50 protein-coding genes and 2 pseudogenes (1 of these 52 running past the window's edge) are annotated in these 56684 nt (G+C 70.4%); 16 read left to right on the forward strand and 36 right to left on the reverse strand.

The annotated features are described in order from the left end of the window. The 15 genes from ACFYY7_RS10730 to ACFYY7_RS10800 all read right to left on the reverse strand — a co-directional run. A partial coding sequence (locus ACFYY7_RS10730) for a protein kinase (protein ID WP_388659595.1) occupies positions 1-1450 on the reverse strand: 1450 nt, incomplete at its 3' end. A 126-nt stretch (positions 1451-1576) separates the two neighbouring features. Then, complete coding sequence (locus ACFYY7_RS10735) at positions 1577-2182, reverse strand: OmpA family protein (protein WP_388659598.1); 606 nt, start codon at positions 2180-2182, stop codon at positions 1577-1579. A gap of 53 nt (positions 2183-2235) precedes the next feature. Continuing rightward, entirely contained in the window at positions 2236-2850 is a 615-nt protein-coding gene (locus tag ACFYY7_RS10740; protein ID WP_388659601.1) for a hypothetical protein, read from the reverse strand. Positions 2851-2881: 31 nt separating this feature from the next. Then, on the reverse strand, positions 2882-3496 hold the full coding sequence (locus ACFYY7_RS10745; RefSeq protein ID WP_388659604.1) for a pilus assembly protein TadG-related protein: 615 nt from the start codon (positions 3494-3496) through the stop codon (positions 2882-2884). Beyond that, complete coding sequence (locus ACFYY7_RS10750; protein ID WP_353786673.1) at positions 3496-3726, reverse strand: hypothetical protein; 231 nt, start codon at positions 3724-3726, stop codon at positions 3496-3498. The genes ACFYY7_RS10745 and ACFYY7_RS10750 overlap by 1 nt, the downstream gene beginning before the upstream one ends. 251 nt (positions 3727-3977) lie before the next feature. Next, the gene (locus tag ACFYY7_RS10755; RefSeq protein ID WP_388659608.1) at positions 3978-5075 is read right to left on the reverse strand and encodes a response regulator; all 1098 of its coding nucleotides are present in this window, start codon (positions 5073-5075) and stop codon (positions 3978-3980) included. Positions 5076-5128: 53 nt separating this feature from the next. Next, positions 5129-6445, reverse strand: coding sequence for a sensor histidine kinase (locus ACFYY7_RS10760; RefSeq protein WP_388659611.1), 1317 nt, complete (start codon positions 6443-6445; stop codon positions 5129-5131). A gap of 51 nt (positions 6446-6496) precedes the next feature. Continuing rightward, a complete protein-coding gene (locus ACFYY7_RS10765; RefSeq protein ID WP_388659795.1) occupies positions 6497-7384 on the reverse strand; it encodes a DUF5936 domain-containing protein in 888 nt (295 codons plus the stop codon). 14 nt (positions 7385-7398) lie between these two features. After that, a complete protein-coding gene (locus tag ACFYY7_RS10770; protein ID WP_388659614.1) occupies positions 7399-8337 on the reverse strand; it encodes a type II secretion system F family protein in 939 nt (312 codons plus the stop codon). A gap of 10 nt (positions 8338-8347) precedes the next feature. Beyond that, the gene (locus ACFYY7_RS10775) at positions 8348-9685 is read right to left on the reverse strand and encodes a CpaF family protein (RefSeq protein ID WP_328512241.1); all 1338 of its coding nucleotides are present in this window, start codon (positions 9683-9685) and stop codon (positions 8348-8350) included. A 59-nt stretch (positions 9686-9744) separates the two neighbouring features. Further along, positions 9745-10143 carry a TadE family protein gene (locus ACFYY7_RS10780; RefSeq protein WP_388659617.1) on the reverse strand — a complete coding sequence of 133 codons (399 nt, stop codon included), beginning with the start codon at positions 10141-10143 and terminating at the stop codon, positions 9745-9747. After that, positions 10140-10532, reverse strand: coding sequence for a TadE/TadG family type IV pilus assembly protein (locus ACFYY7_RS10785; RefSeq protein ID WP_388659620.1), 393 nt, complete (start codon positions 10530-10532; stop codon positions 10140-10142). Before ACFYY7_RS10785 ends, ACFYY7_RS10780 begins: the two co-directional genes overlap by 4 nt. 90 nt (positions 10533-10622) lie before the next feature. After that, positions 10623-11909, reverse strand: a complete 1287-nt coding sequence (locus ACFYY7_RS10790) for a CpaE family protein (RefSeq protein ID WP_388659622.1) — start codon at positions 11907-11909, stop codon at positions 10623-10625. A 7-nt stretch (positions 11910-11916) separates the two neighbouring features. Then, positions 11917-12624 carry a Flp pilus assembly protein CpaB gene (cpaB, locus tag ACFYY7_RS10795; protein ID WP_388659625.1) on the reverse strand — a complete coding sequence of 236 codons (708 nt, stop codon included), beginning with the start codon at positions 12622-12624 and terminating at the stop codon, positions 11917-11919. Positions 12625-12733: 109 nt separating this feature from the next. Beyond that, entirely contained in the window at positions 12734-13600 is an 867-nt protein-coding gene (locus ACFYY7_RS10800; RefSeq protein ID WP_328512246.1) for a hypothetical protein, read from the reverse strand. A gap of 735 nt (positions 13601-14335) precedes the next feature. Between ACFYY7_RS10800 and ACFYY7_RS10805 the strand changes: the two genes are divergently transcribed. From ACFYY7_RS10805 to ACFYY7_RS10815, 3 genes are all read left to right on the forward strand, one after another. Then, a complete protein-coding gene (locus ACFYY7_RS10805; RefSeq protein WP_388659797.1) occupies positions 14336-16042 on the forward strand; it encodes a chitinase in 1707 nt (568 codons plus the stop codon). A 259-nt stretch (positions 16043-16301) separates the two neighbouring features. Next, a complete protein-coding gene (locus ACFYY7_RS10810; RefSeq protein WP_388659628.1) occupies positions 16302-18545 on the forward strand; it encodes a protein kinase in 2244 nt (747 codons plus the stop codon). A gap of 145 nt (positions 18546-18690) precedes the next feature. Next, a complete protein-coding gene (locus ACFYY7_RS10815; protein ID WP_388659631.1) occupies positions 18691-20688 on the forward strand; it encodes a serine/threonine-protein kinase in 1998 nt (665 codons plus the stop codon). Between the two features lie 141 nt (positions 20689-20829). Here the strand turns inward: ACFYY7_RS10815 and ACFYY7_RS10820 are convergent, their stop codons facing one another. From ACFYY7_RS10820 to ACFYY7_RS10830, 3 genes are read right to left on the reverse strand one after another with little or no spacing between them, the layout of a single operon-like run. Then, on the reverse strand, positions 20830-21240 hold the full coding sequence (locus ACFYY7_RS10820; protein ID WP_388659634.1) for a RidA family protein: 411 nt from the start codon (positions 21238-21240) through the stop codon (positions 20830-20832). A gap of 6 nt (positions 21241-21246) precedes the next feature. Further along, positions 21247-22005 (reverse strand): IclR family transcriptional regulator, encoded by a 759-nt coding sequence (locus ACFYY7_RS10825; protein WP_388659637.1) that lies wholly within the window; start codon positions 22003-22005, stop codon positions 21247-21249. Further along, positions 22002-23096: a sugar kinase gene (locus ACFYY7_RS10830; protein ID WP_388659640.1), complete on the reverse strand. Its 1095-nt coding sequence runs from the start codon at positions 23094-23096 to the stop codon at positions 22002-22004. The genes ACFYY7_RS10825 and ACFYY7_RS10830 overlap by 4 nt, the downstream gene beginning before the upstream one ends. A gap of 107 nt (positions 23097-23203) precedes the next feature. On the opposite strand from ACFYY7_RS10830, the gene ACFYY7_RS10835 reads away from it, so the two are divergent. Together ACFYY7_RS10835 and ACFYY7_RS10840 are read left to right on the forward strand one after the other, a co-directional pair. After that, positions 23204-24532, forward strand: coding sequence for an alanine racemase (locus ACFYY7_RS10835; RefSeq protein WP_388659643.1), 1329 nt, complete (start codon positions 23204-23206; stop codon positions 24530-24532). Positions 24533-24727: 195 nt separating this feature from the next. After that, positions 24728-26362, forward strand: a complete 1635-nt coding sequence (locus ACFYY7_RS10840; RefSeq protein WP_388659646.1) for an amidohydrolase family protein — start codon at positions 24728-24730, stop codon at positions 26360-26362. A 68-nt stretch (positions 26363-26430) separates the two neighbouring features. Here ACFYY7_RS10840 and ACFYY7_RS10845 read toward each other — a convergent pair whose 3' ends face one another. Further along, the gene (locus ACFYY7_RS10845) at positions 26431-27267 is read right to left on the reverse strand and encodes a siderophore-interacting protein (RefSeq protein WP_388659649.1); all 837 of its coding nucleotides are present in this window, start codon (positions 27265-27267) and stop codon (positions 26431-26433) included. Between the two features lie 83 nt (positions 27268-27350). Between ACFYY7_RS10845 and ACFYY7_RS10850 the strand changes: the two genes are divergently transcribed. Beyond that, positions 27351-28178, forward strand: a complete 828-nt coding sequence (locus ACFYY7_RS10850; protein WP_388659652.1) for a TetR/AcrR family transcriptional regulator — start codon at positions 27351-27353, stop codon at positions 28176-28178. A 63-nt stretch (positions 28179-28241) separates the two neighbouring features. Here the strand turns inward: ACFYY7_RS10850 and ACFYY7_RS10855 are convergent, their stop codons facing one another. The 3 genes from ACFYY7_RS10855 to ACFYY7_RS10865 all read right to left on the reverse strand — a co-directional run bounded on the left by ACFYY7_RS10855 (position 28242) and on the right by ACFYY7_RS10865 (position 30583). Beyond that, complete coding sequence (locus tag ACFYY7_RS10855; RefSeq protein WP_388659655.1) at positions 28242-29102, reverse strand: serine protease; 861 nt, start codon at positions 29100-29102, stop codon at positions 28242-28244. Positions 29103-29233: 131 nt separating this feature from the next. Beyond that, positions 29234-30103: a GyrI-like domain-containing protein gene (locus ACFYY7_RS10860; RefSeq protein WP_388659658.1), complete on the reverse strand. Its 870-nt coding sequence runs from the start codon at positions 30101-30103 to the stop codon at positions 29234-29236. A gap of 150 nt (positions 30104-30253) precedes the next feature. After that, positions 30254-30583 (reverse strand): hypothetical protein, encoded by a 330-nt coding sequence (locus tag ACFYY7_RS10865; protein ID WP_388659660.1) that lies wholly within the window; start codon positions 30581-30583, stop codon positions 30254-30256. A gap of 119 nt (positions 30584-30702) precedes the next feature. Between ACFYY7_RS10865 and ACFYY7_RS10870 the strand changes: the two are divergent. The 3 genes and pseudogenes from ACFYY7_RS10870 to ACFYY7_RS10880 all read left to right on the forward strand — a co-directional run. After that, positions 30703-30912 (forward strand): annotated as a pseudogene (locus tag ACFYY7_RS10870) (arylamine N-acetyltransferase); the annotation flags it as partial. Positions 30913-31060: 148 nt separating this feature from the next. Next, the gene (locus ACFYY7_RS10875; RefSeq protein WP_388659663.1) at positions 31061-32755 is read left to right on the forward strand and encodes a hypothetical protein; all 1695 of its coding nucleotides are present in this window, start codon (positions 31061-31063) and stop codon (positions 32753-32755) included. A 6-nt stretch (positions 32756-32761) separates the two neighbouring features. Beyond that, positions 32762-33376, forward strand: a pseudogene (locus tag ACFYY7_RS10880) (arylamine N-acetyltransferase); the annotation flags it as partial. A 79-nt stretch (positions 33377-33455) separates the two neighbouring features. Here the strand turns inward: ACFYY7_RS10880 and ACFYY7_RS10885 are convergent. Both ACFYY7_RS10885 and ACFYY7_RS10890 read right to left on the reverse strand, forming a co-directional pair. Next, positions 33456-33764 (reverse strand): multiprotein-bridging factor 1 family protein, encoded by a 309-nt coding sequence (locus ACFYY7_RS10885; protein WP_388659666.1) that lies wholly within the window; start codon positions 33762-33764, stop codon positions 33456-33458. Positions 33765-33916: 152 nt separating this feature from the next. Next, on the reverse strand, positions 33917-34129 hold the full coding sequence (locus ACFYY7_RS10890) for a hypothetical protein (protein WP_388659669.1): 213 nt from the start codon (positions 34127-34129) through the stop codon (positions 33917-33919). Positions 34130-34399: 270 nt separating this feature from the next. Between ACFYY7_RS10890 and ACFYY7_RS10895 the strand changes: the two genes are divergently transcribed. Beyond that, on the forward strand, positions 34400-35611 hold the full coding sequence (locus ACFYY7_RS10895; protein ID WP_266730067.1) for a pyridoxal phosphate-dependent aminotransferase: 1212 nt from the start codon (positions 34400-34402) through the stop codon (positions 35609-35611). Positions 35612-35714: 103 nt separating this feature from the next. Next, complete coding sequence (locus tag ACFYY7_RS10900) at positions 35715-36119, forward strand: hypothetical protein (protein ID WP_388659672.1); 405 nt, start codon at positions 35715-35717, stop codon at positions 36117-36119. Positions 36120-36266: 147 nt separating this feature from the next. Here the strand turns inward: ACFYY7_RS10900 and ACFYY7_RS10905 are convergent, their stop codons facing one another. The 6 genes from ACFYY7_RS10905 to ACFYY7_RS10930 form a co-directional block, all read right to left on the reverse strand. Continuing rightward, positions 36267-38006 carry an Ig-like domain repeat protein gene (locus tag ACFYY7_RS10905; protein ID WP_388659675.1) on the reverse strand — a complete coding sequence of 580 codons (1740 nt, stop codon included), beginning with the start codon at positions 38004-38006 and terminating at the stop codon, positions 36267-36269. Positions 38007-38228: 222 nt separating this feature from the next. After that, positions 38229-38960 (reverse strand): ATP-binding cassette domain-containing protein, encoded by a 732-nt coding sequence (locus ACFYY7_RS10910; RefSeq protein WP_388659678.1) that lies wholly within the window; start codon positions 38958-38960, stop codon positions 38229-38231. Further along, positions 38957-39544: a hypothetical protein gene (locus ACFYY7_RS10915; RefSeq protein WP_388659681.1), complete on the reverse strand. Its 588-nt coding sequence runs from the start codon at positions 39542-39544 to the stop codon at positions 38957-38959. Before ACFYY7_RS10915 ends, ACFYY7_RS10910 begins: the two co-directional genes overlap by 4 nt. Then, on the reverse strand, positions 39541-40818 hold the full coding sequence (locus ACFYY7_RS10920; protein ID WP_388659684.1) for a hypothetical protein: 1278 nt from the start codon (positions 40816-40818) through the stop codon (positions 39541-39543). The genes ACFYY7_RS10915 and ACFYY7_RS10920 overlap by 4 nt, the downstream gene beginning before the upstream one ends. Before the next feature lie 78 nt (positions 40819-40896). Then, positions 40897-41127: a hypothetical protein gene (locus tag ACFYY7_RS10925; protein WP_388659687.1), complete on the reverse strand. Its 231-nt coding sequence runs from the start codon at positions 41125-41127 to the stop codon at positions 40897-40899. Positions 41128-41663: 536 nt separating this feature from the next. After that, positions 41664-43487: a phosphoenolpyruvate carboxykinase (GTP) gene (locus ACFYY7_RS10930; protein WP_383718385.1), complete on the reverse strand. Its 1824-nt coding sequence runs from the start codon at positions 43485-43487 to the stop codon at positions 41664-41666. Positions 43488-43699: 212 nt separating this feature from the next. On the opposite strand from ACFYY7_RS10930, the gene ACFYY7_RS10935 reads away from it, so the two are divergent. Together ACFYY7_RS10935 and ACFYY7_RS10940 are read left to right on the forward strand one after the other, a co-directional pair. Then, positions 43700-44395: a hemolysin III family protein gene (locus ACFYY7_RS10935; protein ID WP_388659689.1), complete on the forward strand. Its 696-nt coding sequence runs from the start codon at positions 43700-43702 to the stop codon at positions 44393-44395. 51 nt (positions 44396-44446) lie between these two features. Continuing rightward, positions 44447-45073 (forward strand): TetR/AcrR family transcriptional regulator, encoded by a 627-nt coding sequence (locus ACFYY7_RS10940; RefSeq protein ID WP_388659692.1) that lies wholly within the window; start codon positions 44447-44449, stop codon positions 45071-45073. A 75-nt stretch (positions 45074-45148) separates the two neighbouring features. Here ACFYY7_RS10940 and ACFYY7_RS10945 read toward each other — a convergent pair whose 3' ends face one another. Then, a complete protein-coding gene (locus tag ACFYY7_RS10945) occupies positions 45149-47185 on the reverse strand; it encodes a thioredoxin domain-containing protein (protein ID WP_388659695.1) in 2037 nt (678 codons plus the stop codon). A gap of 304 nt (positions 47186-47489) precedes the next feature. Between ACFYY7_RS10945 and ACFYY7_RS10950 the strand changes: the two genes are divergently transcribed. Next, entirely contained in the window at positions 47490-48056 is a 567-nt protein-coding gene (locus ACFYY7_RS10950; protein WP_388659696.1) for a Uma2 family endonuclease, read from the forward strand. A 71-nt stretch (positions 48057-48127) separates the two neighbouring features. On the opposite strand, the gene ACFYY7_RS10955 is transcribed toward ACFYY7_RS10950, so the two are convergent. Then, entirely contained in the window at positions 48128-49936 is a 1809-nt protein-coding gene (locus tag ACFYY7_RS10955; RefSeq protein ID WP_388659698.1) for a flavin-containing monooxygenase, read from the reverse strand. A 193-nt stretch (positions 49937-50129) separates the two neighbouring features. On the opposite strand from ACFYY7_RS10955, the gene ACFYY7_RS10960 reads away from it, so the two are divergent. Beyond that, the gene (locus ACFYY7_RS10960) at positions 50130-51152 is read left to right on the forward strand and encodes an SMP-30/gluconolactonase/LRE family protein (RefSeq protein ID WP_388659701.1); all 1023 of its coding nucleotides are present in this window, start codon (positions 50130-50132) and stop codon (positions 51150-51152) included. 13 nt (positions 51153-51165) lie between these two features. On the opposite strand, the gene ACFYY7_RS10965 is transcribed toward ACFYY7_RS10960, so the two are convergent. Both ACFYY7_RS10965 and ACFYY7_RS10970 read right to left on the reverse strand, forming a co-directional pair. Then, positions 51166-51756 carry a TetR/AcrR family transcriptional regulator gene (locus ACFYY7_RS10965; RefSeq protein WP_388659704.1) on the reverse strand — a complete coding sequence of 197 codons (591 nt, stop codon included), beginning with the start codon at positions 51754-51756 and terminating at the stop codon, positions 51166-51168. Between the two features lie 75 nt (positions 51757-51831). Further along, complete coding sequence (locus ACFYY7_RS10970) at positions 51832-52215, reverse strand: VOC family protein (RefSeq protein ID WP_388659706.1); 384 nt, start codon at positions 52213-52215, stop codon at positions 51832-51834. A 160-nt stretch (positions 52216-52375) separates the two neighbouring features. On the opposite strand from ACFYY7_RS10970, the gene ACFYY7_RS10975 reads away from it, so the two are divergent. Beyond that, positions 52376-55660: a tetratricopeptide repeat protein gene (locus ACFYY7_RS10975; RefSeq protein WP_388659708.1), complete on the forward strand. Its 3285-nt coding sequence runs from the start codon at positions 52376-52378 to the stop codon at positions 55658-55660. Between the two features lie 110 nt (positions 55661-55770). On the opposite strand, the gene ACFYY7_RS10980 is transcribed toward ACFYY7_RS10975, so the two are convergent. Both ACFYY7_RS10980 and mca read right to left on the reverse strand, forming a co-directional pair. Continuing rightward, entirely contained in the window at positions 55771-56004 is a 234-nt protein-coding gene (locus ACFYY7_RS10980; protein WP_388659711.1) for a hypothetical protein, read from the reverse strand. 1 nt (position 56005) lies between these two features. Next, a protein-coding gene (mca, locus tag ACFYY7_RS10985) for a mycothiol conjugate amidase Mca (RefSeq protein ID WP_351264007.1) crosses the window boundary here: on the reverse strand, positions 56006-56684 show its 3' portion. It continues 203 nt past the right edge of the window; 679 of the gene's 882 nt are visible here — the last part of the coding sequence; the start codon falls outside the window, past its right edge; it ends in the stop codon at positions 56006-56008.

Consider the following 56684-nt stretch of genomic DNA (forward strand, 5'->3'; position numbering starts at 1 on the left):
AGTCCAAGAGAAGCCCACGCCGACCGTCATCCGTCTGCGCGATCAAAGCCTCCCCACGCCGCCCCAACGCCAAATACCAAACCCCCGGCAACAACTTCCCCACCACCCGCGACGACACATCCTCCTCAACCAGCGGACGACACTCCGGCACCGCAAACCAGAACAACGCGAACTCATCCCCAGACGGAACACTCACCGCCCGATCCGAACCGTCATCCCCACGCTGAATACCCGTCGCGTCCAAGAGAAGCCCACGCCGACCGTCATCCGTCTGCGCGATCAAAGCCTCCCCACGCCGCCCCAACGCCAAATACCAAACCCCCGGCAACAACTCCGCCACCACCCGCGACGACACATCCTCCTCAACCAGCGGACGACACTCCGGCACCGCAAACCAGAACAACGCGAACTCACCCTCGGACGGAACACTCACCGCCCGATCCGAACCGTCATCCCCACGCTGCCCCACAACGGCCTCAGCGGGGCGGCCTGCCGGGGCAGGGCCGGGCACGCCAGGACGAGGCACCGCTGCCCGACCCACCGCCCCAGGGCCTGTCCGCGTTGTCATCTGGTCGAAGGGCGCGGGCGAAGGTGCCGTTCGCGTACCGAGACTCTCCTCGGAGTCGACCACCGGCCCATTGACGATCGCGGAAAGCGCCTCCGCTACCTCTTCGACCGTCGCCCGCCCATCAGGCTCTTTGACGAGCAGACGCAGGAGAAGGGGTGCGAGATCACCTGCCCAACGCGTCTGCTCGGGCTCCCTGCCACAGATCGCCGCGATCAACGCGGCGTAGGTGTCCCCTCGGAACGGCGGCTGCCCCTCGACCATCTCGTACAACGTCGCGCCGAGCGACCAGAGATCGGAGGCGGCGTCGCCACGGGCGTGCTGGAGCTGTTCCGGGGACGCGTACTGCAGGGTCACGGGAGCTCCCCCGTCCCTGGTCATGGTGGTCGCGTCGGCGATGAGCGCGATCCCGAAGTCCGCGATGAACACTCGTTGGCCGGAGAGCAGGATGTTGGCCGGCTTCAGGTCGCGGTGCACGACGCCGGAGCGATGCGCCTCTGCCAGCGACTCCAGAACAGCCAGCCCGATCTCCGCCACCCGGCGCACCGGCAGCCGGCCCTCGTCGTCGAGCAGCTCCCTGAGGGACGGCCCCTCCACGTGCTCCATGACGATCGCGGGCGGGTCGATCCGCGAAAGGATGTCGAACACGGTGACGATGCCGGGATGGCGGCTGAGCCGGGCCAGCGCCTTGGCCTCCCGCCGAAAGCGCTCCACCTGACGGCTTCGTTCCTCCTCGCCGTCGGCGAACCCGTAAAGGATCTCCTTGAGGGCGACCTCCCGGTCGAGTTCCTCGTCGTGAGCGAGCCAGACGCGGCCCATGCCGCCCTTTCCTATGGCCCTGATCAGTCGGAATCGGCCATCGACCAGCTCACCTTGCTGCCCCATGGCCATTACTTTAATGGCGCGCCAAACCCCCCGTGAGTGATCGTCAGGAGAGCGCCGTACACAGCCGAAAGGCCCGTGCACCGCGATGCGATCGCGGTGCACGGGCCCTTGATGTGGCGCGGTTCCTCAGGAAGACGTGCCGCGCGGGAAGGAGACCTCCACGCGCCGGTTCTTCTTCCGGCCCTCTTCCGTGCTGTTGTCGGCGATCGGGTACTGCTCGCCGTAGCCACGGATCTCGAAGGTGACGGTCGAACCGAGATCCTTCACCAGCACCGACTGCACGGCGTTGGCGCGCTGCTTGGACAGCACGTCGCCGTGGGCCGACGAGCCGAGGTTGTCGGTGAAGCCGAAGACGCGCACCTTGGTGGCGTTCTGCTTCTTGATCTCGGCGGCGATGGCCGCGATACGGGAGTTGGCCGCGGAGCTCAGCTTCGCGCTGTCCTTGCCGAAGAGAACTTCGGCCTGGAGCGCGAACTTGATGCTCGCGTTGCTGTCCTCGCGACGCTCTTCGCCACCCATGTCCTCGACGACCTGGATGATGTCGAGGACTTTGGCGGGGGCGAGCGTGGCACCGTCGACCATCTTGAGGTCGGGGTCCTTGCCGTCCACAGGTACCGGCGGAGCCGCAGATGCCTCGGTACCCGGCGGTACGCTCGGTCCATCATCGGCCAGAGCGGCCGAGGCACCCATGACGGACGTGCCGGCCATCAGCACTACCGCCGCAATGGTCATGCCTGCCAGTTGAATCGGACCACGCCGCATGCAGGTGTCTGTCATCTCGCCCGTCACCCGGAGATCTTCAGCGACGTGGTGGCGAACGTCGGCAGGTTGAAGTCGACCTCGGTCGTCTCGGCGGGCGGCGCCGGGAACTGCATGAATACCGGGACCGACGCGCCAGGCTGGACAGCGGACATTCCAGTCGTGCAAAGGCAACGACCATCGGTGTCCCGGAGGATGTAGTAGCGCTTCTTCCCGACCTTGTCCACGAGCGTCGCACCACCGACGGAGTTCAGATTCTTGCTGACGATGGCGGCCTCGCCGCCGGCCCAGGCGGACGGGTTGACGACGGTCTGGCCCTGGTTCTTCAACTCGCCCTGAACCGTGACGAAACCGCCGGAGTCCCGCTTCACCTGATTGATGACCAGCAGCATGTTCTTGTCGCCCCTGGCCTCCGCGAGCTTCACATTCGGGTCCACGTTCTCCCCGGCCGCGGTGTCCTCCTGCTTCGTTCCCTTGTCCTCGTCGGAAGACTTCGGGGACGCGGGGGAAGACGGCGAACCGGTGTCCTTTGTTCCTCCGCCGTCCTCGGCACCGCAGCCGGTGACGGCCAGGGCCAGTGCCGCCGTCACCGAGATGGCTGCCACTACCCTTCGGGACTTGATGGAGCGCCGAATGCTCATCGCTTCTGATTCCTTTACTCGTCGTTCACTGTCAACTGTCGACCAGGTGCACGTCAAAGAGAATCTTGCTCACCTGCTCCCAGGGAGGGGGGCTGGTCGGACTGATTGCGAGCATCTCTCCTCCCCTGCACGAGAAGAAGTACATGTCCTGGACGGTGTCGTCGTTGTAGTCGACGGACCTCCACCTGGGACAGCGCCACTCGATGACAGCAGTGGCGTGCCCCTTGGCGAACTTCCGCTTCATGCCAGGAACCACAGACGCACCCACGGGCTTAAGCGTCTTGACGTCAACCCTGATCTTGTCCCGCTCGCCGCCGGGCGTAGCGACGCATCCGGGCGGGGTGAGCTTCGCATCGTTCTCTGCGGCCATTGCGTGGGCCGCAGGACAACCCAGAACCGGGTGCGCCTGCAGGAACATGTCCAACATGCTCTCGGGAAGTGAAGCGAGGAACGGAGCCTCGAACAGCTTGCGGGATTCCTGGGCGGCAGCGAGTGCGGCAGCATCCGCTGCTCCCTGGGCCCCGTTGCGCAAGGCCGAGGCCTTGCCGACGGTAAAGAAGGCAAACGCGAGGAAGAGCAGGCCCGCCACCATCACAACGTAGATGGGGAAAGCCTGCCCTGCCTCGCCGCGAAGTTTCGCGGTCATTAGCCGGCCTTGATCTGCGACACCAGGTCGGAGATCTTGCTCGAGATCGAGCCACCGATACCCGAGGCCGCGATCGCGCCGATGATCGCCACGACCACCAGGATGATGCCCAGGTACTCGAACGCCGTCTGGCCGCGGTCCTTGGCCTCGTAGCGCTTCTGGATGGCGCTGACAGTGGTGTTGGCCCAGCCGTTGATCCGAACGGCGGTCTTCAGGGTGATGTCCGACATGGTGTTCCCCTCCGGGTTCGGCCGACCGGTAGCCGGCCGACTCGCAAGTTTCTTTGGTGCCGCCTGCGGTACCGGCTTCCTCCTGGCCGGTGCCGCTGGCGACATGAGAAACATACGGCGGCACGCCCTGCTCGCCGGAGGGCCCCAGGGCCCATTCCCGGGCCCAAAGCGTCAGTTGGGCCTCTGCCTCCGATGCGCGCCGGAAGGGCCCATGTCCCGTCGCGGCCACACTCCCGTTCGCACTCTCTCGCTCAGCCACGGTGACCACCGACCTCGCGAACCCCACTGCCCGTGGAGGGGGCCGTGCCGAGCCAGCGGGCGATGGCCTCACTGCGACTCGCACTGTGCAGCTTGGTGAAGATGCGGTTGATGTGGTTCTTGACCGTCTTCTCGCTGATGAAGCAGGTGGCGGCGATCTGCTGATTGCTCATGCCGGAAGCGATCAGCTCCATGACCTCCACCTCCCGTGAACTCAGCCCGTACTGCTGCCTGTTGAGCTTCGCGCCCGGTTCCCCGGTCATGGAAGACTGTGCCACAACTGGTTGCAGATGCGAAAGACCCTGCGATGACCGGACGGGGCGCGGCGCAGGTGGAGACGGTTCGGGCTTGGGTGCGTGTGCAGGCGCACCGTGTTGCTGAACGGAACTCGGAGGGTGTCCGTCGTACCCGGGCCCCTGGTAGGGAACGCCTGTGGTCAACGCCGTTCCGAGCCCCTCCGGAAGCGGTCGCGACTGCGGCCCCGGGCCCTGGCGCATGTGGGCGAGGAGAGCGTTGGCCGCGGTGGCGGTGAAGTGGGCCCGGCCGTCCTTCGTGTCGCGTACGGCCTGCACCAGCTGATCGGCCGTGAACTCGCCGTGGACCAGATAGCCGCTCGCGCCCAGGCGCAGCGCCTCGTGGACGATCTCGTTCTCGCGGCTGTAGGTCAGCATCATCACGGGTGCGATCTGTACGAGATGCGGCAGCGCGGAGATGCCGTCCACGCCGGGCATCCGGACGTCGAGCAGGACGACGTCCGGACGGTGCTGGACGGCCATGTCATAGGCCTGGCGCCCGTCTGCGGCCTCCGCGACGACTTCGATGTCGTCGCGGCCGGAGAGCAGGACGCCGAGGCCGGCCCGGACCACGGGGTTGTCATCGGCCACGACGACCCGCAGGGCGCTGGGAACGGCCATGGGCGCCGCTGCGGGAAAGGGAGGCATGGACTCGGATGCCGCGGGCTGCTGGGGGACGGGGAACGCGTTGGAGCTGGGCTCCGAGTTGAGCGGGGTGACGTGCGAAGACGTGTGCTGGGACGCGTGGTTCTGAGCGGTCCAGTTCTGGCCCGACGCACGGGAGACGTCGTCCGGCATCTGCGACCTCCTCTCAAGGGTCTAATGGGGGGTGAGGGTGAGAACGGAGCGGTTCAGTCGGGCTGTTCCGCGCCGGCAGTCGCGAGCAGAGCTGCGATCGGGAGTTCCAGGCGGACCTCGGTGCCCTTGGCCGCCTGCCCCTTTCCGATACGGATGCGGGCGCCGATGGACGCGGCACGCTCGACCATTCCGACCAGGCCGAAGTGCCCGGCGTGCCGGAGGTCGTCGAGCGTCGTGCCCGGGGGCAGGCCGCGCCCGTCGTCGTACACGCTGACGCGCAGGACGTCGCCCTTCACGCCTGCGAGTACGACGAGGTAGGTGGGTTGTGCGTGGCGGTGGGCGTTCTCCATCGCCTCGGAGGCGATGGTGAGCAGCTGGCGGGCGACGACCTGAGGGACGTGCGGGATCGGCGCGTCGTTGAGCAGCCGGAAGGTGGCGGTGAGGCCGTGGCGTCGGGTGAAGTCCTCTGCACGGGCCCGGAGCTCGCGTGTCACGTCCACGCCTCCGTCCAGTCCGGACTCGCGGCGCAGGTCGGAGAGCAGTTCACGGGACTCGGCGGCGGCCCGGCGGGCGGCGCGGGCGACCAGTTCGGCCTGGTGCTTGACGGTGAGCGGGTCCATCCGGTCGGAGGAGACAGCCAGGCCGTCGGCTGCCAGTGCCAAGCCGTGCAGGGTCTTGGCCACCGAATCGTGCATCTCCCTCGCGAGGCGCGCGCGTTCGCCTTCTACCGCCTCGCTGACAGCGAGCCGCGCTTTGGTCTCGGTGAGCGCCTGGCTGGCGGTACCGAAGCGGAGAAGAAGGTTGCGCAGCGTGACTCCCACCGCTCCGGCTATCACACAGAAGCCCGGAAGGAGGAACGCCGTTGCGTTAGCGGCTTCCAGTCTCGGATCGGTCCCGTACACACCGAGGACGATCGCGGTCTGGAGTGCTGCGAAGATCGCGGCGCCCCGCCAGCCCTGGACCAGCCCGGCCAGCATCGGGGTACACACGGTGACGTAGGCGAGAGTGGATTCCGGTGAGGCGGTGATCAGCAGCAGGGCGCCGAAGAAGGCGTCGATGCCGAGCAGCCAAGGGTGGCGCAGCAGAACCGGACCGAAGCGTTCCCAGTCGCGGAACAGGACGTAGCTGCCCATGAAGGTGACGAGGATGGCCGAGCCGATCAGCCATGTAGCCAGGCCCGAGGCAGTGTGATCGATGGCGAACGGTGTGGCTATGGCAATCATGGCGAGCCGGAATCCGAAGACCTGGCGGCACATCGCCTGGAGCGCGTTGAGCTGGATCGCGAACGCCGGGCGTGAGCCGGGATCGGCGATCGCCTGACGTACCTGCGCATTCAGTCCGGTCTGGATGCTGCCGAGTTGGAACGCCATGAGCCTCTCACCTCCCCACGGCGGTTCTGCCCACCGTCCGCCTCGTTCACGTCATCCGCCCATGAGGGTGCTGAAGTCGACGTTGACCCCGTAGACGAATCCGACCGTCAGCATGACCAGCGTTCCGGGGAGAAGGAACGTGGTGACCGCGAAGGTCGCCTTGGGAACGGCCCTGGCCGCCTTCCGGCGGGCGTTCTGGGCGTCGGTGCGCCGCATGTCGTTGGCGATCTGAATCAGGGTCTCGACGATCGGCGCACCGAGCTCCTCGCCCTGCTGGAGCGTGGTCACGAACATCGCGACCTGCTCCGAGTCATTGCGCTTGCGCAACTGCTCGAACGCCTCACGGCGGCTGACACCCATGTCCATCTGGCGCAGGGTGATACGGAGCTCGTCCGCCCAGGGCCCCTCGTACTTGTCGGCGACCCGGGCCAGGGCCTGCCGGAAGCCGAGGCCGGCGGAGACCACGACGGCGAGCACGTCGAGGAAGTCCGGAAGCGTCCGGTCGATGTGGTCACGGCGGATGCGGACCGCGGACCAGATGCCGACCTCGACCCAGAACAGTCCGAACGCGATCAGCACCAGGGAGAGGAAGATCTGCCCCCGGATGATCATTGAGAAGGCGCCGAGCAGACCGAGTCCGCCGTAGACCGCTCGGCGGGCAGCGTAGCGGTCGATGGTCAGACCGCCCGGGTTGCCCGCCATGTCGATCTGGCGGCGCTTCTTGTTGACGGCCTTGGCGCCCATCATCCTCAGCACCATGGGGGCCCAGCGCATGCCCAGACGGTCGATACCGGAGCCTACTGCGCTGGTACGGGTCGAGCCGACTTCCAGAGCGATCGCGAGGTCACTGGGGAGCTTCGCATCGGCCCGGTACATGCGGACACCCGCGATGGCCCCGAAGACCGCGAGTCCTATGACGCCCGCCAACAGCAGATCCATGTGCGCGCCGCCCATCAGACGTCGATCTTGGACAGACGACGGATCACGATGAATCCGATCGCGTACAGGGCAAGGGAGACGATCACCGCGACTTGGCCGATGAACGCACCGGTCATACGGTCGAGGGCGCCGGGCATCACCGCGTTCATCAGGAGCATGGCGCCCAGGCCGAAAGCGGGAACGGCATAGGCCGTGACCGTCACCTGGGAGAGCTGGGTCTTGACCTCGCGTCGGGTCTCCTTGCGCTCCTCCAGCGTCTCGGTGAGGTTGCGCAGCGAGCTGACGACCGTACCGCCGGCCCGGTTGGACAGGACGAGAGTGGTGACGAGGACGACGAGTTCGCGGGAGGGCAGCCGGTCGGTGAGTTCGCTCATCGCGTCCTCGAGGGATTCACCGACGGCGAGGCGGCGGGCGACCCTGGCCAGTTCTTCACCCGCCGGATCCTCCAGTTCGTCGGCCGCCATGCCGATCGACGTACGCAGCGCGAGGCCGGCCTGGGTGGCGTTGGCGAGGATGCGGGCGAGCTCGGGAAGCTGGTTGATGAAGTGCTCGGTGCGCTTGGTCCGTTGCCAGTTCAGGAAGGCGTTGGTGCCCCAGAGGCCGATGAGGGCTGCGACCGGTCCGAAGAAGCTGGCGAGCATGGACGAAGCGATCATCCAGAGCCCGGCCAGGGCGACGACCGCGTAGACGAAGAACTCGCCCGGAGTGATCTCGAGGCCCGTGGCAGCCAGTTTCAGTTCGAGCTTCCGGCCCAGGCCGGTCTTCCGCAGCCGGCTGTCCAGCGACCGGAATCGACGGCGTCGGCCGGCCTCCGGAATATGACCGGTGTGCGAGAGACGGTCTACCAGGGCATCCCGGTCGGCCTTGCCACCGGAGTAGGCGTGCAGGCCCACGACGCCCGTGACGCCGGCGAGCAGCGTGACGCCGATGGTGAGAAGAGGGAGATTCGTCATGGCACGGTACCTAGTTGGCCTCTCGGGTGGCGAGCTGTTCGGCGGAATCGGCAACCCCGAAGGCCTGCGGGATGGGCTGGCTGGCCATGTAGAGGCGCTCGGCAATCTTGCGCGGAATCGGGAGGTACTGGAATTCGCCGTTGATCCGCCCTTCGGCGTCCATCGGCTGTGCATTGAACCGGGCGACGGACACGATGCGGTAGGGGTCGCGACCGTGCGAGTCGAGGACGGCGATCTCGGTGATCTTGCGGGAACCGTCGGCGTGCCTGGTTAGCTGGACGATGACATCGACAGCGCTGTTGATCTGGTCGTGCAGTGCCTCGAACGGGATCTCGATCTCGGACATCGAGGCCAGAGTCTGCAGACGCATGAGCGCGTCCTCGGCGTTGTTGGCGTGAACCGTGGCGAGCGAGCCGTCGTGACCGGTCGACATCGCCTGGAGCATGTCGAGCGATTCGCCACCACGGACCTCACCGACGACGATGCGGTCGGGGCGCATACGCAGGGAGTTACGGACCAGATCACGGATGGAGATCTGGCCCTTCCCCTCCACGTTCGCCGGCCGGGACTCCAGCCGGATGACGTGGCTCTGCTGAAGCTGGAGCTCGGCGGAGTCCTCGATGGTGACGATGCGCTCCCTGTCGGGGATGAGGCCGGAGAGCGCGTTGAGGAGCGTCGTCTTCCCGGTGCCGGTGGCGCCGGAAACGATGATGTTGAGCTTGGCCTGGACGAGTCCGGACAGCAGGATCAGCATCTGCTCGTCGAGCGAGCCGACGTTGATCATTTCCTGGAGCGTGAAGGCTCTGGGGAACCGTCGGATGGTGAGCGTCGCACCGGTCAGCGACAGGGGCGGGATGATGACGTTGACACGCTCACCACTGGGTAGACGCGCGTCAACCATGGGGTTTGACTCGTCGACGCGGCGGTTGACCGTCGACACGATGCGTTCGATGGTCTGCATCAGCTGCTCGTGCGAACTGAATCGCATGGGCAGCTTCTCGACCTTGCCGCTGCGCTCGACGAAGATCTGGTCCGGTCCGTTCACCATGATTTCGGTGATGGACGCGTCTTCGAGGAGCGGTTCCAGAATGCCGAGCCCGAGGGCCTCGTCGACGACCCGGCGGATCAGCTGGGTGCGTTCGACGGTCGAGAGGACCGGCCCTTCGCGGCTGATGATGTGGCTGAGCACACGCTCCAGCCGCGCTCGCCGGTCTGCGGCGGCGAGCGACGACATCTCGGCCAGGTCGATCTCTTCGAGCAGCTTGGCGCGGTAGGTGGCCACCATGTGGCTGTCCTCCCGCGCCCCGCCGTTCTTCTCGGGGGCGGTCATGCGTGCCCGCAGACTCATTGCGTAACTCCTCGCTCAGACTTGCTCGTGGTGCTCCAGTTGTGCAATGCGGGCCCTGCTCACCCTCGCGGCATGGTGGAACTGCGACTGGCCCAACCCCAGTCGTCGATTCCGGGCACAACGGAGGGGATCCTCACGCGAGTGGTGTACGTCACTTCGCCGGTCCCGTCGTCGCTACTGAACTTCGAGTTCTTGTAGCTGCCGAGCCAGTCGCTCATCGCGTCGCGCCCCGCCCGCTCCGAGTCCCCGCGCGGCACGTCCTGGGTGGCGGTACGCGCGGCCGCACGGGCACCGGTGCCCGCCTGGTTGGCGGCGTACGCGGCGACCCCCAGCTGAATCGCGAAGAGGCCCACCAGGAGCAGCAGCGGAATGAAGCCCATGTACTCGATGGCGACCTGGCCACGGTCCCGGCGGGTCGCGGTGGCCTTCCGGCCCGGTGTGTGTACGCGCATGCTCATCGCTCGGCCTCCAGCGGCGACGCGGCGTTGCCCTCGATCGTCATCGGCCAGTTGAGTACTCCGGGTACCAGGACCGGAACCCGAAGCTTCACCGTGGCCTTGTACAGCGCGCCCGAGCTTTCGCACTTCGTCCGCTTCATCGACTCGCGCCAGACCTTCGGCAGGTCCTCCTTGGCCGCGGCCCGGCACGCCTGTCCGCGCGTACCCTGCGCGATGGCGCCCTTGTGTGCCGCCTGGTCCGCCGAGTTCCCCGCCAGGGAGAACGTGTAGCCGATCAGCGCGCACTGCCAGAGCGCGATCAGCAGCAGGATGATCAGCGGTGTGACGCCCAGGAACTCGATCGCGGTCTGGCCGCGGTCGCGTCCCCGGCCGAGGAGACGGGCGCGCATCCCGCCCCGCACCGGGGAAACGTCACCGCAACGCCTTCCCCGTATCTCCGTGTCTCTCGTCTCGGTAAGTGCCATTGGTCAACTTGCCCCCTAGGTCGTCTTCCGGTTCCGGGAGTCGCCGTCGCGGTCGCGCCGGCGACCGATCGAGCCTCGGTCGTTCTTGAACTTCGCGATGCTCTTCGCGCCGCTCTTTTCCGCCTTCTCAGGAACCTTGACGATGCCGAGCTCGCCCGCAAGGGCCCAGAGGGCCTGTTTGACCGTGCTCTTGGAGTCGAGTTCGTGCAGCCGGCCCGCGTCGACGACGGCCTGGAGCTCCTTGAAGTTCGCGGGAACGGCGGTGTTGGCCGTCGTGGTTCCGGTGATCTTCTCGATCAGCTGCGGCTGGATCTCGGTGTTGCGGATGAAGCGGTTGACAAGGGTGACCGTCTCCTCGGCCTTGCGGATCTGGAGCCGTTCCCACATCCGTACGACCCGCTTCGCACCGCGCACCGCGATCACATCGGGCGTGGTGACCAGCAGCGCCGTGTCGGCCATCTCGATGGCCGCCGCGCTGGCCCCCTGGAGCTGGCTGCCGCAGTCGATCACCACGACCTCGTAGCGCGAGCGCAGGGCGCTGACGATCTGCCGGGCCGAGCGGTCGCTGACCTCCTCGGCGCTCTCTCCCTCGTTGGGGGCCAGCAGCAGCGCCAGCCCGGTGCCGTGGCTGAACACGGCATCGGACAGGACGCGTGGCGATATGTCGGTGATCGTCGACAGGTCGACGATGGAACGCCGGAACTGCACATCGAGGTACGAGCCGATGTCGCCGGTCTGGAGGTCCAGGTCGACCAGGGCCACGTTGCGCCCTGATGCCTGCGCCGCCAGGGCGATCTGCACCGCCGTAATGGTGGCGCCCACGCCGCCCTTGGCGCCGCTGACTGTGATGACCGTACCGCCGGGACCGGTGAAGACATCGGCCCCGGTGGTCAGGTGGCGGCGGACTCCGACGGACCATTGGGCCGCGGATTGAACCCTGTTGGCCAATTCCTCGTAGCTCAGGGGGAGGGTGACGACACCACGTGCACCCGACTCCATCGCGGACGAGAACAGACCGGGGGTGACATCGGCGGTGATCAGCACGACCCCGATGGCGGGGAAGCGCAGGGAGACCTCCCGGATCAGTTCCAGTGCCGGCACCGGACCGATCCGCTCGTGGACCAGCACGACCTCGGGCAGATCGTCGAGCGACTCGCCCGCGAGGCGGGCGAGGGTGTCGATGAGCTGGGTCGAATCGCTGACCGGAGCGGCCGGCTCCGCCTCGGGGAGCTGGCTGAGCAGGGTGGTGACGGATCTGGCCGCGTCGACGTCACCGACGGCCGGGAGGATCCTCGTGGTCATTCGATCCTCACTTGTCCTTGTCGAGCGTGTAGGTGCGGTCGCCCGGACGGATGGTGCTGTCGCTGCCGGAGGCGAGGAGTGCGAGGCGTACGTGCGCCGCGAAGGACTCGGCGTAGGCGATGCGCTGGGTGTCGAGCGTGTTGAGCGCGAAGGTGATCGGGACCGCCTCGGTACCCATGTTGGACTTGCCGTCGTTGCTGGGCTCCAGGGCGGTCAGCTTGCCGACGTCCAGCACCTTGGCGTTGGACACGATCACCTTCGACTGGGACGGGGCACCATCGTTCTCGCCTTCGAAGGTGGCGTAGATGTTGACCGTGGCACCGGGGGTGATCTTGCCCGCGACGCCCGTCGCGGCGTCGATCATGATGGCGATCTCCTGCTCCCCGGGCTGCAGCTCGGGCCGGCGCTGCATCATGTCGGACTGGAGCAGCGAGCCCTTGCGCAGCTGGGTGACGGCGATCTTGCCGTTGACCTCGGAGAGGTCCGTCACCGCGTTGGTGGAGAGCCAGCGCTTGGGCATCGAGATCTTCTCGAACTGCCCGGAGGACAGGGCGGTATAGGGGGCTACATCGGACTTCAGCTGGTAGGCCGAGACCTCCGGCCCGACCTTGGAATTGACGTCGCTGATCACCGAGAGCACGCCGGCGAAGGCGCCGAAGGCGCACAGAACCGACAAAAGCAGGAGTATCACGCCGCGGCGCTGACGGGAGTTCATGGGCCGGACAACCTCGTTCGATTCGGATGCGTGGGGCAGCGGACGGAAGGGCGTCTACGGAGGAAAGCGGAAGCGCTGGGACTGCGGTGGTGCCAGAACTGCGGTCGTTCTAGGACTGCGGTGGTGCGAGCGCTCCATGGCTGAGGACACCGGCTGGGTGCTTGCGGTTCTCCGCTGCGGGTAGCGGGGAGGAGCAGAACCCGCAGCGGTCACCGATGAGTTCCATTCCGCACCAGTGGCAGTTCTCCCGGCGCACCGAGGCCACCAGCTGGTACAGGACGGAGATGTCTGGCAGATAAGCGGCGAACTCCACCAGCTTCCCGGTTCCCCACCATGCGGGGGAACCGGACGGGAGTGCGGCCTCGTGAATGGACTGGACCTTCCACGCGGGCGCGAGGGCCTCCTTCACCCACTCGGACTGGGACTGCCCCTTGGCGGTCATCAGATGAGTGGCGAATTCGGGGCCGGTCGGGAGTTCCGCCTTCGGACCGACCTTGACGAGCTGCGGTTCGGGGCCCGCGACCACGGCGAACTGCGAGCCGGGCACCCAGGACTTGGCATGGGTCCTGAGGTCGACCGGGACCCGGTCGAACTTGGTGACGGAGTGGAGCAGGGCACCCGCATGGATGTAGTGCGCCAGCAGCCGGGCGGCGGAGGCTACCACTCCGGGGCTGAAGTCACAGATGGACAACTGGCGCAACTGCCTTACGAGTACGGCCACACCGAGCGGCGGCAGGTCCGTCTTCACCAGGGCGATGCGATCGCTCTCCAGGACCGAGCGGACGGAGTAGAGCCGACGCTCGTGGGCGGGCGAGATGCCGGTCGGATAGACGGCGACGACGTACCCGTGCTGTTCGAGCAGCACGTGCATGTCACCGATGGCCATCTCCAGAGCCTGGGCATCCGGAGCCTGCAACAGGGCGGCTGTCGGTGTCTGCTGATCGGTCGGAGGTAGTACCAAGTCAGCACTGGTCACTGCTATTGCGGTCGGCACGCTGTTCCCCGTTTCGGCTCCGGCCGGACGCCGGTCATGACGTCGGCCGCAATCGCTCCTGCTCCGCGGTTCTGCTTCAGCACTTTATCCACGTCTTACCTGGCAGAGAACACTTTTCGGAGGCCAGTCCGACAACGTGTGCGAGGCGCCCTCGTAACGCCCCGGTGCTAAATCGGACCAAATCGAAAATCGTCAACTTCTGTACAACTGCGGAGGGTTACCGATACACCTTCCGGTCACCCCGGCCCCGAATTCATCGCCGCACGTCAGCGCGGATGCGGAACCTGCCGCACCCGCCCCCGCGAAGACCGGACGGTCACTGTCCGAGCACTTGCGGCACTTCACCCGCACGGGGTGCGGCACGGTCCGGCGAGGTCAACAAAACGTCAATTCACAGGGAAGCCGGGGCCGGTTCGGAGCCCAAGCGGAGGCGCTTGCGAGCCTCTGGCGGACCGGTTCGGAAGCGGCCGGGCGAACAGGGTCGCCGCAGGTCCCGTTGCCAGAGGTCTTGACAACTCGATTGGTCTGGACCAGCTTTGTCGGCCAGCGGTGGCCACCGTTCCTCAACTCCACATCCCCTTCTTCTGCCCGTCACCCGCCGGACGATCCGAGTACCGCCGGTCCACCCCGCCGGCTCCTCATCAAGTACCCCGGCAGGCACCCCCGACTCCCCCACGGAGGCTGCAAGTGGAACCTTCCCCCGCCAACGGCCACAAAATCCGCAGACGCTACAGCCGTCCTTTCGTCGGCGCCGCCGCGGCCGTCCTCGCGGCCGGCGCGCTGACCGCCACGGGCCTCGCCGGAAACGCCCAGGCCGCCGATATCAACGTCGCCAAGAACGCGGGCTTCGAATCCGGGCTCGCCAACTGGACCTGTTCCGGCGGCAGCGGCACCACCGTCTCCTCCCCCGTGCACGGTGGCACCGCGGCCCTCAAGGCCACCCCGGCCGGCCAGGACAACGCGCGGTGCACCCAGACCGTGGCCGTGAAGCCCGACTCGACGTACACGCTCAGCTCCTGGGTGCAGGGCGGGTACGCGTACCTCGGCGCGAGCGGCACCGGGACCACCGATGTGTCGACCTGGTCCCCCGGCTCCGGCGACTGGACGCAGCTCACCACCAGCTTCAAGACCGGTCCTGGCACCACCTCGGTCCAGGTCTACACGCACGGCTGGTACGGGCAGGCCGCCTATCTGGTGGACGACGTGTCGGTCAACGGCCCCGACGGCGGGGGCGGCACCGACCCGGAGCCGACCATCCCGTCCGCCCCGGCCGGCCTGGCGGTCGGCACGGCCACCTCCTCCTCCGTGGCCCTGTCCTGGAACGCGGTCTCCGGCGCGACCGGCTACACCGTCTACCGGGACGGCGCGAAGGCCACCACGACCACCGGGAACTCGGCGACGGTCACGGGGCTGGCCGCCGACACCGCGTACCAGTTCGCGGTGACCGCCACCAACGCGGCCGGTGAGTCCGTCAAGTCCGCGACGGTCAGCGGCCGTACGGCCAAGGAGGGCGGCGGCAACCCCGACCCCGGCACCTCCGTGCCCAAGCACGCGGTGACCGGCTACTGGCAGAACTTCAACAACGGCGCGACCGTGCAGAAGCTCAGCGACGTGCCCGCGAACTACGACATCATCGCGGTCTCCTTCGCTGACGCCACGAGCACGCCGGGCGGCGTCACCTTCAACCTGGACACGGCGGGCCTGAACGGCTACACCGTCGACCAGTTCAAGGCCGACATCAAGGCGAAGCAGGCGGCCGGGAAGAACGTCATCATCTCGGTCGGCGGCGAGAAGGGCTCCATCTCGGTCAACAGCGACGCCTCCGCGACCAACTTCGCGAACTCCGTCTACACCCTCATCCAGGAGTACGGCTTCAACGGCGTCGACATCGACCTGGAGAACGGCCTCAACTCCACGTACATGACGAAGGCGCTGCGCTCGCTGTCGCAGAAGGCGGGCTCGGGCCTCGTCATCACGATGGCGCCACAGACCATCGACATGCAGTCCACGTCCGGTGAGTACTTCAAGACGGCGCTCGGCATCAAGGACATCCTGACCGTCGTCAACACGCAGTTTTACAACAGCGGTTCGATGCTGGGCTGCGACGGCAAGGTCTACTCGCAGGGTTCGGTGGACTTCCTCACCGCGCTCGCCTGCATCCAGCTGGAGGGCGGCCTCGACCCGTCCCAGGTCGGCCTCGGTGTGCCGGCCTCCACGAGGGGCGCGGGCAGCGGTTACGTGGCGCCCTCCGTCGTGAACGCGGCGCTGGACTGCCTGGCCAAGGGCACCGGCTGCGGTTCCTTCAAGCCCTCGAAGACCTACCCGGGGCTGCGCGGGGCGATGACCTGGTCGACCAACTGGGACGCCGCGTCGGGCAACGCCTGGTCGAACGCGGTGGGCCCGCACGTGCACGGCCTGCCGTAGCCGTTACCCGGTTGTCGGACTGGTCGCCCTCAGCCGGTAGCCGCACCTCCTGACCAGCAGCGCCGCCGCTCCCCCGGCGGCGCTGCTGCACGTTCCGGGGCCGGGGCCGATCCCGGGGCCGTTCCCGGCGCCGTCCCAGGCCTGTCCCGGACCGGCAACAGAGTGCCGGGACTTCCCGCATTCCATGGCTGTTCGGACGCGTACATGGCACCGTTGTTGGGCTCGACGGGCTCGACGGTGATGCGACAGGGGGCGGGACATGGCCGGGGCGCGGGTGCAGGCACTGGGCGCGGACGATCCGGCGGCGCTCGGACCGTACCGGCTGATCGGACGGCTGGCGTCCGGCGGCATGGGGCGGATCTATCTGGCCCGCAGCGGTGAGCGCGGCGGCCGGGGGCTCGTCGCCGTGAAGACGCTGCTGGCCGAGGGGAACGTCAGCGAGACCGACCGGCGGCGGTTCGCCCGCGAGGTGTCGCTCGCGCAGCGGGTCGACAGCGCGTACACGGCGCGGGTACGGGACGCGGACCCGGATGCCGAGCGGCCGTGGATGGCCATCGACTACATCGCCGCACCGCCGCTCTCCGAACTCGTCCGCAACTGCGGTGTCCTGCCCGCCTCGGCGGTGCGGTGGATCGCCGCGGGGACCGCGGAGGCGCTCGTCACCCTGCACGGGGTGGGCATCGTCCACCGTGATGTGAAGCCGCAGAACGTGCTGCTGCCGCTGGAGGGCCCCCGGGTCATCGACTTCGGCATCTCCCACGCCGCCGACCTCACCCGCACCAGCCTGACCCTCGGCACCATCGCCTTCACCTCCCCCGAACAGGCACGCGGCGAGGCATCCACGGCGGCCTCGGACGTCTACTCCCTCGGCGCGACCCTCTTCATGCTCGCCACCGGACGACCGCCCTACGCCGCCGACGGCGACACCCTCCGACTCCTCGCCCGCGTCCAACGCGGCGAACTCGACCTCGACGGACTACCCAAGGAACTCATCCCCACCATCCGCCCCTGCCTCGCCGCAGACCCGGCCCGACGCCCCGCACCCGCCGAACTGCTCGCCCGCTTCCGCCGCGACCAAGCCGGAATGCCCGCCACACACAGCGGTACCCGCTGGCTGCCACCACGGTGGACGGAACTGATCGGCGCGTACGCGACCCAGGGCATCGAACTCGCGAACGGCCGCGGCGCGGCCCCGGCGGCGCCGAACGCCGACGGACGTACGAACGTGGTGCCGCCACCCCGCCCGACGATGGTCTACACGGAGGAGCGCAGGGCCCGCGCCGCCCGCGACCGGGACCGCCGCGACCGTACCCGGCAGGAGCTGGCGGCCCTCGCGGAACTGGCGGAGCGGCAGCGGGCGGAGCAGGCCGAGCGGGAGCAGGCGGAGCGCGAACAGGCCGAGCGCGCCGAGCAGGAGCGGGCGGAGCGCGAACGCGCGGGAGCCGCCCGGCAGGAGGCGCGGCGCATCGAGCGCGAACGCGCGGAGGCCGCCCGGCAGGAGGCCGCCCGTGCCGAGCAGCGGCGGGCCGCGCAGGAGCGGGCCAGGCGGGAAGCGGCGGCGCAGGACCGCGCCAGGCGGGAGCGGGCCGAGAGGGAGCGTGCGGAGGAGGCCGCCCGTGCCCAGCAGGCGATCCGTGCCGCGCGTGCGCGGGCGGCCGCGTCCGCCAACGCCTCGCCCGCCGGGGGCACGACGCGCCCGCCGGGCGCCGCCTCGGGCAGCTCCTCGAACTGGGGCTGGCTGATCGCCGTCGCCGTCGTCGTCGCCCTGGTGATCTGGCAGCCCTGGGAAACCTCGGGGAAGGCGAGCGGCAGCGGCGGGTCCTCCGCCGGCACCACCGCTTCCGGTGCCGTCACGTCCGGCAGCGGTCTCGACACCCACTCCGACGACGAGACCACCGGCACCGACGACAACGACAGCAGCGACGACTCCGGGGGTACCTCGGACGATTCGGGCAGCACCGACGACGAGCCGTCACCGACCCCGACCCCCACGCCGACCCCCACACCCGACGCCACCGATCTGGCGTTCCGCGCCGTGCGCGCCGGTGACTGCCTCAACGTGTACAGCGACGGACACGGCAAGATGAGCGCCACGACCCCGGTCCGGGTCAACTGCCGTGCCTGGAACGCCTATATGCATGTCAACCGCGTCACGTCGCAGTCCGGGGAGTCCAGCCCCTGCGACACGGGACAGGGCTTCACCTGGTGGCACAAGTCCGGTGAGGACGGGATCGAGCGCACGCTCTGCCTCGACCGGGTGTACCAGGTGGGCCAGTGCTTCCCCGCGCAGGTCCAGAGTTCCGTCAGCGCCGATCTGACGGTGGTGCTGTCCTGCAACTCGTCGACCGTCCCCCAGGCCGGCCAGTCGATCCTGCGCATAACCGGGTACTACCGGGCGCCCTCGGCCGGCACCAAGTGGACCTGCCCGGCCGGGAGCGGGGAGCGGTTCTGGTACTGGCAGGTGAACAACGGCCGGAGCATCATCTGCGCCTCGGCGGCCTGACCGGGTGCGGCACAACACCCCCGTGCACCTCCCCCTTGTCTGTCCCGGACCGGCCGCGCGCTGTCCGGGACAGGCCGGTCCGTAGCCCCGGACGAGGTCGCGTGCCACCTTGATGGAGGTGCGGTTGTGCGACAGGGGGAATGACATGGCCGGGGCGCGGGTTCAGGCGCTGAGCGGGGACGATCCGACGGTTCTCGGGCGGTACCGGCTGATCAAACGGCTGGCGTCCGGCGGCATGGGGCGGATCTATCTGGCCGTGGGCGACGCACGGGGCGGCGGGCAGGACGCCGGAGAACTCGTCGCGGTGAAGACGCTGCTCGCCGACGGCGAGATCAGCGAGGTCGACCGGCGGCGGTTCGCGCGTGAGGTGAAGCTCGCGCAGCGGATCGACAGCGTGCACACGGCGCGGGTACGGGACGCGGACCCGGACGCCGAGCGGCCGTGGATGGCCATCGACTACATCGCCGCACCGCCTCTCTCCGAACTCGTCCGCAACTGCGGTGTCCTGCCCGCGTCGGCGGTGCGGTGGGTGGCGGCCGGCACGGCGGAGGCGCTGGTCACGCTCCATCGGGAAGGCATCGTCCACCGTGACGTGAAACCGCAGAACGTGCTGCTGCCGCTGGAGGGCCCCCGGGTCATCGACTTCGGCATCTCCCACGCCGCCGACCTCACCCGCACCAGCCTGACCCTCGGCACCATCGCCTTCACCTCCCCCGAACAGGCACGCGGCGAGGCATCCACGGCGGCCTCGGACGTCTACTCCCTCGGCGCGACCCTCTTCATGCTCGCCACCGGACGACCGCCCTACGCCGCCGACGGCGACACCCTCCGACTCCTCGCCCGCGTCCAACGCGGCGAACTCGACCTCGACGGACTGCCCAAGGAACTCATCCCCACCATCCGCCCCTGCCTCGCCGCAGACCCGGCCCGACGCCCCGCACCCGCCGAACTGCTCGCCCGCTTCCGCCAGGACCAAGCCGGAATGCCCGCCACACAGAGCGGGAGCCGCTGGCTGCCGCCGACCTGGGCGGCGCTGATCGGGGAGTACGCGGCCCAGGGCCGGGAACTCGGCCGCGCGGGCCGGATCGACCCGGACGCCCTGACCATGGACCAGCGCACGGGCAAGGACCAGCGCACGAGCGCGGTTCCGCCGCCGGGGCCGACGCGGATGTACACGGCGGAGCGCGAGGCGCAGCTGCGGGAGCGCAAGCGGGCCGCGCGGGAGCGGGAACGCGCCGCGAAGGAGCACGAGCGCGCGGAGCGCGAGCGGGCGGACAAGCGGGCGGCGCGGGAGCGGGCGGAGCGCGAGCAGCGGGAGCGGGCGGAGCGCGAGCAGCGGGAGCGGGCGGAGCGCGAGCAGCGGGAGCGGGCCGCGCAGCGGGCGCGTGCGCGTGCCTCGTCGGCGAAGCCGAAGCCGCACCCCACGCCCACGCCCACGCCCGCACCCACGCCCACGCCCGTGACACCGGCGAAGAAGTCGTCCCCCTCCGCGAGCTGGCTGCTCGTACCGGTCATCGTCCTGGTACTCCTGATCTACCGGCCCTGGGAGACGCCGGGCGCGCAGAGCACCGGCGGCACTTCGGCCTCCGGGAGCACCTACGGCACCAACGCGATGCGGACTCCGACGCCCACCCCCACCCCGACCGCCGATGCCGTCGACCGGGCCTTCCGGTACGTGACCAGCGGCCAGTGCCTCAACGTCTACGACGACGGGTACGGGAACTGGAGCTCCGCGGTGCCGCAGCCGGTCGCCTGTGACTCCGCCAACGCGTACGTCTATGTCACCCGCGCCTACTCGACCGGCGGCACCCCCGACCCCTGCCCTTCGGAGAACGGCAGTGGCACCTGGTACCACGCCGCGAAGGACGACATGAACACGACGCTGTGTCTGACCCGTCAGTTCCGCAAGGGCCAGTGCTTCCCCGCCGATCTGGACGGCAACGGCAACGCCCGTCTGCTCGTGGTCTGGAGCTGCAACGCCGACAAGGTGCCCGTCGCGGGCCAGTCGATCGCGCAGATCACCGGCTACTACCGGGCACCCAAGTCGTACAGCGGCCAGATCTGTCCGGCGAACAGCGGGCAGCGCTACTGGTACTGGAAGGTGGACAAGGGCAAGAACATCATCTGCGTCAGCCAGGCCTGAGCCGGTCCGAGCCAGCTGGAAGAACCTAGATCACCAGGCTCAGCAGTGATGTTGCCGACCGGCTTCTGGGACACAGTGGACAGCACCAGCGGGGTACCGGTGATCGTGACTGGTTCGGCCGGGTCGGGTGGTTCGGCCTGCTCAGCCGAGGACCGCGAGCGCGTCGATCTCGATCAGGAGGCCCTTGGGGAGGCCGACGTAGACGGTCGTGCGGGCGGCGGGGGCGGCCTTGAGGTTCTGCTCGCCGAAGTAGGCGTTGTAGATCTCGTTCATCTCGGCGAAGTGGTCCACGTCCGTGAGGTAGACGCGCATCATCATCACGTCGTCCCAGCTCGCGCCGCCCTCCTCCAGGATCGCCTTGACGTTGGCGAAGGTCTGGAGGGTCTGCTCGCGCAGCGTCGGACCGGCGGGGGTCGGGGCCTGGCCCTCGGCTGCGGGCAGGAAGCCGACCTGGCCGGCGACCTGAAGGATGTTCCCCTTCTTCACCCCGTGCGAGAACTTCGCGGGGGGCGTGGTGTGGGTGCTCGGGGTGAGGGCGATCTTCTCGGTCATGGCTGTTCAGGCTTTCTTGGGTCGGGTGGTGCCGGAGTACTCCCGGCTGATGGAGTCGGCGGTGCGGCGCACCAGCGGGAGCAGGGTGAGGAGTTCCTCGGCCGTGACGACGACATTGGGCGCGGAGACCGACATCGCTGCGACGACCCGCCCGTCCGCCCCCCGGATGGGGGCGCCGACGCAGTTGATGGACTCCTCGTGGCCGCCGAGGTCGGTGGCCCAGCCCTGTTCGCGGACGACGGCGAGCTCCTTGAGGAAGGCACCGGCGTTCGGGGTCGAACGGGACGTGTACATGGGGTAGTCGAGCTTCTCGGCGATGGCGCGCCGCTCGGGCTCGGCGAGGTCGGCCAGGAGCAGCTTCGCGACGGCGGCGACGGTGATCGCGACGGGCTTGCCGATCCGCGAGTACATCCTGACCGGGTAGCGGCTCTCGACCTTGTCGATGTAGAGGACCTCCTGCTCCTCGTACACCGCGAGATGCACGGTGTGACCGCAGCTCTCGTTGAGTTCGACGAGGTGGGGGTGGGCGATCTCCCGTACGTCGAGGTTCTCGACGGCCTCCTGCGCGAGGGCGAAGAGGCGGGCGCCGAGGCGGTAGCGCTGGTCCTGCTGGCGGTAGACGAGGCCGTGCTCGTGGAGCGTACGGAGCAGGCGCAGCGCCGTGGACTTGTGGACGCCGAGCCGCTCGGCGACCTGGCCGAGGTCGGCGGGTCCCTGGGCGAGCAGCGGCAGGATGCTCAGCGCCCGGTCGACGGTCTGACTCATGTCGTACGTACCTCCTGGTCGTCCCCCGTCCACCCGGGGCCGAGACGAAGTCTCCCCCAGGCCTCGTCGTCCAGTGCGGCAAGGCTGTCGGCGTGCGCGCGGGCCGGCGGGGCGGTGAGGTCGCCGGGGACGGTGAGGACGGCGGCGGCCATGAGGTGGCCGTGCCGGACGCGGTCGCGTACGGGGAGGTCGCGCAGGGTGGCGGAGAGGAACCCGGCGGCGAAGGCGTCGCCCGCTCCGACGGGGGCGACGACGTCCACGCGCAGGGCGGGGACCGTGGTGACGCCGCCGGCGCCCGAGTCGACACCGGCTTCCGAGACGCCGCCGGCCGAGACATCGCCGGTGCCCGAGAAGACCGTCGCGCCCTCCGCGCCCCGCTTCACGACCAGCGTCGCCGGTTCCGGCAGCGCCGCGCGGATCGCCTCCGCGCCGGTCACGCCCCACGCCTCCGCCGCCTCGTCCTCGCCGACGAAGACCAGGTCGCTGCGGCGGGCCAGGTCGAGGAGCACCTCGGGGGACGCGTCGGTGTCGCGCCACAGGCCGGGCCGGTGGTTGACGTCGAAGGAGATCAGCGGGCGGCCGGGGCGGGGCCCGGTCAGGTCGTGGAGCAGGGCCAGGCAGTCGGCGGAGAGCGCCGCGGTGATGCCGGACAGGTGCAGGACCCGGGTCGTGGGCAGTGTCACGTACGGGATGTTCCGGGGCGACATCGCGGAGGCGGCGGAGCCTGCCCGGTAGTAGGCGACCTCGTGCACGTCGGTGGCCCGGTCGGTCGCGGTGCGGAAGTAGATCCCGGTGGGCCGCGAGGGGTCGCGCCGCACGCCGGAGGTGTCGACCCCGTAGCCGGCGATCGCCTCGACGAGGTGGTCGCCGAAGCCGTCCGCGCCGACCCGGCTGACCCAGGCCGTCCGGTGCCCGGCGGCGGCCAGCGCGCAGGCGACGTTGGACTCGGCGCCGCCGATGCCGCGGCCGAAGGAGGGCACGTCGGCGAGGCGTCCGGGCTGCGACGGCAGGAACGTCACCATGGACTCGCCGAGACACACGACTTCGGCGGCCGTGGCGGCGTCGGCGGTCCTGGCCGGGGTTCCGGACACTCGGGGCTCCTCGCGGGTTCGGTGATGCGGGTTCGGGGCGCGGCGGGGTTGCACGCCATTGACCCGGCGTCGGCTCGGATGTTAGACAGCGTCAAGCGATATACGCAATGGGTGTTGCATATGGTGCAACGACGACTTCGACCGAGGAGGCCCCCTTGGGCGCCGACCGTCCTGTGTCCGGACTCGCCGACGAGCTGGTCGACCACCGCTTCAAGGCGCTCCCGCCCGACGCGGAGGGCCTGACCGTCGGCGCCCTCGCCGCCGAGCGGCGCAACCTCTTCACGGGCGGCTTCACCACCCCGGTGCTCGCCCTGTCCGCCGAGCGGGTCGAGCACAACCTCGCCCTCCTGGAGACGTACGCGGAGCGCCACGGGCTCGCCTTCGCCCCGCACGGCAAGACCTCCATGTCCCCGCAGCTCTTCGCCCGCCAGCTGGAGTACGGCGCCTGGGGCATCACCGCCGCCGTGCCGCACCAGGCGCGGGTCTACCGGGCGTACGGGATCCGGCGGATCTTCCTCGCCAACGAGCTCGTCGACGCCTCGGCCCTGCGCTGGTTCGCCGCCGAGCTGGACTCCGACCCGGAGTTCCGTCTCATCTGCTACGTCGACTCGGTGCGCGGCGTGGAGCTGATGGACGAGGCGCTGCGCGCGGCGGGCGCCTCCCGCCCCGTCGACGTCGTGGTGGAGCTGGGCGCGGGCGAGGGCGCGCGCACCGGGGTCCGCACCGAGGCCGAGTGCGCGGCGGTGGCCGACGCGGTGGCGGCGACCGGGACCCTGCGGCTGGTGGGCGTGGCCGGTTACGAGGGCGAGGTGCCAAAGGCGTCCGCCGAGCGGGTGCGGGACTGGCTGGACCGGCTCGTCGCGCTGGCCGTCGACTTCGACCGTGCGGGGCGCTTCGCGTCCGGCGAGGAGATCGTGATCAGCGCGGGCGGCAGCGCCTGGTTCGACGCGGTGGCGGAAGTGTTCGCACAGATCCCGGAGCTGTCGGCGCCGGTGCTGAAGCTGCTGCGCTCGGGGGCGTACGTCTCGCACGACGACGGCCACTACCGCCACCTGACCCCGTTCAACCGGGTGCCGGAGGAGGGGGAGCTGCAGCCCGCCTTCCGGCTGTGGGCGCAGGTCGTGTCGCGCCCGTCGGCCGAGCAGGCGTTCCTCAACGCGGGCAAGCGGGACGCGGCGTACGACCTCGACCTGCCCGAGGCGCAGGTCGTGCGGTCCGGCCGGGACGGCGCGGTCCGGCCCGCGACGGGCATCTCGGTCACCGGGCTGTCGGACCAGCACGCATGGGTGCGTACGGAGCCGGGTGCGGAGCTGGAGGTCGGTGACTGGGTGGGGATGGGCCTGTCGCATCCGTGCACCAGCTTCGACAAGTGGCAGTTGATTCCGCTGGTCGCGGCGGACGGCACGGTCACGGACTACATCCGCACGTTCTTCTGACACCTGCGTCCGACAGCTGTGGGAGGGGAGCTGCCCTGCGGGGCTGTTCCCCTGCCCCGCCCCTTCCCGTAACCGGGGGCTCCGCCCCCGGACCCCCCGCTCCTCAACCGCCGGAGAGGCTTGAAATGCTCCTCGGCCACCGGAGGAGCTGCAGCGCTCCCCCGTCCGCCGGAGGGGCTTGAACTGGAGCCCCCCATGGACCTGGTCATCCGTAACGCCCACGTCGTCGACGGCACCGGCGCCCCCGGCCACCGCGCCGATGTGGCCATCACCGACGGCCGGATCGCCGGGATCCACCCCGAGGGCTCCCCCGGCCCGCGCCCCTCCGCCCGCCGCACGCTCGACGCCGACGGGCTCGTCCTCTCGCCCGGCTTCATCGACATGCACGCGCACAGCGATCTCGCGCTGCTCCGCGACCCGGACCACAGCGCCAAGGCCGCGCAGGGTGTCACGCTCGAAGTCCTCGGCCAGGACGGCCTGTCGTACGCCCCGGTCGACGACCGGACGCTCGCCGAGGTCCGCTCCACCATCACCGGCTGGAACGGCTGTGCACCCGAGGACACGAGCATCGACTTCGACTGGCGCACCGTCGGCGAGTACCTGGACCGGCTGGACCGCAACTTTGACGGCCGAGGCATCGCCATCAACGCCGCCTACCTCGTCCCGCAGGGCACGGTCCGGATGTACGCGGTGGGCTGGGAGGACCGCCCCGCCACCGATGCCGAACTGACCCGGATGAAGGAACTCGTCGCCCAGGGCATGGCGGAAGGCGCGGTCGGCATGTCCTCCGGCCTCACGTACACCCCCGGCATGTACGCGAACGACGCCGAACTCACCGAACTGTGCCGGGTGGTGGCCCAGTACGGCGGCTACTACTGCCCGCACCACCGCTCGTACGGAGCGGGCGCGCTCGGCGCGTACGAGGAGATGGTGCAGCTCACCAGGAACGCGGGCTGCGCCCTCCATCTCGCCCACGCCACGATGAACTTCGGCGTGAACAAGGGCCGGGCGCCCGAGCTGATCGCCCTGCTCGACGACGCCCTGGACGCGGGCGCCGACATCTCCCTCGACACCTACCCGTACACCCCCGGCTCCACGACCCTCGTCGCGATGCTGCCGAGCTGGGCGAGCGAGGGCGGGCCCGAGTCCGTGCTCGCCCGCCTCGCCGACGACGCCACGGCGGAACGCATCCGGCACCACCTGGAGGTGCTGGGCTCGGACGGCTGCCACGGCGTGCCGATCGAGTGGGACACCATCGAGATCTCGGGGGTCGGCGCCCCCGCCCTCGCCGACCACGTGGGCCGTACGGTGGCCGAGTCCGCGCGGCTGCGCGGCGAGGCGCCCTGGACGACCGCGCGCCGGCTGCTCGTCGAGGACCGGCTCGGCCCGACGATCCTCCAGCACGTGGGCCACGAGGAGAACGTGCGGCAGATCATGCGCCACCGGGTGCACACCGGGGGCAGCGACGGCATCCTCCAGGGCGACAAGCCGCACCCGCGCGCCTACGGCACGTTCCCGCAGTATCTCGGCCGGTACGTACGGGAGTTGGGCATCCTTTCGCTGGAGGAGTGCGTCGCCCACCTCACCTCGCGCCCGGCCCGGCGGCTGCGCCTGGCCGATCGGGGGTACGTCCGCGAGGGCTACCGCGCCGATCTGGTGCTCTTCGATCCGGCGACGGTGGCGGCGGGCTCCACGTTCGAGGAGCCGCGCACCCTTCCGGTCGGCATCCCGCACGTACTGATCGACGGCCGCTTCGTCATCGAGGACGGCCGCCGCACCCAGACACTGGCGGGCCGGGCCGTCCGGGGAACGGGACGCGCCGCCGGGTAGCGCGCCCGGCCCTCACTCCCTCGTCCTCACCCCTCAGCACCCGCTCCCCCACCCTCACTCCCCCGCCCTCACTCCCCCGCCTGCTCCTTCGCCCAGGCCAGGTCCTCCTCGGTCGGGGCGTCGTCCTGGGTGAGGCTGCGCCGCCAGTAGCCGCTGAACTGAACGGCCGCCCGGGGCAGCCCGCGCTCCTCGACCAGGTGGCGGCGCAGGGCCCGTACCGCCCCCGCCTCACCGGCCAGCCACGCGGCCCCGGTCCCGGCGGGCAGTGGCGCCGCCCGCACCGCGTCCGCCAGCGACCCGCCGCGGTCCCGGTGCACCCAGTGGACGCTCACCTCGCCGGCCGAGTCGAGCGGCCGCTCCTCCGTCGCGTCGGCGACCTCGGCCCAGGCGAGTGCCCGCGCCCCGGCGGGCAGCGACTCCAGCAGGGTCGCGATCGCGGGGAGCGCCGACTCGTCGCCGGCCAGCAGCAGCCAGTCGGCGGCGGGCACCGGCCGGGCGTACAGCGACGACGGGCCGACCATGCCGAGCACATCGCCCGCTCGCGCGTCCCGGCCCCAGCGGGCGGCGGGCCCGTCGTCGCCATGAAGCACGAAGTCGACCGTCATCACGTCACGTCCACGGTCGTACGCGCGAACGGTGAAGCTCCGCAGCAGCGGCCGCTCGGGCTCGGGGATCGCGAGGTACGCCTCGTACCACCGCATGCCGTACGTGTCGTCGGCCTCCGGCTCCGGCAGCCGGGGCGCTCCTTGCCCCTCCCTCGGGAAGCAGAGCTTCATCTGCTGGTCGGGCCGGTCCTCCATGAGCCCCGCCAGCGCGTCCCCGGTGAAGGTGACGCGCGCCGTACGCGGAGTGATCCGCTCCACGCCGACGACCCGTACGTACGACACGGTCAACGCCTGCCCCATCGCGGCTTCCGCCCTCTCCGACTGATAGTTTACGCCGTAAGGAATTACCTGACGAAGTTACTTTACGGCGTAAGGAGTCGCAAGTGGTGGTCTTTGCCGGACAGGGCGACGCCCGCCGTTCGATGTCCCTGCTGTGGCGCGCCGACGGGCCGAAGGAGCAGGGCCGGCGTCCCGGTCCCGGCCCCAGGCCGGGGCTGAGCGTCGATGTGATCGTGACTGCCGCGATCGCCGTCGCGGACGAGGACGGCATGGCCGCGCTGTCGATGCGCGCGGTGGGCGAGCGGCTCGGCCGCACCGCGATGGCGCTCTACACCTACGTCCCCGGCAAGAGCGAGCTGCTGGACCTGATGTACGACGCGGTCCACGCCGAACTGCCCGCGGAGTACGAGGAGACCGGCGACTGGCGTGCGGGGCTGACCGCCTGGGCGCGGGACAGGCTCGAATTCCACCTCCGCCACCCCTGGGTGCTCCAGGTCTCCCAGGCCCGCCCGGTGCTCGGCCCGCACGAGTACGCGGGACTGGACACGCTCGTGCGGCTGCTGAACGCGACCGGGCTCGAAGCGCACCTGCTGCGGCGGCTGGTCGGCACGCTCTCCCACTTCGTGCGCGGCTGCGCCGGGACGGTCGCCGAGGCGCGGCAGGCCGCGGCGGCGACGGGCGAGCCGGACGAGGAGTGGTGGTTCGCCCGCTCGGCGCTGCTGGGCGAGGTGGCGCCCGACTTCGCGGAGCGCTACCCGAGCCTGGTCGCGATGGAGACCGCTTCCACCCCTCAGCCACCTGCGCCCACCCCCGCGCCCGGCGAGGAGCCGGTGCCGTACCTGGAGCGCGAGGCGAGGGAGACGTTCGACGTGGGACTCGGGGTGCTGCTCGACGGGATCGAGGCGGCGATCGGACGCACGGCGAAGCCGTGAACGCGCGCGTCGCCGCCGCGGCACCCGGTGGCGGGCATCGCGGCGGCGACATGGCTCACACGGTCACGGCTTGGGCAGGGCACACCCCGCACGGTCGAGGTCGAACTGGCTGCCGGCGCCGATGCACGGCACGATGCCGTACGTCTCCTGGGCGTAGTTGATGCCCTCGCGCACCGTCACGTTGCCGTTCTCGTCGACCTCGCACGGGTTGTTGTCCGTGCACTCCTGGCCGTCCTCGTTGCCGGTGTTGTTGACGGCGACGACCTTGCCGGTCGCGTTGTCGATCACCGGGGAGCCCGACGTGCCGCCGATGGTCTGGCAGGCGGAGGTGTAGCGGACCGAATCCTTCCAGGTCCACTCCCCTTCCTTGAGGCGGTAGACGAAGCCGTCGACGTTGCAGGCGTACGTGCGCTTCCAGTAGCCGGACACGACGGTGATCGCGGTGCCCTGGACCGGGTGCGCGGTGTTGAGCTCCAGCGCCTTGATGCCGTAGGTGCTCTCGATCTGGGCGTAGGTGCGGGTGAGCTGGTACACCGAGATGTCGGTGTCCGTCATCGTCCCGTACGCGATCTTGCTGGCGCGCAGGGTTCCGACGCCGCTGCCCGAGGCGTTCAGCAGGGTGAAGCTGCGGGTGGAAGGCTGGCCGAACACGACCTCACCGGGGCCCGGGAATCCGGTCTCCATGCAGTGCCCGTTGGAGAGCACCAGCGCGGGATCGCCCGGCTGGGAGTTCGGGGTGCGGACGACGGAGCCGGAACAGTTGCTGAGCGCCACGGTCCCGGCGAAGTTGACCGCCTTGGGCCTGACCTTCTCCTTGACCGCGGCAGGCGACGACGCGTCGTGGCCGGTTGCAGCGGTTGCGGGCGCGGCACCTGCCCCGAGGAGCAGGACAGCGAACAGCGCACCGACGAGAGGCTTCTTCATGTGGGGGTCCCCTCAAGTGACCTGGGCAGGGTCCTGTTGGCCCCCGCCCACCGAAGTCTCCTTCGGATTTGACATGCGCATGTTGGCGCACTGAAGGGGCCCCCACAAGGGGCGGTTTCAAGCCGTCGGGCTCAGGCGGTGGCCGGCTCCACCGGGATCCAGAGCTCCGCCTCGCCCCGCGCACCGTCCTCCGAGAGCCGGACGCGCAGGATCTCGGGGCCCGGCCTGCTCCGGTACGGATTGGACGGGAACCACTGGGTGAACACGTCCCGCCACAGGTACTGGAGTGCCTGGGGGAAGGGCCCGGTGTTCTCGAAGACGGCCCAGGCGCCCGCCGGGACCACCAGCACATCCAGATCCTCGGGCACCTCCTGACTGCTCGTCACCACGGCTTGGTAGTAGTCGAGTTCGGTCCCCTCGGCACGGCTCCGGTCGAGGTTGTCGCTGACCTGGACGATGCCCTCCGGCTGCTGGTCGGACAGGGCCGCGATGCGCGCCACGGTCTCCTTGTCGATGCCCCTGACGAACTCGGCGATGGCCGGGTTGACCCCCTCGTGCACCAGGGGGACCCGCGCCTTCCTGCCCGCCACCCGGAACTCGTCCTTCGTCACGATCCGGTACTCCATGCTGCTGCTCCCTTCGACCACAAGACGGAAGGACATCCGGGGCTGGGACCGCAGAACCGCACCGGTCCGCCGGGCCTCGCCCGGACCGACACCGTGCATGGCACGGAACGCCCGCGCGAACGCCTCGCCCGAGGAGTAGCCGTGGCGCACGGCGACCTCCAGCAACGTCCGCTCCCCGCCGAGCACTTCGGCGCCCGCGAGCGTCAGCCTCCTGCGCCGCACGTACTCCGACAGCGGCATCCCGGCCAGCGCGGAGAACATCCGCCGGAAGTGGTACTCCGACGTCATGGCGATCCGGGCCAGCTCGGCCGCCTCGATCTCCTGACCGAGACGGCACTCGATGTACTCCATGGCCTGGTTCAGCTTCTCCAGCACCCCGGCCTCCTTCCCTTACGGACACTCACGTTAGGAACCGCGCACCACCGCGGGCCCGACATCCTGTGCCCGGTACGGTCGGGTGGCCGCCCGCAGGGCCGGCGCCCCGTCAGGCCGACGGCCGCCCGGCGTCCGTGAAGATGTGCGGCTCTACGCGGCCTCCGTCGCGGCCGCCTCCCTCGACAGCTGCACCGCCTGGCGCAGGCTCAGACCCGGCTCGGCCTTGCGGAGCGCCTTGACCGCCGCGACCGCGTCGAGCGGGCCCTCGTGGCCGCCCGCCCTGATCCGGCGCCCCGCCCAGCGGCCCCGCAGCTCCGTGTCCGGTGCGCCGGCCGCGTCGGCGACCACGGCGAGGGCCCGCTCCAGGCCGGGGCGTTCTTCCGCGCCCGCGGTCTCCAGCGCCTGCCGGAGCGCCGCAGCGATGGCTTCCGCGTCGCGCACCACGACCACGGCCAGATCCTGCTTCCCGTTTCCGATCATGTGGTCATGGTTTCCGGAAAGAGCGGCCCTCTCACCCGAGTTGAGCCACATCTGAGGTACGCAGGAGGCAACCGGGTACCGGGGCCGGCCGGCCGCCCCCACTGCGTACCGTCGGGGTCATGACTTCCGACCGCGACCGCCTGCCCGACCTCGACGCCTATCTCGCCCGCATCGGCTGGAGCGGGAAGCGCGAGCCGACCGCAGAGGTGCTGCGCTCCGTGCACCGCGCCCACGCCCTGGGCATACCCTTCGAGAACCTGGACCCGGTCCTCGGCAGCGCTCCCTCGCTGGCACTCGCCGACCTGGAGGCCAAGCTCGTACGCGGCGGGTTGGCAGCAGTTGGTTCGGTTGTTGGTCGTGGCTGGCCGGTGAATCCCCCGATGGGGTGAACGGGAGCGGTTCCCGGGATTTTGTGTCGTGTGGCACGGATGATCGGTGGTGGTAGCTGAGTTCGATGCGATCGTGGGGAGGGGGCCGGTGGCACGCAAGCGTGGCAGGAGGCGCGGTCTGCGGGCCGTCGCGGCTCCGTTCACGGTCGCCGCCCCGGCCGGGGCTCGTATCCGTGACCGGTTGCGCGTGACCGTCGAAGAGGTCGAAGTCCTCCGCCGGGTCGGCGAGCATCTTGGTCATCATCAGCGGGCCGACCTCGCCGAACGGGTCGCCTTGGGGCGGGTGAGGGCGGGGGAGAACCGGCGGGCGGAGCGGAAGAGGCGGCTCACCGCCGTGTCGTCGTCGCGGTGGGCGGGCGCGGTGACCCGCGCGTCGGAGGACCAGTACCAGCTCTCTCTGCGCTGCCTGTTCGACGAGCGGGCTTCGCTGCGCCGGGCCGTGCGTGCCATCGAGGAGCGGCTTGCGGTGCCGTGTGGGCGTAAGGGCCGGGTTCGGGGTTATGCGGACCAGGGGGAGCGGTTCGAGAAGCAGCGCCGACTCGGGATGCTCAGGGCCCGGCTTGTGCGGGTCGAGGCCCGTATCGAGGCTGGCCGGCTGCGCATCGTCGTGGGCGGGAGGCGGCTGGCCAAGGTCCGGCACAGCCTTGCCGATGCCGGGCTCACGGAGGTGGAGTGGCGGCGGCGGTGGGATGCCGCCCGTCTGTTCCTGACTGCCGACGGCGAGTCCGGCGCCCCGTATGGCAACTACACGATCACTGTCGTCCCGGAGACGGGCGAGGTGGCGATCGTGCTGCCCGGGCCGCTGCGGCATCTGGCGAACGCCCCCAGGGGTCGGTACCGGCTCACGTGCGCGGTCGGCTTCTCCCATCGGCGGGAGGAGTGGCTGGACCGGGCCACCGCGAACCGGGCCGTGCGCTACGACATCGTCCACGACCCGCAGCGCGACCGCTGGTATGTGGACGCCTCCTGGAGTGCCGAGACGGCCGTCCTGCCCACCTTGCAGGAGGTCCGCGCATCCGGGCAGACACTCCTCGGGGTGGACCTGAACGCCGACCACCTTGCCGCGTACGTCCTCGATCCACACGGCAACCCCGTCGGAGAGCCGGTCACCGTCCCCCTCTACCTCACCGGCCCGACCACTCAGCGCGATGGCCGGCTGCGGGCGGCGATCTCCGAACTGCTCCGCCTCGCCCGCGAGTACCGCTGTGCGGGGATCGCGATCGAGAACCTGGGTTTCGACGACGCGAGGTCGACCGGCCGGGAGACCATGGGACGTGGCGGCAGGGGTAAGAAGTTCCGCCGCACTGTTGCGGGCATCCCCACCGCCCGCTTCCGTGAGCGCCTGCGCTCCATGGCCTTCCACGCCGGGTTGGTCGTGATCGCGGTCGACCCGGCGTACACCAGTGTCTGGGGCGCACGGTACTGGAAGACCCCGCTCCAGCAGCAGAACCAGCGGATCACGGTCACCCGGCACCATGGTGCCTCGGTGGCCATCGGACGACGCGCCCTCGGGTATCGAGCACGGCGACGGCCAGGTGTGACCGCCCACGACCGGAGGATCGTGAAGCGGAGAGCTACCGGCCAGGCCGTACCCGCCCCGAGGGCACGTGGGACCGCGAGCCCACCCAGGACAGCGAGCACGCCCAACCGAGGCGGCAAGACTCGACCGTACCGAGGTGACCAGCTCGCGCTGTTCCCCGACCTCGAAGACCGTTCGCGAGGTCACCGGGCCATCACCGGCCCGGTTTGCGACAGTTCGGCCAACACTGGCCAACAACGCTAAGAACGGTACTGCTACGAGCACAACACGCTGCTCGCCGCCGCGCTGACCGCGCTCGGCTTCCGGATCACCCTGCTGTGCGCGCGGGTCGTGGTGGGAGCCGGGCCCGGGGACATCCGGCCGCGCACGCACATGCTGATGCTGGCCGAGGTGCCGGGCGAGGCGACGCCGTTCCTGGCGGATGTCGGCTTCGGCTCCCCCGGCGCACTGCTGGAGCCGATCCCGCTGGTCGCCGGCGCCGAGCTGCACGACGCCCCGCGCCGCCACCGGCTCGTGAACACCCCGCACGACGGGCCGCTGGCGCGGTGGGAGCTCCAGGCGTACAGCGCCGACGGGGCGTGGGAGTCCCAGTACGCCTTCACGCTGGAGCCCTTCGAGGCGCCGGACTACGAGGTGATCAACTGGCACATCGCGACCAACCCGCGCTCCCCGTTCTCGCACCGCGTGTACGCCCAGCGCACCACCCCGGACACCCACCTCTCACTGACCGGCCGCACCCTCACGGTCACCGCGCCGAACGGCACCCGCGAGGAACGCGAGCTCGCGGACGGCGACGAGGTGCTGCGCGTACTGGCGGCCGACTTCGGCATCCGCCTCCCCCCGGGCGCCCTGCTGCCGGAGTGACGGAAGCCCGACCGTCGGACACTGCGCGGGGCGCGGACACTCGTGCCTCCCGCCTTCCGCGCCCCGCATGCCCCCTCGGTCAGGCAGCGTGTGCTTCGAACCAGAGGGAACCGAGGTCATGACCGGGCGTGAGACGCACATCGGCATCCAGGGCGGCCGCGAGGCTCCTGAGGAGTTCGATCGTCGGCGCTGTGCCCCCCTCTTCGATGCACTCGATGTCGTCCTCCGCCATGCCGGTACGTCCGGCCAGATCGGCCACGCTGAGCCCGAGCGCGGTCCGGCGGTCGTAGAGGGCTTTACCGAAGGCCAGGGCCTCTCGAATGGCAATCCGTTCCGGATCGTCCGTCCGGACACCCGAGGGAATCCAGCGGCTGTGCTGTCCGGCCATCACGCCTTCCTCTCATACGTCGCGGTCACCGGTTCATGATGCGCACCTTCGCAGACTTTCCGGGCGCGTACGGCACGGTCGATCTGTGCCTGCTCGTGCTGTCTGGTCTTGCGGAACACGGTCAGCAGCACGATGGTGCGCGCCGGAGTGATTCAGTAGGTCACACGAGGCGCGACATCGCGGAGCCGGAGCCGCAGCTCCCAGACCGGCCCTTCGAGGTGGTCGGCCCAGGGGCCGCCCAGCTCCGGCCCGAGGACGGCAAGTATCCCGGCCACTTCATCGACCCTCTTGAAGTCGTGGTCGCTCAGGCTCTCCAGCCACGCGCGCACCTCCGGCTCGATCTCGAAGTCGTACGCATTGCTCATACGACGGTCAACCCGACGACGGGCCCATACGTCACGCCCTCACGCCCCGAACGCCTCCCGCGTCGTGGCGCATCTCACCCGTCCGTGTCCGTCACGCCCGGATTCCACCGGATTCGAAGCCCCACCCCCGGTCCCGCCCGGCGTTCCCACGGTCACGGACGGTGGGCGCATGGCTATGGAAGACGGGGCGGGGCGGGGGAAATACCCGGGTGGGGCAACCGGGAGGGAAAGGCCGGGCAGGGCGCGGGGCGCGGTCGTAAGCTCCCAGGCATGCAGGTCATCCAGTCCACGAAGCTCGCCAACGTCTGTTACGAAATCCGGGGCCCCGTGCTGGAGGAGGCGATGCGGCTGGAAGCAGCCGGTCACCGCATCCTCAAGCTGAACACCGGCAACCCTGCCGCGTTCGGGTTCGAGTGCCCGCCCGAGATCCTCGAAGACATACTGCGCAACCTCTCCGGGGCGCACGGCTACGGCGACGCGAAGGGGCTGCTGTCCGCGCGGCGGGCGGTGATGCAGCACTACCAGACCAAGGGGATCGACCTCGACGTCGAGGACATCTACCTGGGCAACGGTGTCTCCGAGCTGATCCAGATGTCGATGCAGGCGCTGCTCGACGACGGCGACGAGGTCCTCGTACCGGCTCCGGACTATCCGCTGTGGACCGCTTCGGTCTCGCTGGCCGGCGGCACGGCGGTGCACTACCGGTGCGACGAGCAGTCCGACTGGATGCCGGACCTCGCCGACATCGAGCGGCGGATCACCGACCGCACCAAGGCCCTCGTGATCATCAACCCGAACAATCCGACGGGTGCGGTGTACGACGACGAGATGCTGCGCGGGCTGACGGAGATCGCCCGGCGCCACAACCTGGTCGTCTGCTCCGACGAGATCTACGACCGGATCCTGTACGACGGCGCGACCCACACCCCGACCGCGACGATCGCGCCCGATCTGATGGTGCTCACCTTCAACGGGCTCTCCAAGAACTACCGGGTGGCCGGCTACCGGTCGGGGTGGCTGGCGGTCTGCGGTCCGAAGGCGCACGCCTCCTCGTACATCGAGGGGCTGACGATCCTCGCCAACATGCGGCTGTGCGCCAACATGCCCTCGCAGCACGCCGTGGCCACCGCGCTGGGCGGGCGGCAGTCGATCGACGACCTGGTGCTGCCGGGCGGGCGGATCCTGGAGCAGCGGGATGCCGCGTACGACCTGCTGACGCAGATCCCGGGCGTGACCTGCGTGAAGCCGAAGGGGGCGCTGTATCTCTTCCCGCGGCTCGATCCCAAGGTCTACAAGATCAAGGACGACCGGCAGATGGTGCTCGATCTGCTGCGGGCCGAGAAGATCATGGTCGTGCACGGCACCGGGTTCAACTGGCCCGAACCCGATCACTTCCGGGTGGTGACGCTGCCTTCGACCGAGGATCTGACGGACGCGGTGACCCGGATCGCGCACTTCCTGGACGGCTACGGCCAGCCGTAGCGGCCGGCCACCGAGGATTCCGCGGGAGCCGGGAATCGATCGCAGACAACTTTAGACTTAATCCAATGTAGGATGGTCCCACTGCAATACCAGGAGGCCATCCATGTACGAACCGATCCGCACCAAATCGGTCCACACACCGGCCGACCACGCCGACGACTTCCCGCACCGCTCCCGTGAGGAAGAGCTGGACATCCAGCTCGCCGGGCACCTGGCCGCGCTCCTCGCGGTCACCGACGAGCTGGGCATCGGCGAGGCGGGCGACCGCATCGCCGTTCAGGTCGCCAGGCTGCGCGGCGCGCCGCCCGCCCGGCACGCCGCCCGGACCGACGCACCCGCACCGGCACTGCACCGCCGCGCCCACGCCCTCGCGGGCCGGGCACTGGTGGTGGCCGCGTCCCGCGCCGACACGGCCGTCGCGATCCTCGCGGCCGAGCGGATGGACGCCCACACCGCGGCGCTCGCCGCCGCCCCCGCCGCCTCGACCCGACTGGTCGGCGTCCACTGACGGCCCCGGCCCACGTGCCGTCGAGGCGCGTGGGCCGGGTGCCACTCATCCCGATGCCCCGATGTCCCGATGGTGCGCGGGCGTGCCCGTTCCGCCGCACGGACCGCACCACGGGCCGCGCCGTGTCAAAGGCGCGGCCCGCTTCCGTCAGAGGCGCACCCGCACCGTCGCCGATGCCGTCGATCCGCTGTGCAGGGCGTCACCGGTGTAGCCGACCTCGTACGTCACCTGGCCGGTGGCGCGGGGCAGGTCGTTGATGGTGAACGTGCCGTCGGCGGCGACGGCTGCCGAGGTCAGCGTGCCGGTGCCCTTCCGGTCGGTGCGCACCACGGACAGGGTGATCCCGGCGGGCAGCGGCCGCCCCTGGCCGGTAAGAGTGCCGGTGATCGTCAGCCCGGCGCTCTTCTTCGCCTCCGCCGGGGCGGTGAGGGCGATGGTGGTCGGGGCCTTGTCGACCGTGACGGCGAGCGTGGTGTCCTCGGCCGGACGGTGGGTGACGTCACCGGTGAACGAGACGGTGTAGGTGGCGTCGCCGACCAGCGACGGTACGTCGAGGACGGTGAACGATCCGTCGGCGTCGACCTCGACGGGGGCGAGCTTGCGGTCGCCGTTCGCGTCGTGCCGTACCGCCGACACCCTGACCGGCTCGGCGGGCGCGGGCCCGTCCAGCTCCAGCCGGCCCCTGATCCCGACCGGTTCGCCGACGACGGGCCGGCCCGGGGTGGTGGAGAGTGCGCCGGTGAAGCGGGAGCCGTACTGAGCTGCCGGAGGCTGGATGACGTGCAGCCAGTACTCGTTGCCGTAGGTGTTGGTGGTGACGGCGAACAGCCGCGAGCCGTCCTTCGACCAGCCGAGCCCGCGCGGTGCGATCCGGTCCCCGTCGAGCGCGCCCTCGAAGGCGAACTCCAGCGGGGCCGTACCGGCCGCCGGGTCGGCCGGCTGCACGAGCAGGTCGACCGTGCTCCCGGTCGCGGCGGCGCCCCGGGCTATGTAGGTGCCGTCGCCGCTGAAGGCCACGGCGGACGCCACGGCCCCCTCGGGCAGCGGCTGGTACCCGGCCGGCGCGTCGGACAGGTCGGCGGCGTCCAGCAGCCGGGTGCCGTACCCGGCGTCGGCGACGGCGATCCGCCGCCCGTCGGGCGACTGCGCCGTGTCCCGCACGTCGAGCGCGCCCCGGCCCTCGGCGTCCGCGAACCGGCGCTCCGGGCCGCGCACGAGCGTGTCGCCGCTCGCGTCGAGCGTGGTGAGGAACGGGTCGGCCTCACCGGGACTGCGGGTCTGCGCCATCACGATGCGGTCCGGGGCCTCGGGGCCGCTGGTCAGCCGCAGCCGGCCCGCGCCGTTCCATCCGGTGTTCGTGGCCTGGTTCCCGCTCGTGCCGTGCAGCCAGGTCGTGCGGGTGTCGCAGTCGGAGTAGTACGGCGTCTCGGTGTGCCACTCCTTGCCGCCCGCGAAGGCGACATCGCGCGGGCAGCCCACGTCGTACGCGGTGAACGTGAAGCCGGTGCGCTGCTGCGTCACGGTGTCGAACACGAGGATGCCCGAGGACTGCGAGACGTAGAGCGTGCCGCCGTCGGCGCTCAGGGCCATCCCGGACGGTGCGGTGCCGGTGGGCAGCGAACCGACCTTCTGGCCCTGGAAGTTGTAGACATGGACCTGGTTCGCCACCCGGTCCCGGCGGTCGTCGGTGATGTAGACCCGCTCGTGCGCCGAGTCGACGACCATGGCCGAGTACGACGAGATCGGCAGCTTGGCCACGGTGTCACCGGCCACCGGACCGTCGGCCGCGAGGGCGGCGGACGGCGCGACGGCGGTGAGCCCCGCGGTGCCGAGCGTCAGCGCGGCGAGCGTCGCCGCGATGCGTATGCGGTGCTGATTCCTTCTCAACTGAGTCCCCCACAGGCTCTGTTGGCCCCCGGCCGACCAAGCCGGAGACATGTGAAGGAACATAGAATCTTGTGGAGGTGCCGTGCGCAAGATCAAGGCGATATCCGGTGGTTCTCCACGAAAGGCGCAGGAGGTCAGGAAGGGCATTAAAGGCCCCTGCCACACGGAAGGGCGCTGCGGCCCATGGCACGCAGCGCCCTTCCGCCACGGCGGATCCCGTTGTCAGGCTGATTCCAGCAGCGCAATGTAGGCGCCTTCGGCACTCCTGCCTTCCGCGGTCCCACGAGGGGTGTGGGCGAGGAACTCCGCAGCCGTCCCACTGAGTACGAGCCGCCCGGCTGCCAGAACCGACACATGGTCCGCCTCCTCGGCAAGATCGGCCACGTCGTGGGTGGACATCAGGACCCTGACGTCCCCCCTGAGGCTGGCCAGCAAGTCCCGGAAGACGCGCCGCTGGCGGGGATCCATGCCTGCCGTCGGCTCGTCCAGCAGGAGTGCCTTCGCCTCATGGACGAGAGCGCAGGCCACCCCCACCCTGCGCAACTGGCCACCTGAGAGCCTGTCCGTCCTCTCCTTCGACAGTTCGGTCATCTCCACCCGGGCCAACGCCCGCGGGGCCTGGCTCCACGCACTGTGCCGGTCCATCCCCTTCAGCCACCCCACATAGGCGACGTACTCCCGCACCGTGAGGGAGGGAAGTGGAGTGATGGTCTGGGGCATCCACGCCACCGCGCGGCGATACTCCTTCGACCGTGCGGAAACGCCGTCGAAGGTCACCTTCCCCTTGCTGGGAGAGGTGACTGCGGCAGCGAGTCTCAACAGGGTTGACTTCCCTGCACCATTGGGCCCGAGGAGAATCGTCAGCCCGTCCGGAAGCCGGTAGTCGAAATCGGTGAGCACGGGACGCCGACGACGCCCGTAGCCATAGGTGCAGGATTCCAGTACTACTGTCATGCGGGCCTCCGCGGGAAGAAGACATGGGCGGCGATGCCGACGGCGAGCATCAGCGCGGCCCCGGTGGTGGCATACCAGGTGTGAGGCGGTTCGAGCAGCACAGTCCATGGGTACGGATCACCTGGCCCGCGCAGCCCGAACATGATGACCACCAGCGGCCACACGGTGGGCATGAGGACGGCGGAGCTTCCGAACAGTGCGCCGCACAGCAGGGTGAGCCCAACCAGGAAGGCTGTGTTGCGGTCCAGGTTCCGGGCGGCGTGGGAACCGGTCACTGACGCCAGAGCGGAGCCGGCCGCAACGGTGAGCGCAACTACGCCGAGTGCGAGCAGAGCATCGTAGAGACGGACCGCCCGGATGCCCGAATCCTCAGCCGGGCCAAGCCTGGACTGCAGGCAGTTGAAGAGCACCGCCGCCAGGACCAGCGGCACGAAGATCATGCCCTGCACCGCCTCCGAACCGCTCAGGGTGAGGGAGGGGAGGGCTACCGGGCCATCCTGAATGACCGCCGCAAGCAGGATGAACAGCAGAAATCCGACCGGAAGGTGGGTGTGGACCCTGCGGGCCTTCAGCCACCACATCATGTCGCCTTCTCGCACGCCGAAGCCACGGTCTGCCGGTACCAGCTCGTCTGCTGCTCGGGAGTCATGGCGAGAACGTCACCCACCCGCGACTTCAGTCGGTTGCGGGGCTTCGCGGTGAAGTCCGGCTCGGTGGCGAGACGCCGGAGGTACGCGTCTCCCTGGCCCACCCTCATGGACACCCAGTAGTACACAAGGCGAGCGCGGCCGGTCGCAGGTTCCGCGCAGTCGAAACGGACCGCCGCGCGGGCAACGTGATAGCGCGTCGTGCCGGTGGCATGGCTGGCCGCGAGGGGAAGCTGCCAGGCAGTGGCAGTGGAGCGTTTCTGGTACCGGATCGCGGCAAGAGTGTCGGTCATCGACACGGGGCGGGCATCGATCCCCGCCTCCCGGAGAGCATGCAAAGCGCCGCCCACGTCCTTGCGCAGGGAGGGAAGCGCCTGGGCGTAAACCGTCGGCGTGCAGATACGAGGGGCCTCGCCCGCACAGGACATTTCCCCGTGGCCGGCGCTCCGGGGCGCGATATAGCTCCAGTCCTTCACCATGGAGTACGCGCCTGCGACGCTTGCCAGTGCCAGCACACCCGCGACCGCGGTCCTCAGCCAGCGCCACCGTGTACTCGACCAGAGCAGAACTACGCCTGTGGCAACCCCGAGGGCAAGCAGAAGGGGCGCTACGATCGAGGTCGCCGTGGGCAGTTCACCGAACATCAGTTTGCCCGTGTAGAGGCCGGAGAGGTGCCGGGGCCACGGCGACTCCAGGGCCACGGACCAGCCGACGGCCAGAAAGTCGACGACGGCGACCACCGGGACCACGGCGATGTGCCGCACCCGGACTCCCATGGCAAACCCGATCACGGCATGGGCGATACAGGGCACCATGCCGAATACCAAGAGCCCGAATCCCCATAGATTCAGGGGGGTTCCCGTCTGAATCAGCGCCCACACCGTAGGCATGAGCGTCGCCAGCCAGGCCAGCACGACCACGGGGGCGAGGCTGTGCGCGGCAATGGTGTACCGGGACCGCACGGCTCCCCACTGCCAGATGTCCGCCCTGCCCAGCCTGCGCGCCTCCCAGGCGCCGAGCGCCGCGGCGACCGCATAGGACACGGGCAGCAGATTGCGTTGCACGGCGTCGATGACCGTGGGCGCGTATCCAAGTGGATCGAGCCGCAGATCGTCACGGATGTCGGTGAAGTAGTAGGCGAACATGAGCAGCAACACGACTGGGGCGACGCGGGTCGCGCTGCTGGACCGGATTCGGGTGAGCGGCTTCAACAGGTTCCTCGTGGAAGGTTCGGGACCGGACGAAGCGTGGCGTCCCCCGCTGGGAAGCACCACGCTTCAGCACGAAGGTCAGCTGTCGGCCTTGGTGGTGTCGACGTAGACCACGCTCACGTTCAGCAGGCAGCAACTGCCGCCCTGCCCTGTCGAGTGCGTCTCGAAGAAGAAGTCCTCTTCCGCTGGCAGGCCCGTCCACTCACCGGCGCTCACCGAGGTGCTGCCGTTGAAGCAGTTGGTAGACGTCTTATGGCCGTAGTAGTCATTCGCCGAGAGGGCGTCGTAGTCCCAGAGCTTGACGTCCACCTTGTGGGTCGTGGCGTACTGGTCCGTACATCCCTTGAAACGGATTTCGGAGTAGCTCTCGTCGGCCCACTTGCGGGACGTCCCACCATCCGTCCAGGAAGTTATGCTGCTCTGCCAATTCGCCCAGGCACCAGGAGCCGTCGCAAGTACCGCAGCGGCTGCGACGCCGAGCACCGCGGAAATACGCTGGACAGATCTACCCGACATTAACGTCATCCACATCCCCCGCCGGAACCACGCCTCCGACAGGCATGAACATGGCCCGGCGGGACCTGCGGAACCTATCGATCAGATGATCTTCATGTCAACGGCACATAAAATTCACGCCAACTCCTACCCCAGATAGGAGTCGTCTCCGCGAAAAAACACTTTTGGCCCCGGAAAAGGCGGAAAAAAAGGGGCGGCCCCCGGAATCGTGAGGGGATTCCGGGGGCCGGACCGCGGCGGGCTGTTGACCCCACAGGTCAGGGCGGACGTCCGAGGCCCGGCCGCGGGGGTGTGCGGGGCGCACCCCTCGCGGGGTGCGCCCGGGGGCATCAGCCCAGGCGCTCGACCAGCGCGCGGTACTCGTCCCACAGCTCCTTCGGCGTGTGGTCGCCGAAGGTGTTGAGGTGCTCGGGGACCAGCGCCGCCTCCTCGCGCCAGACCTCCTTGTCGACGTTGAGCAGGAAGTCCAGGTCGGACTCGGAGAGGTCCAGGCCGTCGGTGTCGAGGGAGCCCTTGGCCGGCAGGATGCCGATCGGGGACTCGACGCCCTCGGCCTTGCCGTCGAGGCGCTCGACGATCCACTTCAGGACGCGGCTGTTCTCGCCGAAGCCGGGCCACACGAACTTGCCCGCGTCGTTCTTGCGGAACCAGTTCACGTAGTAGATCTTCGGGAGCTTGGACTGGTCCTTGTCGGCACCGACCTTGACCCAGTGGTTCATGTAGTCGCCCATGTTGTAGCCGCAGAACGGCAGCATGGCGAACGGGTCGCGGCGCAGCTCGCCGACCTTGCCCTCGGCGGCGGCGGTCTTCTCGGAGGCCACGTTGGCCCCGAGGAAGACGCCGTGCTGCCAGGTGAAGGACTCGGTGACCAGCGGGACGGCCGAGGCGCGGCGGCCACCGAAGAGGATCGCCGAGATCGGCACGCCCTTCGGGTCCTCCCACTCGGGCGCGATGATCGGGCACTGGCCGGCCGGGACGGTGAAGCGGGCGTTGGGGTGGGCGGCCGGGGTGTCGGACGCGGGCGTCCAGTCGTTGCCCTTCCAGTCGGTGAGGTGGGCCGGAGCGGTCTCCGTCATGCCCTCCCACCACACGTCGCCGTCGTCGGTGAGCGCGACGTTGGTGAAGACGGAGTTGCCCCACATCGTCTTCATCGCGTTGGCGTTGGTGTGCTCGCCGGTGCCGGGCGCGACACCGAAGAAGCCCGCCTCCGGGTTGATCGCGTACAGCTGGCCGTCCTCGCCGAAGCGCATCCAGGCGATGTCGTCGCCGATGGTCTCCACGGTCCAGCCGGGGATCGTCGGCTCCAGCATGGCGAGGTTGGTCTTGCCGCAGGCGGACGGGAACGCGGCCGCGACATACTTCGCTTCGCCCTGCGGCGGGGTGAGCTTGAGGATCAGCATGTGCTCGGCGAGCCAGCCCTCGTCACGCGCCATGACGGAGGCGATGCGCAGCGCGTAGCACTTCTTGCCGAGCAGGGCGTTGCCGCCGTAGCCGGAGCCGTAGGACCAGATCTCGCGGTCCTCGGGGAAGTGCGAGATGTACTTGGTGGAGTTGCACGGCCACGGGACGTCCTCCTGGCCCTCCTCCAGGGGTGCGCCCAGCGTGTGGACGGCCTTGACGAAGAAGCCGTCGGTGCCGAGCTCGTCCAGGACGGCCTGTCCCATGCGCGTCATGGTGCGCATCGAGACGGCGACGTACGCGGAGTCGGTGATCTCGACGCCGATCGCGGAGAGCGGGGAGCCGACGGGGCCCATGCAGAACGGGACGACGTACATCGTGCGACCGCGCATCGAGCCGCGGAAGACGCCCTTCTCGCCCGTGAAGATCTCCCGCATCTCGGCGGGGGCCTTCCAGTGGTTCGTCGGGCCGGCGTCCTCCTCCTTCTCGGAGCAGATGAACGTGCGGTCCTCGACGCGGGCGACGTCGCTCGGGTCGGACGCGGCGTAGTACGAGTTCGGGCGCTTGGTCTCGTCGAGCTTGGTGAACGTGCCCTTGGCCACGAGCTCCCCGCACAGGCGCTCGTACTCGGCCTCGGAGCCGTCGCACCAGACCACCCGGTCCGGCTCGGTTATCGCTGCGATCTCGTTCACCCAGGAGACGAGCTCCTGGTGATCGGTGGGGACGGTGAGGGGAGCCGCGATGTCGCGCGCCACGATCGCTCCTTGATGAGGGTGTCTGTTTGGTAGTTGCCCCGTGGGGGCTGCGACCCGGATGCTTCTACCCCTTCGAATCCCGTTGGCGCTCATCCGGTGCCGACCGCACTCATTTGATCATCCGACCGTTTCGCCCATATGTCCAGGGGGGTGCACACGTGAGCATTGCCACTCGTATCGGTTACCTACGGTTGCGTAGGTACGATGCGGGAATGACTGCCGCCGCCGCGCCCGCGCCCGCCGGGCTGGAACCAGCCGAGTCCGACCCCGTCCCGGTGAAGCCGCGGCTGCGCGGCTGGCTGCACGCCGGAATGTTCCCCGCCGTGATCGTCGCGGGGGTGGTGCTGATCGCGTTCACGGACAGCTCCGTCGGCCGGATCGCCTGCGGCATCTACACCCTGACCGCGTGCCTGCTGTTCGGTGTGAGCGCGCTCTACCACCGGGGCACCTGGGGCCCGCGCGGCGAGGCGGTGCTCCGCCGGCTCGACCACGCCAACATCTTCCTGATCATCGCGGGCACGTACACCCCGCTGACCCTGCTGCTGCTCCCCGAGTCCACCGGGACGCCGCTGCTGTGGGCGGTCTGGGCGGCCGCCGCCGCGGGGATCGCCTTCCGGGTGTTCTGGGTCGGCGCGCCGCGCTGGCTCTACACGCCCTGCTACCTGGCGATGGGCTGGGCCGCGGTCTTCTTCCTGCCGGACTTCATGCGCACCGGCGGGATCGCCGTGCTGGTGCTGGTCGTCGTCGGCGGGCTGCTCTACAGCGCCGGCGGCGTCATCTACGGCATCAAGCGCCCCAACCCCTCGCCGCGCTGGTTCGGCTTCCACGAGGTGTTCCACTCGCTGACCCTGGCGGCCTTCGTGGTGCACTACGTCGGCATCTCGCTGGTGGCCTACAACCACCACTGAGCGGCGTCCTGACCGGTGCCGGCGCCGCGCCGATGCCGGACAATGGCGGCCATGGCCGCCACCTCCCGTACCCCTTCCGTTTCCGCTCCGGGGCCGCAGTCGGGGCTGCGCGAGCGGAAGAAGCTCAGGACCCGGATCGCGATCCGGCAGGCCGCGTACCGGATGATCGCCGAGCAGGGGTACGACGCGACGACGGTGGAGCAGATCGCGGCGGCGGCCGACGTGTCGCCCAGCACCGTCTTCCGGTACTTCCCGGCCAAGGAGGACATCGTCCTCACCGACGAGTACGACCGGGTCCTGGAGGCCGCCCTGCGCCGCCGCCCGGCCGGTGAGCCGCCGCTGGAGTCGCTCCGGCACGTCCTGACCGGGACGCTCGCGGCGTTCCTGGCGACCGGGGAGGAGGAGCTCCGGCAGCGCACCCGGCTGATGGTGCAGGTGCCGGCGATCCGGGTCCGGATGACGGAGAGCATGTCGGGCACCGCCGAGGTGCTGGCCGGCGCGTTCGCCGCCCGCAGCGGCCGCGCCCCCGGCGACCTGGCGGTCCGGGTGTTCGTCGCGGCGGTGCTGGGCACGCTGCGCGAGGTGACGCTGTACTGGGGCGAGCGCGGCCAGGAGGACGACCTCGTGGCGCTGATCGGCCAGGCCCTGGACACCCTGGAGGACGGCCTGCGGCTGTGAACCGGTCCGGAGGACGGCCTGCGGCTGTGACGGCCCCGGGGCCCGGAAACCGGCCCTCCGGCCGCCCGCCGGCCCTCAGCGGCCCCCGAGGCTCCGCGCCAGCTCCCCCGCGTCCGTCGTCGGCGCATCGCACACGAAGTGCCTGCACACGTACGCCGTCGGCGCCCCGCCCACCATCGGCCGGTCCGCCAGCAGCGGGAACTCGGCCCCGCCCGTCTCCCCGGCCGCCACCACCGCGCCCGGCGCCGTGCCGAGCAGCGCCGTACGGTGCAGCTCGCCGCCGACCGGTCCGGCGACGGCGACCTCGCGCGGCCCGTCGAGCAGGGCCTCCGCGACCGCGAGCCCCCAGCCGGTGAACCGCGGAGCCCGCGGCCCGAGCGCCTTGATCACGCCGAGCGCGCCCTCCGCGGCGGTGCGGTGGGCCTCGGAGCCGGTGTGCGCGGCGTACGAGAGCAGCGCCCCGGCCGCCGCCGTCCAGCCGGCCGGGGTCGCGTTGTCGGTGGGGTCCTGCGGACGGCGGATGAGCTGCTCGGCGTCGTCCGCCGCGTCGTACAGCTGGCCGCCCTCGCCGGTGAAGTGCTGGAGCACGATGTCGAGCAGGAAGCCGGCGAACTCCAGCCAGACGCCCTCGCCGGTGACCGAGGCCAGCGCGAGGAAGCCCTCCGCCACGTCGCCGTAGTCCTCCAGGACCCCGGCGTGCCCGCCGGACCGCCCGTCCTTCGACGTACGGTCCAGCCGGGCGACGGCGCCCATGTGCACCCGTACCAGCAGGTCGGCGGCCTCGGTGGCGCGCTCGACGAGGTCGGGCCGGCCGAAGTACGCCCCCGTCTCGGCGAGCGCGGCGATCGCCAGACCGTTCCAGGCGGCGACCACCTTGTCGTCCCGGCCGGGGCGCGGGCGCGGCTCACGGGCGGCCAGCAGCGCGGCCCGCACCCGGGCGACCCGGTCCGGGTCCGCCCCGGCGCCCTCCGGCGCGAGCTGGAGCACCGAGGATCCCTCCTCGAACGTGCCCTCCTCCGTCACCCCGAAGTACTCCGCGGCGAAGGCCGCGTCCTCCTCCCCCAGCGCCTCCCGCAACTGCCCGGGCGTCCACACGTAGTACGCGCCCTCGACGTGCCGCCCGTCGCCGCTCTCGCCGTCCTCGCTGTCCGCGTCGAGCGCGGAGGCGAAACCGCCCTCGGCGGTGCGCAGTTCGCGCACCATGAAGTCGGCGGTCTCCAGGGCGATCCGGCGGGCCTGCTCCGAGCCGGTGGCCCGCCACAGGTGCGCGTAGACCCGGCAGAGCAGCGCGTTGTCGTAGAGCATCTTCTCGAAGTGCGGCACCAGCGCGCCCCCGGGCCGCTGGCGCAGCACGTACCGGTGGAAGCCCCCGCCCAGCTGGTCGAAGAGGCTCGACCGGGCCATGGCCGCGCAGAGCCCCTCGGCCATCTCCAGCGCCCCCTCGGACTCCGTCCGGGCGTGGTGCCGCAGCAGGAACTCGATCACCATGCTCGGCGGGAACCTGGTGTCACCGGAGCCGAGCCAGCCGCTCTCCGGGTCGTACTCCCGGCTGACGCCCAGCAGCGCCCGCGCGAGCTCCGCCTCACCGGGGACCCCGCCGGCCCCGTGGTCCAGCTGCCGCCCCGCCAGATCGCGGGTGATCTTCCCGGCGACCTCCCCGACCTCCGCGCGCCGGCCGGTCCAGGCGCTGTGCACGCCTTCGAGCACCTGCCGGAAGGACGGCATGCCGTGGCGGGCCTCGGGCGGGAAGTAGGTGCCGAAGTAGAACGGCTCGCCGTCCGGCGTCATGAACACAGACATGGGCCAGCCGCCCTGCCCTGTGGCGGCCTGCACGGCCTCCATGTAGACGGCGTCCACATCGGGCCGCTCCTCGCGGTCCACCTTGACGGACACGAAGTGCTCGTTCATGTACGCGGCGGCATCGTCGTCCTCGAAGGACTCGTGCGCCATGACGTGACACCAGTGGCAGGCGCTGTAGCCAACGCTCAAGAACACCGGGACATCACGCCGCCGGGCTTCTTCGAACGCGTCGGTCTCCCAGGGCCACCAGTCGACCGGATTCTCAGCGTGCTGCAGCAAATATGGCGAGGTCGCACCAGCCAACCGGTTCATGATCCCAGCCTCTCACAATGCCCGACCCTGCCGGTGAGGCCCGCGCAGGCTCTGCCTCGCTTGGCCGAACCGTATTCATGCGCCATCGCGTGGTGGACGACAGCTTCTCCACCCCATGACAACCCACTTGGGGCGGGCTTCAGTTGAGACGGTTCGCCGAGCGGGCTCGGAGCGCCCCGCCCCAGCGGGCCATGCAGGCGGGCAGGCTCTCGCGCTCTTTCGAACCGGACGTTCCGGCACCACAGGACAGTAGGCTGAGCCCAGCAGTGCCGGAAGTGCCGAGGCTCCTCGAAGGAGGTGCACCATGACCGCCGAGATGGTGGCGCCCGCGTGGATGCACACGCAGATCAGCGCGGAGCAGTACGACTCCTGGTCCGAGGAGCAGTGCGCCGGCATCGAGATCGTGGACGGGATGGTCGTGGTGAGCCCGAGCGCGTCCAAGCGGCACAACCGGCCGGCCCGCATCCTGGCCAATGCCCTGGACGCCGCCGCGGGCCCGGACTGGAACGCCGACACCGACTTCGACGTCCGTCTGCAGGACGTTCCGCTCACCAACCGTCGTCCGGACGTCGTCGTCTACCGGGCGGAGACCATCGACCTCACGCCCACCCGCCCCGAACATGTACTCCTGGTCGTCGAGGTCGTGTCGCCCGGCTCGGAGACCACCGACCGGATCGTGAAGGTGGACCAGTACGCCAAGGCCGGCATCCCCTTCTACTGGCGGGTCGAGCAGGCCGCCACCGGCGTCCCGATCATCTACACCTACGTTCTCGACCCCGCCACCAAGGTCTACAGGGACGGCGAGATGTTCACCGGCGTGATCAAGGCCGCCGCCCCCTTCCCCGTCACTGTCGACCTGGGAAGCATCTGACAGAAACGGGGCAGGGGCGTGCCGGACCCCGGGCCCCGCTCCCCGATCCGGCCCGATCCGGACGGAAGACCCTAAAGGCGGCGCCCGGTCCTGGCCCGGAGGACTTCGCCCATGGACTCGTCGCGCCACCGCTCCAGGAGTTCGTGGAAGGCGACGGCTCCGTGCGGGTAGGCGGTCGGGCCGTTGGGCCGGCCTCTTCCCTCGCGGTTGTAGTAGCCGGGGGTGCACTCGGCGTGGAACCACTCGTGGTCGGGGGCGCCCTCGGCCAGGACGGCTGTCCAGGCGTCCTCGGTCTCGGGGGACGGTTCGATGAGGGCGCCCTCGGCTTCGGCGGCTGCGACGAGGGCGGCGGCGTGGACGGCCTGCTCGTCCAGGATGTGGGTGAAGTTGACGCTGCTGGCGTTCTGGAGGGAGCCCATCTGGATCAGGTTCGGGAAGCCGTTGCTGGTGAAGCCGTGGAGCGTGCGCGGGCCCCGCTGCGCCCACCTGTCCAGTAGCCGGACGCCGCCCCGGCCGTGGACGGGGAGCTTGCCCGAGTGGATTCCGGAGGTCCCGACGTTGAATCCGGTGGCGAAGATCAGGCAGTCGAGTCCGTACGTGGTGGCGCCGACCGTGACGCCGTGTTCGGTGACGCGCTCGATGCCGTGGGTGTCGGCGGTGTCGACCAGGGTGACGTTGTCGCGGTTGAACGCCGGGTAGTAGAGGTCGGAGAAGGTGGGGCGTTTGCAGGCGTAGCGGTACCAGGGCTTGAGCTTCTGTGCCGTCTCCGGGTCGGTCACGGTCTGTTCGACGCGGGCGCGGAGCTCGTCCATCTTGGCGGCGTCAGCGGCCTCGTAGGCGGCTTCGAAAGCCCTTCGGTCGCCCTGGCGCCGAAAGCTCGGCAGGAGCTTCTCCAGCAGGCCCGCCGAAGCGGTCCACCGGTCCGCCACGAGATCCTCGTCGGCGTGCTCGCCGGAAACTATGCGGAGGTAGTTCGCGCGTCGTTGCCGGGCCCAGCCCTCGCGGTCGGCGCCGACGTCCTGGGCGGTGGTGCGGCGGTTGGCCCGTACGTCCACGGTGGAGGGGGTGCGCTGGAAGACGTAGAGGTGCGCGGCGTCCTCGGCCAGCATCGGGATGACCTGGACGCCGGTGGCGCCGGTGCCGACGATGCCCACCCGTCTGTCCGCGAGGCCGGTCATGCCGCCCTCCGGGGTGCCGCCGGTGTAGGAGTAGTCCCACCGCGAGGTGTGGAACGTGTGGCCCTTGAAGTCCTCGATCCCGGGAATCCCCGGGAGCTTCGGGTCGGTGAGGGTGCCGGTGGCATTGATGACGTACGTGGCGCGGAAGGTGTCACCGCGGTCCGTGGCCACGATCCACGTCTCACCGGCCTCGTCCCAGGTCAGAGCGGTGACCGCGGTGGAGAAGAGCGCGTCCGCGTAGAGGCCGGACTTCCGTGCGATCCGCACCGCGTGGCGGCGGATCTCGTCGCCGGGGGCGTACTTCCACTCCGGTACGTAGCCGGTCTCGTCGAGCATCGGCAGGTACACGTGGGACTCGATGTCGCAGTGGACGCCCGGGTAGCGGTTCCAGTACCAGGTGCCCCCGAAGTCGCCGCCCTTCTCGACGATCCGGACGCGCTCCACGCCCTGGCGCCGCAGATGTGCCCCGGCGAGGATGCCGCCGAATCCACCGCCGATCACGGCGACGTCCACGGTGTCGTGGAGCGGCTCGCGCTCACCCGTCCCCACCGTGTACGGATCGGCGGCGTAGTAGCCGAACTCGGCGTCGGCATCACGGTATTGGCCGACGCCGTCGGGCCGGACGCGCCGCTCGCGTTCGAGGCGGTAGCGCTGCCGCAGCTCGGCGAGCGCGCGGGGAGCCGGGACTTGATTGGTCGTCATGTCGGGCCTCGATCCTTGGCGTTGGAACCGCCCCGGACGAGCGGCGGTCCGCTACCGTAGCAAGTACCGGACAGCAGTGTCCGGTTGGAGTCCGGTGGCACGGCGACATTCGGCCAGGTGGCTTTTCGCACCTCGACGCGCCTCGTATCCCCGGGCTGCGCACCCCCGCAGCGGACAGGAAGAGTGATCCCCCATGCAGCGACTTTCGGCCCGGTCCTTTGCCGTGCTCGCCACGATCGGCACCCTGGTCCTCACCGGATGCGGTACACAGAGCGGCGATCCCAGGACGCAGGAGGCGGCGTCCGCGACCGCGGGCAGGACCATCCGCGCGCAGAAGGTCATGCAACTGACCCAGGTGCACGCCGAGACCGGGATGACCTTGCTGGAGGGGCCCACGTTCGGCGAGGACGGCGGCCTGTTCGTCGTCGATGTCACCGCGCCCGGGGGCAAGCCCAAGGTCATGCGCGTCGACGTCGGGAAGAAGACGTCCCGTGCAGTCCACACCGACGGCCGCGGGGCCTACACCTCGGCGCAGTTCAGCCCGTACGACGGGCGGCTCTACCTCAGCGACTTCGCCCACGGCGAGGTCGTGAGCCTGGCCCCCGGCGGCGGCGATCCGCGGACCTTCTTCTCCGGCGAGGTCGACGGGGCGCGGATGAACCCCGACGACATCGCCTTCGACCAGAAGGGCAACCTGTACATCAGCGACTCACGCGGTCTGTCCGAGGGACAGGCGCACGGGCGTGTGGTGCGGATCGACCGCGAGGGAAAGAAGGCCACCGTGCTGGCCGAGGATCTGGCCGCACCGAACGGGATCTCGTTCGACGTGGACCACCGCGGTCTGTGGTTCAGCGAGCTCACCGAGAACCGGATCTCCTACCTGCGCCTCGACAACGAGGGCGAGGTGACGTCCCGGCACACCGCCATCCGCGTGGACGGCGGAATCGCGCAGACCGACTCGATCGCCGTGGACGCGGACGGCAACCTCTACCAGGGGCTGCACGGCCGGGCGGCAATGGCCGTGTACGACCGGCACGGTGAGCAGCTGGCGACGGTCGAGCTCCCCGCGCGGACCGAAGGTCTGGAGTCGGCGACGAACGTGGCCATCACGCCCGGCGGGACCAAGGCGTACATGACCGTCAGCGGCCCCGCCGGGGGATACCTGTACGCCTTCGACGCGCTCGCGGAAGGCATCCGGCAGTCCAACGGCGGCTGACGCCCGCCTCGGCTCAACCGCCGAAGGCCCGTACCGGCCCCACCTCGACGCCGAGCAGCCGCCAGGCGGCCAGCGCCCGGTGTTCCCGCTCCTCGCGGGTGGGGCCGGTCACGGCGGCCGAGACCATGGCGACCGCGAGCACGAGGTCGTTCGCGGCACTCAGCCGATGACCGCCGGGAAGCCGTGTCCGCAAGGCGCGCTCCACGCGTCCGGACAGGCCCAGGGCATGCGCGCGGATCTCGGAGCGACTGGCCGCCCGGTCGGCGTGCAGGAGACCGATGAAGGCCGCCGACTCGGTCAGATGCCAGGTCAGCACACCGAGAACACCGGCGAAGGTCGCGCTCTCGGCCTCGGCCGCCCGCTCGATCTGCCGCACATTCTCTTCCAGAACAGCGGCCACCGCGGCGGTCCGGTCCGGGAAGTGCCGGTAGAGAACGCCCTGCCCGACCCCGGCCCTGCGCGCGATCGCGGACAGCGGCGCCTCCAGACCGTGCTCCGCGAAGATCTCCCGGGCGGCGGCGACCAGAGCGGCCCGGTTACGGGCGGCCGCCTTCGGCCCGTCGTTCGCGGGACGCCTCCCGTCCTGCCCGGTGTGCTCCGTCACCCCGGAAGCGTACCGGCCGGGCAGACGCGGCTTCCCCGTCCGCGGGCCGGGACGGCGGGCAGGCGCGTACGCGCGTCAGGGATTCGTCGCGGCCCGGTCGGACTCGCTGCGCAGGACGCAGAACTCGTTGCCTTCGGGGTCGGCGAGGACCGCCCAGCCGGAGCCGTCGGGATTGCGGTGATCGCTGACGAAGCCGGCGCCGAGGCCCAGCAGCCGTTCCACCTCCTGCTCGCGCGAGGTCTCGGGGCGCAGGCACAGGTGAATCCGGTTCTTGATCTGCTTGGGCTCGGGCACCTGGTTGAAGTACAGCACCGGGCCCTGTTCCAGCATCACCTGAGTCTCCCGGTCCCCCGGGCCGGCCTCCGGATGCAGCGGACGGCCGGTCACCTCGCTCCAGAACCGGGCCAGCCCATAGGCATCCGCACAGTCGATCGCCACGTTCTGCACCACCGAAACCATGCGCGCGAGCCTTCCGCATTTCCGCGCCGGACGCCAACTGGCCGGCCGGTGCCGCGCAGTGCCGGGCGTAGCTCCCTCGCGCCGACGCGCCGCAAGCAGGAGACTGGGCGGCGATCCCGGCCGAGGCAGGGCCGACCGTCGTATCCGGAGGGGGACACACATGCGGGACAGCCATCGGGCCGAAGCCGAAGGGCTGTTGGTGCGCGCCGTGGAGGAAGAGGTACGGCGCTCGGGCGGCCGGGCGGACGCCGCCACGCTGACGGCGCGCGGACGGGCGGCGCTGGATTCGCTGGCGGCCGCGGCGGACGACGAGTACGCGGCGTACCTCCAGGCGCTGGACGCCGCGGAGGCCGGGGCGCGGCCGCTGTCGCAGCGGTTCAGCCGGGCCACGCTGGGAACTCCCCTGCTGGTCACCGCAGTCGCCGCGGTCGCCGCCGTCGGCGCGGATGTCGCGTTCGGTACGGCGGCCGGGCCGGCCCTCGGCGCGGGCGCCGTCGTCGCGGTCGCGGGGGCCACCGCCACCGTCGCCAAGGTCACCGCCTCGCACTGGCCCGCCGCCCACCGGCGGGCCGGGGCGCTCGGACAGCCCGGCGGTGCCGAACAGTTGCGGCTGCAGTGGCTGGCGGCGCTGGAGGTGCGGGGCATCCGCCCCTTCATCGACCAGCAGCGGATGCTCACCGCCTCGTCCCGCACCCCGGCGAAGAAGGTCCCCCCGCAGTCGCGGACCGCTCCGTCGCCGCGCCGCACGGACCGCAGCGCGGCGGCCCGTACCCGCGCGGTCCTGGAGCAGTCGTTCGGCCATCTGCCCGATTCCGACGGGCCGTTCGCGGGGCGGCGGACCGAACTGGCGCAGATCGCCCAGTGGGTGCGCGAGGCCCGCGCGTCGACGGAGACCAAGCCGACCGTCGTCGTCCTGCACGGCACGCCCGGCTCGGGGCGCACCACGCTCGCGGTGCGGGCCGCGCACAGCCTGAAGGACCTGTTCCGCGGCGCCTGCGTGGTCGATCTGCGCGGCGACGTGGCCGGCGAGGCGCCGCTGCCGACCCGCGACGCGCTGCTGCACCTGCTGAACCGGCTGGGCGCGCCCCGTGATCAGCTGCTGTTCCGGGACGGGGCGGCGCCCGGCGGCGGGGCGGACCCGTCGGCCCGGGGCCGGGCGTCGGCCGAGCAGCAGGTGCGGCGGCTGAGCGAGCTGTACCACCAGCATCTGACCGGCACCCCCGTGACGGTCGTCCTCGACGACGCGGGCGACGCGGCTCAGGTGTGCACCCTGATCCCCGAGCGTTCCGACAGCCTCGTCCTGGTCACCGCCCGCGAGCCCCTCCGGCTGCCGGACGACGTCCCGGCCCGGGTCCATCAGCTGCCGGTCGGCGCACTCGACGCGGCCGGTGCGGAGGAGCTGCTGCGCGAGGCGGCCGAGACCCGGGAGGAGGGGCCGTACGACTCCCGGGCGACGGACACCGTCGCCGAGCTGTGCGGCGGGCTGCCGCTCGCCCTGCGCATCGCGGGCTCCTCGCTCGGGACCCGCACCCGCGACGACCTCGCCGCCTCTCTCGCCGGGTACGGTCCGGTCGCCCCGGTAGAGCGGGCGCTGTGGCTGCGCTACACCGACCAGTCCGAGCAGGCACGGCGGCTGCTGCGCCGGCTCGCGCTGGCCGGGCGGGCGAGCCTGGGGGCGGCCGCGGCGGCTGCGCTGCTGTCCGCCGACGAGCAGGAGGCCGAGCGGCTGCTGAAGGCGCTGGCCGGGGCCGGGCTGCTGACCCACGTCCGGGGCTCGCGCTACCGGCTGCACGACCTCGTACGGGGCTTCGCGCTGGACCGGCTGCGGGACGAGGAGGAGGCGGCGGACCGTACCGCCGCGCAGGAGCGGCTGATCCGCAACTACGCGGACCTGGCCGGTGCGGTGATCCGGATGGTGGACGGCAAGATGTCCACCCGGGCCGGTCAGTTCGGCTCGCACGGCTTCGGTTCGCTGGACTCGGCGCTGCGCTGGCTGGACGACGAGTCGAGCTTCATCACCTCCGCGCTGCGGCACGCCGAGGGCGTCGACCAGGCCGCCGTGCTGGACCTGCTGGGCGCGCTGTGCGACTACTGCCTGCTGCGCGGCGACCTCTACCGGCTGGGCGAGATCAGCGAGTTGACGCAGGCGGTGGACAAGGGGCTGCTGGAGCGGTCCGTGCAGTGGCGCACCGGCATCGCGGCCCGGCAGCTCGGCGAGCTGGACAAGGCCCGCACCACCCTGTCGTCGGTGGTCGGCCTCTACCGCGAGGCGCAGAACGAGGCGGGTACGGCGCTGGCGCTCTGCTCGCTCGGCATCACCCTGCACCACCAGGGCAATCTGACCGAGGCGTCGGCACGCCTGCGCGAGGCGATCGAGCTGCAGTCCTCCGAGGAGCAGGCGGAGGACCGGGCCTGGTCGATGCACGCCCTGGCGGCCGTCGAGCGCGACCGGGCCCGGCTCGCGGAGGCGCTGACCCTGCTGGACACCGCGCTGGCCCTGCACCGGGAGGGCGAGTCGCTGCACGGCGAGGCGTGGACGCGGTTCCAGCTCGGCCAGACCCTGCTGCGGATGGGCGATGTGGAGCGGGCCGAGGAGGCGCTGCGCACGGCCCTGGACCTGTACGGCAGTACCCGTGACGAGCGGGGCGAGGCGTGGGCGCTGACCCAGCTGGCCCGCGCCCGGCTCCTGGACGGCGACCCGGCCCCGGCGGTGGACCAGCTGGACCGGGCGCTGGAGCGGCACCGGGACAACGAGGACGCGCGCGGCGAGGCGTGGACGCTGTTCTACCTGGGCCAGGCCCTGGAGGAGAACGGCGACACGGACCGGGCGGTGCGGCAGCTGGAGCGGGCCCGCACGATGTTCTCCCGGATGCGGGACGTGTACGGGCTGGCGTGCGCCCGCCACCACTCGGGCCGGGTCACCCGTGACCAGCGGGCGGCCCGGACCGGGAACCTGCGCAACTCCGGCTTCGCCCGCCAGCTCCTGATGGACGCCCGCGCCGACTTCCGGCGCATCGGGGTCGCCCACGGCGAGGCGTGGACGTGTCTGGAGCTGGCGCTGATCGACGCGGGCAACAACCGTTCCCCGCAGGCGCTGGAGCTGTGCGGCGAGGCGGTGGAGCTGTTCGACTCGTACGGCGACGCGCGGGGCGCGGACTGGGCCCGCTTCCTGCGCTGCACGCTGCTGCCCTACGCGTCACCGGGCGGCAGCGAGGTGGGCACGGCGGTGGCCCAGGAGGAGCTGGCCGAGCTGGTGCGGGCCGGGCACCCGGCGCGCGACGGCAAGCTGGAGGACTGCGCGGCGGCGTTCACGGTGGTGCTGAACCGCGGCGTGGACCTGGAGGACGGGTGGCAGGCGTGGCGCCTGGGCATGACGCCGACACGTCACGCCCGGGAGGTCATGGGCGTACCGGTGCCGGCCGCGTACGGCCCGTTCGGCGGCTGAGGGCGGCCGGGGGCCGGGGACAGCCCTGAATCCGGCCGGTCACCGACCGGCCGGATTCGTGCCCGGGGCGGCTCCGGAACTCCGGAACCGCCCCCGCCTGCTGCTTCCGGCTAATTCCGCTTCGCGGAACCGGCCGCCACTGGGGCGCCGGCCTCCGCGTCCGGGTCCGGGGCCTCCTCGAAGTCGACCTTGCCCATGTGCCGGTTCATGGACTTCATCAGCAGCCACACGCCCACGGCGAGCGCCGCGAAGACGATGAAGCCGAGAACGCCTGGGGTCACCTTGTTCTTGTCGAGCTCTTCAGCAAGCGGAACGAGGTCGGTCAGTGCCTGGGTCGCGTACATATCAGGCATTGTCGCGGATGCCCGCGAAGAGGTCGCTCTCGGGGAGGGAGGTATCGACGAGAGACTTCGCCAGCTCGTACTCCTCGGTGGGCCAGACCTCCTTCTGGATGTCCATCGGGACGCGGAACCAGCCGCCGTCCGGATCGATCTGCGTGGCGTGCGCGATCAGCGCCTTGTCACGGATCTCGAAGAAGTCCGCGCACGGAACGTGCGTGGTCAGCGTGCGCTCGTCGCGCTCGAACTCCTTCCAGCGCTTCAGCCACTCGCCGTACGGCGACTCCAGGCCACGGGCCAGCAGCGCCTCGTGCAGCGCCACCGTGCGCGGCCGGTTGAAGCCCTGGTTGTAGTAGAGCTTCTGCGGCTGCCAGGCCGGGCCGAACTCCGACTCGGGGAACTTCTCGGCGTCCGCCGCACCGTCGAAGGCGATCATCGTGATCTTGTGGGTCATGATGTGGTCGGGGTGCGGGTATCCGCCGTTCTCGTCGTACGTCGTGATGACCTGCGGCCGGAACGCACGGATGCTGCGGACGAGCCGGGCGGCTGCCTTCTCCTCGTCCTCCAGCGCGAAGCAGCCCTCGGGCAGCGGGGGCAGCGGGTCGCCCTCGGGCAGGCCCGAGTCGACGAAGCCCAGCCACTCCTGGTCGACGCCCAGGATCTCCCGGGCCTCGTCCATCTCCTTC

The sequence above is a fragment of the Streptomyces sp. NPDC001933 genome, assembly GCF_042890955.1.
Taxonomy (GTDB): Bacteria; Actinomycetota; Actinomycetes; order Streptomycetales; family Streptomycetaceae; genus Streptomyces.

What these genes read in the sequence shown, in the direction of transcription:
- ACFYY7_RS10735 (WP_388659598.1), bottom strand. Translation starts at nt 2,182, where the DNA reads ATGACCATTGCGGCGGTAGTGCTGATGGCCGGCACGTCCGTCATGGGT.
- ACFYY7_RS10740 (WP_388659601.1), bottom strand. Translation starts at nt 2,850, where the DNA reads ATGAGCATTCGGCGCTCCATCAAGTCCCGAAGGGTAGTGGCAGCCATC.
- ACFYY7_RS10745 (WP_388659604.1), bottom strand. Translation starts at nt 3,496, where the DNA reads ATGACCGCGAAACTTCGCGGCGAGGCAGGGCAGGCTTTCCCCATCTAC.
- ACFYY7_RS10750 (WP_353786673.1), bottom strand. Translation starts at nt 3,726, where the DNA reads ATGTCGGACATCACCCTGAAGACCGCCGTTCGGATCAACGGCTGGGCC.
- ACFYY7_RS10755 (WP_388659608.1), bottom strand. Translation starts at nt 5,075, where the DNA reads ATGCCGGACGACGTCTCCCGTGCGTCGGGCCAGAACTGGACCGCTCAG.
- ACFYY7_RS10760 (WP_388659611.1), bottom strand. Translation starts at nt 6,445, where the DNA reads ATGGCGTTCCAACTCGGCAGCATCCAGACCGGACTGAATGCGCAGGTA.
- ACFYY7_RS10765 (WP_388659795.1), bottom strand. Translation starts at nt 7,384, where the DNA reads ATGGATCTGCTGTTGGCGGGCGTCATAGGACTCGCGGTCTTCGGGGCC.
- ACFYY7_RS10770 (WP_388659614.1), bottom strand. Translation starts at nt 8,337, where the DNA reads ATGACGAATCTCCCTCTTCTCACCATCGGCGTCACGCTGCTCGCCGGC.
- ACFYY7_RS10775 (WP_328512241.1), bottom strand. Translation starts at nt 9,685, where the DNA reads ATGAGTCTGCGGGCACGCATGACCGCCCCCGAGAAGAACGGCGGGGCG.
- ACFYY7_RS10780 (WP_388659617.1), bottom strand. Translation starts at nt 10,143, where the DNA reads ATGAGCATGCGCGTACACACACCGGGCCGGAAGGCCACCGCGACCCGC.
- ACFYY7_RS10785 (WP_388659620.1), bottom strand. Translation starts at nt 10,532, where the DNA reads ATGCGCGCCCGTCTCCTCGGCCGGGGACGCGACCGCGGCCAGACCGCG.
- ACFYY7_RS10790 (WP_388659622.1), bottom strand. Translation starts at nt 11,909, where the DNA reads ATGACCACGAGGATCCTCCCGGCCGTCGGTGACGTCGACGCGGCCAGA.
- cpaB (WP_388659625.1), bottom strand. Translation starts at nt 12,624, where the DNA reads ATGAACTCCCGTCAGCGCCGCGGCGTGATACTCCTGCTTTTGTCGGTT.
- ACFYY7_RS10810 (WP_388659628.1), top strand. Translation starts at nt 16,302, where the DNA reads ATGGCCGGGGCGCGGGTGCAGGCACTGGGCGCGGACGATCCGGCGGCG.
- ACFYY7_RS10815 (WP_388659631.1), top strand. Translation starts at nt 18,691, where the DNA reads ATGGCCGGGGCGCGGGTTCAGGCGCTGAGCGGGGACGATCCGACGGTT.
- ACFYY7_RS10820 (WP_388659634.1), bottom strand. Translation starts at nt 21,240, where the DNA reads ATGACCGAGAAGATCGCCCTCACCCCGAGCACCCACACCACGCCCCCC.
- ACFYY7_RS10825 (WP_388659637.1), bottom strand. Translation starts at nt 22,005, where the DNA reads ATGAGTCAGACCGTCGACCGGGCGCTGAGCATCCTGCCGCTGCTCGCC.
- ACFYY7_RS10835 (WP_388659643.1), top strand. Translation starts at nt 23,204, where the DNA reads ATGGGTGTTGCATATGGTGCAACGACGACTTCGACCGAGGAGGCCCCC.
- ACFYY7_RS10840 (WP_388659646.1), top strand. Translation starts at nt 24,728, where the DNA reads ATGGACCTGGTCATCCGTAACGCCCACGTCGTCGACGGCACCGGCGCC.
- ACFYY7_RS10845 (WP_388659649.1), bottom strand. Translation starts at nt 27,267, where the DNA reads ATGGGGCAGGCGTTGACCGTGTCGTACGTACGGGTCGTCGGCGTGGAG.
- ACFYY7_RS10855 (WP_388659655.1), bottom strand. Translation starts at nt 29,102, where the DNA reads ATGAAGAAGCCTCTCGTCGGTGCGCTGTTCGCTGTCCTGCTCCTCGGG.
- ACFYY7_RS10865 (WP_388659660.1), bottom strand. Translation starts at nt 30,583, where the DNA reads ATGATCGGAAACGGGAAGCAGGATCTGGCCGTGGTCGTGGTGCGCGAC.
- ACFYY7_RS10885 (WP_388659666.1), bottom strand. Translation starts at nt 33,764, where the DNA reads ATGGCCGGACAGCACAGCCGCTGGATTCCCTCGGGTGTCCGGACGGAC.
- ACFYY7_RS10890 (WP_388659669.1), bottom strand. Translation starts at nt 34,129, where the DNA reads ATGAGCAATGCGTACGACTTCGAGATCGAGCCGGAGGTGCGCGCGTGG.
- ACFYY7_RS10895 (WP_266730067.1), top strand. Translation starts at nt 34,400, where the DNA reads ATGCAGGTCATCCAGTCCACGAAGCTCGCCAACGTCTGTTACGAAATC.
- ACFYY7_RS10900 (WP_388659672.1), top strand. Translation starts at nt 35,715, where the DNA reads ATGTACGAACCGATCCGCACCAAATCGGTCCACACACCGGCCGACCAC.
- ACFYY7_RS10910 (WP_388659678.1), bottom strand. Translation starts at nt 38,960, where the DNA reads ATGACAGTAGTACTGGAATCCTGCACCTATGGCTACGGGCGTCGTCGG.
- ACFYY7_RS10915 (WP_388659681.1), bottom strand. Translation starts at nt 39,544, where the DNA reads ATGATGTGGTGGCTGAAGGCCCGCAGGGTCCACACCCACCTTCCGGTC.
- ACFYY7_RS10935 (WP_388659689.1), top strand. Translation starts at nt 43,700, where the DNA reads ATGACTGCCGCCGCCGCGCCCGCGCCCGCCGGGCTGGAACCAGCCGAG.
- ACFYY7_RS10940 (WP_388659692.1), top strand. Translation starts at nt 44,447, where the DNA reads ATGGCCGCCACCTCCCGTACCCCTTCCGTTTCCGCTCCGGGGCCGCAG.
- ACFYY7_RS10945 (WP_388659695.1), bottom strand. Translation starts at nt 47,185, where the DNA reads ATGAACCGGTTGGCTGGTGCGACCTCGCCATATTTGCTGCAGCACGCT.
- ACFYY7_RS10950 (WP_388659696.1), top strand. Translation starts at nt 47,490, where the DNA reads ATGACCGCCGAGATGGTGGCGCCCGCGTGGATGCACACGCAGATCAGC.
- ACFYY7_RS10955 (WP_388659698.1), bottom strand. Translation starts at nt 49,936, where the DNA reads ATGACGACCAATCAAGTCCCGGCTCCCCGCGCGCTCGCCGAGCTGCGG.
- ACFYY7_RS10960 (WP_388659701.1), top strand. Translation starts at nt 50,130, where the DNA reads ATGCAGCGACTTTCGGCCCGGTCCTTTGCCGTGCTCGCCACGATCGGC.
- ACFYY7_RS10970 (WP_388659706.1), bottom strand. Translation starts at nt 52,215, where the DNA reads ATGGTTTCGGTGGTGCAGAACGTGGCGATCGACTGTGCGGATGCCTAT.
- ACFYY7_RS10975 (WP_388659708.1), top strand. Translation starts at nt 52,376, where the DNA reads ATGCGGGACAGCCATCGGGCCGAAGCCGAAGGGCTGTTGGTGCGCGCC.
- ACFYY7_RS10980 (WP_388659711.1), bottom strand. Translation starts at nt 56,004, where the DNA reads ATGTACGCGACCCAGGCACTGACCGACCTCGTTCCGCTTGCTGAAGAG.